At 41.2% G+C, this 57,023-nt stretch carries 59 protein-coding genes (1 of these 59 running past the window's edge); 29 read left to right on the forward strand and 30 right to left on the reverse strand.

Annotated elements, in window-relative coordinates:
- Positions 1-125: 125 nt before the first annotated feature.
- Together ATS72_RS17575 and ATS72_RS17580 are read left to right on the forward strand one after the other, a co-directional pair.
- A complete protein-coding gene (locus tag ATS72_RS17575) occupies positions 126-332 on the forward strand; it encodes a hypothetical protein (protein WP_201020840.1) in 207 nt (68 codons plus the stop codon).
- Between the two features lie 32 nt (positions 333-364).
- Positions 365-586: a hypothetical protein gene (locus ATS72_RS17580; protein WP_029773664.1), complete on the forward strand. Its 222-nt coding sequence runs from the start codon at positions 365-367 to the stop codon at positions 584-586.
- 122 nt (positions 587-708) lie between these two features.
- Here the strand turns inward: ATS72_RS17580 and ATS72_RS17585 are convergent, their stop codons facing one another.
- Both ATS72_RS17585 and ATS72_RS17590 read right to left on the reverse strand, forming a co-directional pair.
- Positions 709-1,389 carry an SDR family oxidoreductase gene (locus tag ATS72_RS17585; RefSeq protein WP_058429945.1) on the reverse strand — a complete coding sequence of 227 codons (681 nt, stop codon included), beginning with the start codon at positions 1,387-1,389 and terminating at the stop codon, positions 709-711.
- Positions 1,390-1,618: 229 nt separating this feature from the next.
- The gene (locus ATS72_RS17590; RefSeq protein WP_058429944.1) at positions 1,619-2,617 is read right to left on the reverse strand and encodes a DUF4382 domain-containing protein; all 999 of its coding nucleotides are present in this window, start codon (positions 2,615-2,617) and stop codon (positions 1,619-1,621) included.
- Between the two features lie 352 nt (positions 2,618-2,969).
- Between ATS72_RS17590 and ATS72_RS17595 the strand changes: the two genes are divergently transcribed.
- A complete protein-coding gene (locus tag ATS72_RS17595) occupies positions 2,970-3,824 on the forward strand; it encodes a mechanosensitive ion channel family protein (RefSeq protein ID WP_058429943.1) in 855 nt (284 codons plus the stop codon).
- Between the two features lie 77 nt (positions 3,825-3,901).
- Here ATS72_RS17595 and astB read toward each other — a convergent pair whose 3' ends face one another.
- The 3 genes from astB to ATS72_RS17610 all read right to left on the reverse strand — a co-directional run bounded on the left by astB (position 3,902) and on the right by ATS72_RS17610 (position 7,776).
- Complete coding sequence (astB, locus tag ATS72_RS17600; protein ID WP_006794420.1) at positions 3,902-5,248, reverse strand: N-succinylarginine dihydrolase; 1,347 nt, start codon at positions 5,246-5,248, stop codon at positions 3,902-3,904.
- 411 nt (positions 5,249-5,659) lie between these two features.
- The gene (locus ATS72_RS17605; protein WP_058429942.1) at positions 5,660-6,763 is read right to left on the reverse strand and encodes an L-dopachrome tautomerase-related protein; all 1,104 of its coding nucleotides are present in this window, start codon (positions 6,761-6,763) and stop codon (positions 5,660-5,662) included.
- Positions 6,760-7,776 (reverse strand): zinc-binding alcohol dehydrogenase family protein, encoded by a 1,017-nt coding sequence (locus ATS72_RS17610; RefSeq protein WP_058429941.1) that lies wholly within the window; start codon positions 7,774-7,776, stop codon positions 6,760-6,762. Before ATS72_RS17610 ends, ATS72_RS17605 begins: the two co-directional genes overlap by 4 nt.
- Before the next feature lie 110 nt (positions 7,777-7,886).
- On the opposite strand from ATS72_RS17610, the gene ATS72_RS17615 reads away from it, so the two are divergent.
- Positions 7,887-8,786, forward strand: coding sequence for a LysR family transcriptional regulator (locus tag ATS72_RS17615; protein WP_074210183.1), 900 nt, complete (start codon positions 7,887-7,889; stop codon positions 8,784-8,786).
- Here ATS72_RS17615 and ATS72_RS17620 read toward each other — a convergent pair.
- Positions 8,775-9,233, reverse strand: coding sequence for a MarR family winged helix-turn-helix transcriptional regulator (locus ATS72_RS17620; protein WP_058429939.1), 459 nt, complete (start codon positions 9,231-9,233; stop codon positions 8,775-8,777). The two genes, ATS72_RS17615 and ATS72_RS17620, sit on opposite strands and share 12 nt — an antisense overlap.
- Before the next feature lie 135 nt (positions 9,234-9,368).
- On the opposite strand from ATS72_RS17620, the gene ATS72_RS17625 reads away from it, so the two are divergent.
- From ATS72_RS17625 to ATS72_RS17645, 5 genes are all read left to right on the forward strand, one after another.
- Positions 9,369-9,797: an organic hydroperoxide resistance protein gene (locus tag ATS72_RS17625; protein WP_004587024.1), complete on the forward strand. Its 429-nt coding sequence runs from the start codon at positions 9,369-9,371 to the stop codon at positions 9,795-9,797.
- Between the two features lie 186 nt (positions 9,798-9,983).
- Positions 9,984-10,337 carry a metalloregulator ArsR/SmtB family transcription factor gene (locus tag ATS72_RS17630; protein WP_004587025.1) on the forward strand — a complete coding sequence of 118 codons (354 nt, stop codon included), beginning with the start codon at positions 9,984-9,986 and terminating at the stop codon, positions 10,335-10,337.
- Between the two features lie 38 nt (positions 10,338-10,375).
- Complete coding sequence (locus tag ATS72_RS17635; protein WP_058429938.1) at positions 10,376-11,386, forward strand: ArsJ-associated glyceraldehyde-3-phosphate dehydrogenase; 1,011 nt, start codon at positions 10,376-10,378, stop codon at positions 11,384-11,386.
- A gap of 29 nt (positions 11,387-11,415) precedes the next feature.
- Positions 11,416-12,633, forward strand: coding sequence for an organoarsenical effux MFS transporter ArsJ (gene arsJ / locus ATS72_RS17640; RefSeq protein ID WP_058429937.1), 1,218 nt, complete (start codon positions 11,416-11,418; stop codon positions 12,631-12,633).
- A gap of 103 nt (positions 12,634-12,736) precedes the next feature.
- Complete coding sequence (locus tag ATS72_RS17645; RefSeq protein ID WP_058429936.1) at positions 12,737-14,857, forward strand: methyl-accepting chemotaxis protein; 2,121 nt, start codon at positions 12,737-12,739, stop codon at positions 14,855-14,857.
- Positions 14,858-14,936: 79 nt separating this feature from the next.
- Here the strand turns inward: ATS72_RS17645 and ATS72_RS17650 are convergent, their stop codons facing one another.
- A complete protein-coding gene (locus ATS72_RS17650) occupies positions 14,937-15,524 on the reverse strand; it encodes a TetR/AcrR family transcriptional regulator (protein ID WP_006794429.1) in 588 nt (195 codons plus the stop codon).
- A gap of 111 nt (positions 15,525-15,635) precedes the next feature.
- Here ATS72_RS17650 and ATS72_RS17655 point away from each other — a divergent pair, with 111 nt between their 5' ends.
- Positions 15,636-16,178, forward strand: coding sequence for a carboxymuconolactone decarboxylase family protein (locus ATS72_RS17655; RefSeq protein WP_006794430.1), 543 nt, complete (start codon positions 15,636-15,638; stop codon positions 16,176-16,178).
- A gap of 63 nt (positions 16,179-16,241) precedes the next feature.
- Here ATS72_RS17655 and ATS72_RS17660 read toward each other — a convergent pair whose 3' ends face one another.
- Positions 16,242-16,772 (reverse strand): hypothetical protein, encoded by a 531-nt coding sequence (locus ATS72_RS17660; protein WP_006794431.1) that lies wholly within the window; start codon positions 16,770-16,772, stop codon positions 16,242-16,244.
- Between the two features lie 52 nt (positions 16,773-16,824).
- On the opposite strand from ATS72_RS17660, the gene ATS72_RS17665 reads away from it, so the two are divergent.
- Positions 16,825-17,211: a DUF1294 domain-containing protein gene (locus tag ATS72_RS17665; protein ID WP_058429935.1), complete on the forward strand. Its 387-nt coding sequence runs from the start codon at positions 16,825-16,827 to the stop codon at positions 17,209-17,211.
- A gap of 57 nt (positions 17,212-17,268) precedes the next feature.
- Here ATS72_RS17665 and ATS72_RS17670 read toward each other — a convergent pair whose 3' ends face one another.
- The 3 genes from ATS72_RS17670 to soxR all read right to left on the reverse strand — a co-directional run bounded on the left by ATS72_RS17670 (position 17,269) and on the right by soxR (position 19,566).
- On the reverse strand, positions 17,269-18,354 hold the full coding sequence (locus ATS72_RS17670; protein WP_058429934.1) for a rhomboid family intramembrane serine protease: 1,086 nt from the start codon (positions 18,352-18,354) through the stop codon (positions 17,269-17,271).
- Positions 18,344-18,985 carry a hypothetical protein gene (locus ATS72_RS17675; RefSeq protein ID WP_058429933.1) on the reverse strand — a complete coding sequence of 214 codons (642 nt, stop codon included), beginning with the start codon at positions 18,983-18,985 and terminating at the stop codon, positions 18,344-18,346. Before ATS72_RS17675 ends, ATS72_RS17670 begins: the two co-directional genes overlap by 11 nt.
- Before the next feature lie 119 nt (positions 18,986-19,104).
- Positions 19,105-19,566: a redox-sensitive transcriptional activator SoxR gene (gene soxR, locus ATS72_RS17680; RefSeq protein ID WP_058429932.1), complete on the reverse strand. Its 462-nt coding sequence runs from the start codon at positions 19,564-19,566 to the stop codon at positions 19,105-19,107.
- A gap of 78 nt (positions 19,567-19,644) precedes the next feature.
- On the opposite strand from soxR, the gene ATS72_RS17685 reads away from it, so the two are divergent.
- The 5 genes from ATS72_RS17685 to ATS72_RS17705 all read left to right on the forward strand — a co-directional run bounded on the left by ATS72_RS17685 (position 19,645) and on the right by ATS72_RS17705 (position 23,587).
- Entirely contained in the window at positions 19,645-20,118 is a 474-nt protein-coding gene (locus tag ATS72_RS17685; RefSeq protein WP_039037509.1) for a flavodoxin family protein, read from the forward strand.
- Between the two features lie 66 nt (positions 20,119-20,184).
- The gene (locus ATS72_RS17690; RefSeq protein WP_058429931.1) at positions 20,185-20,694 is read left to right on the forward strand and encodes a DsrE family protein; all 510 of its coding nucleotides are present in this window, start codon (positions 20,185-20,187) and stop codon (positions 20,692-20,694) included.
- Complete coding sequence (locus tag ATS72_RS17695) at positions 20,694-21,314, forward strand: SGNH/GDSL hydrolase family protein (RefSeq protein ID WP_058429930.1); 621 nt, start codon at positions 20,694-20,696, stop codon at positions 21,312-21,314. The genes ATS72_RS17690 and ATS72_RS17695 overlap by 1 nt, the downstream gene beginning before the upstream one ends.
- Positions 21,315-21,444: 130 nt before the next feature.
- Positions 21,445-23,001, forward strand: coding sequence for an EAL domain-containing protein (locus ATS72_RS17700; RefSeq protein ID WP_058429929.1), 1,557 nt, complete (start codon positions 21,445-21,447; stop codon positions 22,999-23,001).
- Between the two features lie 67 nt (positions 23,002-23,068).
- The gene (locus ATS72_RS17705) at positions 23,069-23,587 is read left to right on the forward strand and encodes a hypothetical protein (RefSeq protein WP_006792596.1); all 519 of its coding nucleotides are present in this window, start codon (positions 23,069-23,071) and stop codon (positions 23,585-23,587) included.
- Between the two features lie 35 nt (positions 23,588-23,622).
- Here ATS72_RS17705 and puuE read toward each other — a convergent pair whose 3' ends face one another.
- The 8 genes from puuE to xdhA are packed head-to-tail and all read right to left on the reverse strand — an operon-like array spanning position 23,623 to position 32,694.
- Positions 23,623-24,549 (reverse strand): allantoinase PuuE, encoded by a 927-nt coding sequence (gene puuE, locus ATS72_RS17710; RefSeq protein WP_058429928.1) that lies wholly within the window; start codon positions 24,547-24,549, stop codon positions 23,623-23,625.
- Position 24,550: 1 nt separating this feature from the next.
- Positions 24,551-25,762, reverse strand: a complete 1,212-nt coding sequence (locus tag ATS72_RS17715) for a urate hydroxylase PuuD (RefSeq protein WP_058429927.1) — start codon at positions 25,760-25,762, stop codon at positions 24,551-24,553.
- A gap of 3 nt (positions 25,763-25,765) precedes the next feature.
- On the reverse strand, positions 25,766-27,130 hold the full coding sequence (guaD, locus tag ATS72_RS17720) for a guanine deaminase (RefSeq protein ID WP_058429926.1): 1,365 nt from the start codon (positions 27,128-27,130) through the stop codon (positions 25,766-25,768).
- Between the two features lie 2 nt (positions 27,131-27,132).
- Positions 27,133-27,483: a hydroxyisourate hydrolase gene (gene uraH / locus ATS72_RS17725; RefSeq protein WP_058429925.1), complete on the reverse strand. Its 351-nt coding sequence runs from the start codon at positions 27,481-27,483 to the stop codon at positions 27,133-27,135.
- Complete coding sequence (gene uraD / locus ATS72_RS17730) at positions 27,480-27,980, reverse strand: 2-oxo-4-hydroxy-4-carboxy-5-ureidoimidazoline decarboxylase (RefSeq protein WP_058429924.1); 501 nt, start codon at positions 27,978-27,980, stop codon at positions 27,480-27,482. Before uraD ends, uraH begins: the two co-directional genes overlap by 4 nt.
- Positions 27,977-28,867 (reverse strand): xanthine dehydrogenase accessory protein XdhC, encoded by an 891-nt coding sequence (xdhC, locus tag ATS72_RS17735; RefSeq protein ID WP_058429923.1) that lies wholly within the window; start codon positions 28,865-28,867, stop codon positions 27,977-27,979. Before xdhC ends, uraD begins: the two co-directional genes overlap by 4 nt.
- A complete protein-coding gene (gene xdhB, locus ATS72_RS17740) occupies positions 28,860-31,199 on the reverse strand; it encodes a xanthine dehydrogenase molybdopterin binding subunit (RefSeq protein ID WP_058429922.1) in 2,340 nt (779 codons plus the stop codon). The genes xdhC and xdhB overlap by 8 nt, the downstream gene beginning before the upstream one ends.
- Positions 31,186-32,694 (reverse strand): xanthine dehydrogenase small subunit, encoded by a 1,509-nt coding sequence (xdhA, locus tag ATS72_RS17745; protein WP_058429921.1) that lies wholly within the window; start codon positions 32,692-32,694, stop codon positions 31,186-31,188. The genes xdhB and xdhA overlap by 14 nt, the downstream gene beginning before the upstream one ends.
- Positions 32,695-33,167: 473 nt before the next feature.
- Between xdhA and ATS72_RS17750 the strand changes: the two genes are divergently transcribed.
- The 4 genes from ATS72_RS17750 (at position 33,168) to ATS72_RS17765 (ending at position 35,559) form a co-directional block, all read left to right on the forward strand.
- Positions 33,168-34,007, forward strand: a complete 840-nt coding sequence (locus tag ATS72_RS17750) for a DUF417 family protein (protein WP_058429920.1) — start codon at positions 33,168-33,170, stop codon at positions 34,005-34,007.
- Between the two features lie 15 nt (positions 34,008-34,022).
- On the forward strand, positions 34,023-34,274 hold the full coding sequence (locus ATS72_RS17755) for a Rho-binding antiterminator (RefSeq protein ID WP_058429919.1): 252 nt from the start codon (positions 34,023-34,025) through the stop codon (positions 34,272-34,274).
- Positions 34,275-34,593: 319 nt separating this feature from the next.
- Positions 34,594-34,980 carry a hypothetical protein gene (locus tag ATS72_RS17760; protein WP_138739542.1) on the forward strand — a complete coding sequence of 129 codons (387 nt, stop codon included), beginning with the start codon at positions 34,594-34,596 and terminating at the stop codon, positions 34,978-34,980.
- 132 nt (positions 34,981-35,112) lie between these two features.
- Positions 35,113-35,559: a hypothetical protein gene (locus ATS72_RS17765; RefSeq protein ID WP_058429918.1), complete on the forward strand. Its 447-nt coding sequence runs from the start codon at positions 35,113-35,115 to the stop codon at positions 35,557-35,559.
- 225 nt (positions 35,560-35,784) lie between these two features.
- On the opposite strand, the gene ATS72_RS17770 is transcribed toward ATS72_RS17765, so the two are convergent.
- From ATS72_RS17770 to ATS72_RS17815, 10 genes are all read right to left on the reverse strand, one after another.
- Complete coding sequence (locus ATS72_RS17770; protein WP_058429917.1) at positions 35,785-37,071, reverse strand: allantoate amidohydrolase; 1,287 nt, start codon at positions 37,069-37,071, stop codon at positions 35,785-35,787.
- A gap of 15 nt (positions 37,072-37,086) precedes the next feature.
- Positions 37,087-38,316, reverse strand: a complete 1,230-nt coding sequence (locus tag ATS72_RS17775) for a pyridoxal-phosphate-dependent aminotransferase family protein (RefSeq protein ID WP_058429916.1) — start codon at positions 38,314-38,316, stop codon at positions 37,087-37,089.
- A 3-nt stretch (positions 38,317-38,319) separates the two neighbouring features.
- Positions 38,320-39,144, reverse strand: a complete 825-nt coding sequence (locus ATS72_RS17780; RefSeq protein ID WP_058429915.1) for a sulfite exporter TauE/SafE family protein — start codon at positions 39,142-39,144, stop codon at positions 38,320-38,322.
- 11 nt (positions 39,145-39,155) lie between these two features.
- On the reverse strand, positions 39,156-40,721 hold the full coding sequence (locus ATS72_RS17785) for a gamma-glutamyltransferase family protein (protein ID WP_058429914.1): 1,566 nt from the start codon (positions 40,719-40,721) through the stop codon (positions 39,156-39,158).
- Complete coding sequence (locus tag ATS72_RS17790) at positions 40,718-41,926, reverse strand: amidase family protein (protein WP_058429913.1); 1,209 nt, start codon at positions 41,924-41,926, stop codon at positions 40,718-40,720. Before ATS72_RS17790 ends, ATS72_RS17785 begins: the two co-directional genes overlap by 4 nt.
- 340 nt (positions 41,927-42,266) lie before the next feature.
- Positions 42,267-42,749 carry a putative 4-hydroxy-4-methyl-2-oxoglutarate aldolase gene (locus tag ATS72_RS17795; RefSeq protein ID WP_006792619.1) on the reverse strand — a complete coding sequence of 161 codons (483 nt, stop codon included), beginning with the start codon at positions 42,747-42,749 and terminating at the stop codon, positions 42,267-42,269.
- Between the two features lie 3 nt (positions 42,750-42,752).
- Positions 42,753-43,406, reverse strand: a complete 654-nt coding sequence (locus ATS72_RS17800; protein WP_058429912.1) for a TetR/AcrR family transcriptional regulator — start codon at positions 43,404-43,406, stop codon at positions 42,753-42,755.
- A 171-nt stretch (positions 43,407-43,577) separates the two neighbouring features.
- On the reverse strand, positions 43,578-44,447 hold the full coding sequence (locus ATS72_RS17805) for an alpha/beta hydrolase family protein (RefSeq protein WP_058429911.1): 870 nt from the start codon (positions 44,445-44,447) through the stop codon (positions 43,578-43,580).
- Positions 44,448-44,566: 119 nt separating this feature from the next.
- Positions 44,567-45,061, reverse strand: coding sequence for an ankyrin repeat domain-containing protein (locus tag ATS72_RS17810; RefSeq protein ID WP_058429910.1), 495 nt, complete (start codon positions 45,059-45,061; stop codon positions 44,567-44,569).
- A 63-nt stretch (positions 45,062-45,124) separates the two neighbouring features.
- Positions 45,125-46,657, reverse strand: a complete 1,533-nt coding sequence (locus ATS72_RS17815; protein ID WP_058429909.1) for a catalase — start codon at positions 46,655-46,657, stop codon at positions 45,125-45,127.
- 364 nt (positions 46,658-47,021) lie between these two features.
- On the opposite strand from ATS72_RS17815, the gene ATS72_RS17820 reads away from it, so the two are divergent.
- The 5 genes from ATS72_RS17820 (at position 47,022) to ATS72_RS17840 (ending at position 53,795) form a co-directional block, all read left to right on the forward strand.
- Positions 47,022-47,690 carry an HAD family hydrolase gene (locus ATS72_RS17820; protein ID WP_058429908.1) on the forward strand — a complete coding sequence of 223 codons (669 nt, stop codon included), beginning with the start codon at positions 47,022-47,024 and terminating at the stop codon, positions 47,688-47,690.
- A gap of 134 nt (positions 47,691-47,824) precedes the next feature.
- Positions 47,825-49,546 carry a purine-cytosine permease family protein gene (locus tag ATS72_RS17825; protein ID WP_039037534.1) on the forward strand — a complete coding sequence of 574 codons (1,722 nt, stop codon included), beginning with the start codon at positions 47,825-47,827 and terminating at the stop codon, positions 49,544-49,546.
- Positions 49,547-49,586: 40 nt separating this feature from the next.
- Positions 49,587-51,107: a mannitol dehydrogenase family protein gene (locus ATS72_RS17830; protein WP_008128559.1), complete on the forward strand. Its 1,521-nt coding sequence runs from the start codon at positions 49,587-49,589 to the stop codon at positions 51,105-51,107.
- Positions 51,108-51,109: 2 nt separating this feature from the next.
- Complete coding sequence (locus ATS72_RS17835; RefSeq protein WP_058429907.1) at positions 51,110-52,027, forward strand: carbohydrate kinase family protein; 918 nt, start codon at positions 51,110-51,112, stop codon at positions 52,025-52,027.
- Between the two features lie 301 nt (positions 52,028-52,328).
- Positions 52,329-53,795 carry a carbon starvation CstA family protein gene (locus ATS72_RS17840; RefSeq protein ID WP_010556845.1) on the forward strand — a complete coding sequence of 489 codons (1,467 nt, stop codon included), beginning with the start codon at positions 52,329-52,331 and terminating at the stop codon, positions 53,793-53,795.
- 67 nt (positions 53,796-53,862) lie between these two features.
- Here the strand turns inward: ATS72_RS17840 and ATS72_RS17845 are convergent, their stop codons facing one another.
- Complete coding sequence (locus ATS72_RS17845; protein WP_058429906.1) at positions 53,863-54,390, reverse strand: TetR/AcrR family transcriptional regulator; 528 nt, start codon at positions 54,388-54,390, stop codon at positions 53,863-53,865.
- 204 nt (positions 54,391-54,594) lie between these two features.
- Between ATS72_RS17845 and ATS72_RS17850 the strand changes: the two genes are divergently transcribed.
- The 4 genes from ATS72_RS17850 to ATS72_RS17865 form a co-directional block, all read left to right on the forward strand.
- Positions 54,595-55,218, forward strand: coding sequence for a glutathione S-transferase family protein (locus ATS72_RS17850; protein ID WP_058429905.1), 624 nt, complete (start codon positions 54,595-54,597; stop codon positions 55,216-55,218).
- Positions 55,219-55,295: 77 nt separating this feature from the next.
- On the forward strand, positions 55,296-55,988 hold the full coding sequence (locus ATS72_RS17855) for a cupin domain-containing protein (protein WP_058429904.1): 693 nt from the start codon (positions 55,296-55,298) through the stop codon (positions 55,986-55,988).
- A gap of 104 nt (positions 55,989-56,092) precedes the next feature.
- Positions 56,093-56,473: an STAS/SEC14 domain-containing protein gene (locus tag ATS72_RS17860; RefSeq protein ID WP_010556842.1), complete on the forward strand. Its 381-nt coding sequence runs from the start codon at positions 56,093-56,095 to the stop codon at positions 56,471-56,473.
- Positions 56,474-56,643: 170 nt separating this feature from the next.
- Positions 56,644-57,023, forward strand: partial view of a hypothetical protein gene (locus tag ATS72_RS17865; RefSeq protein ID WP_006792633.1) — the 5' portion only. Its footprint extends 25 nt past the window's final position; 380 of the gene's 405 nt are visible here — the first part of the coding sequence; it begins with the start codon at positions 56,644-56,646; its stop codon lies beyond the right edge, outside the window.

Raw genomic sequence — 57,023 nt, forward strand, 5'->3', positions numbered from 1 at the left:
TGCCAACACTAGGCCTTTTCGGTTTGCTTTGAATTTAGTGTTTACGACATAAAGATTTAAGTTAGGTGTAGCCGTTACTTACTACTTAATTCGGAGTTGGGTGTTCTTCTGGTAGAGGGTAAATTGTGGACGATAATATAGATGATAACCCTGAATGGGTAACTCGCGGCAAAACAATCAAGCAACTCATCAAAGAGCTGCAAACGTTCGAGAATCAAGACTTAGAGGTTCAGATTTCAGTTGATGGTGGTGAGTCCTTCAAATGCATAAGTTTAGTTGGGAAGCACAATAGTGGCGGGGTTCAATATTGTGTTCTTGAAAATTTTGAGTAAATGTTTAGGCGTTATAAATACATGAGAATCTAATGAAGCAGTACTCTGTAGTAAAAGTTATATCTCTTAATAAAAAGTTTATCTATTCAGAAAAAAGCTTTGGCTCAAGAGCTCCTCAAGTCGGTGATGTTGGAACAATAGTTGAAGTTTATGATGGAGCCTTTGATATTGAATGTTGCGATGAAAATGGTGTTACTATTTGGCTTGAAATATTCGAACCTAGTGATGGTGATTTAGAGTTACTGTACATATAGTAAGCTTTTATTGGTGACGAATATTTTCTCTGCATTCTATCCAGCCGGTATTTAAAGTTAACAACCGTCAGATTTAACACCATTGGCACTAAACCTGACAGCTCAAATTCAACCAATCAGCGTTAATTAGTCGGCATTAAATATATCTCGCGCACGTTGTTGCGCTGGTTTGCTTCTATTGCAAACAGTACGGCATCGGCTACATCTTGCGGGTCGAGTTTGTCGGGCTTTGCTTCATCAAAAAATGGGGTGTTCACCATGCCTGGGGCTATGGTGGTACAGCGGCCGTTCCACTCGCTCATTTCCTCAGCTAAGTTTTGCCCAAACCCGTAAGCAAACCATTTAGTTGCACCGTAAATAGAGCCTTTTATTGGCTTACGGCCAGCGGCTGAGCTGGTTAATATAAAGTGACCTTTGTTTTGGCGTAAATGTGGCAGTGTTGCTTTTGCCGTCCACAGCAGGGCTTTAATGTTTATGTCTATCATGGTTGACCATTCATCGGGGTCGCCTTTTTCAGTGCCTGCGGTTGAAACGCCCATACCTGCGTTGGCAAATGCGGCATCTAGTCGGCCAAATTTTTTAAGCCCTTTTGTTACTACGTTTTCAAGTTCGGTAAAGTCGGTGGCATCTGCGGGTACACTCAGTGCGTTATCTTCACCTAATGACTCAACTAGTTCAGCTAATTTATCTTCACTTCTGGCGGTAAGAATGACTTTGTGGCCGTTATTCACCAATGTTTTTGCACTCGCTTCACCTATGCCACTAGAGGCACCTGTAATTAGAGCTACTTTTTCTTTCGCCATGATTATTTCTCCTATGTTTACATATTCAAAATGATAAGAACGGTTTAACTAATACGTGCTATTAACTGTACCAGTTCTGGGTTAACGGGGCTTGAATGCAGGTCACTTTTCGAATGAATTATTTGGATGATGTTAGGTGAGTGGCTTTAATGGGTTTTTGCAAAGGTGGAGTGTTCGTTTTTGTTATACTTTTTATAAAAAAAAGCGCACCTTAAAGTGCGCTATACGTTTATTGTGTTATGTCAAAGCTAACTGAAAGGTCCTCAGTTTGCGGTACACTAATTTGCTTAAGTTGATAAACAGTGAAATCGGTATCTTCTAGCTCTGCATCGTCTATATGTGCGGTGCACGTATAGCCAAGTTGGTAGTCTCCCGGTGTAATGAAAGCAAGCTCAAACTCATATTGGTTATCGTCTTGATCAAATACAACATTTGCGGTCGCAAGTGGGGCATCTTCTGGGGTTTGCTCATCTATTTCGTATATATCCTTAGGTATTTGAGCATCTGATGAATATAAATATACGGCGTGTCCAAACGATGAATCTGCAGCAGCAGTGGCGATATTGTCTGTTTCACAGTTATTAATAAGCGCTTGGCTTACTGTGCCTTCAATTTCTTGTGACTCAGAAAGATTTTGTAATCGTACGCCTCTAGGTTTTAAAAAGATCTCCTCATTATTTTGGGGATCGACCAGCGATTTTTTTAGGTCAAATTCTAAAACAAAGTCGTTATCAGTTTGGTTAAGTGTAAAGCCATCGAGTTGTATTTCGCCTACACCATCATTCCCTTTTCTTTTAACCACGAGCGGAGCAATGCTGTCGTCTTCGTATACTACGTGAGATGTAAAACTAAGGTTATTAGTATCGCCATTTATAACCTGAGCGCGGATCCACGAGTATTCGCCTGCTGGCACTTCTTGATCGTCAAGCAGCTCAAAAACATCGTCACCGGTGTAATCGAGCAAATTAACCATTTGCGGTTGAGATGCGTCAGCTTCACTTCGGGTTTCAAAAATAAATTCTTCATCGCCTTGTGTTTTAATAGTGATTGAATCAAACACGACGTTAACCGCTTTTAAACCACTAACCGGCGCATCTGACACACCAAGGCTAAAGGTTGACTTGTCGCTAGATTGTGGTGGTGTTGCGTTATTGTCATCACTTGAAGAGCCACACCCCGCTAATGCAAAAAGAACGGCGCCGCTTACTAATGTTGATTTAAAATTCATGATTTACTCCTTTAGTTTATAAAGCGGATTGTAGAAGAGCTAAGCTGAATTTAGATTGAACTGGTTTTTAGAATAGTTACTTGAAATTAATCTTTATTTTACTTTGCGCATTTTTGAACAAAAGTATGTACGCCATAGGTTAACTAGTTTGCGAGCACTAAGGTTTTAAGTGTGAAAATTTAAGCGAAAAAAAGAAAAACTTTGCCCAATTAATTTGCTGATATAGGCACACCCTCCACTTATTTTAATGCTATCGCTATCGCTTTAAAATTTTTACTATATACTCCCGCCACTTCTTTTGAAGTGTATAGATTTAATTCTTGCTGATAATCAGCCCATAGTTGGAATATGTATGAAAGATAAACTTATTGTGTTTTGGCAAAGCCATTCAGAAACTATCATCACTTTAGGTTACAAAGTGGTATTAGCTTTGGCTATTTTAGTTGCGAGTGCACTTATTGCGCGTTCAGTAAAAAAAGCGATTAAAAATTCTAAGTCGCCATTAAAAAAAGTAGACGAAACGCTACTACCGCTGTTATCGAGCATTGCGGGGTATTTAGTTTACATAATTGCTGGGCTGTTTATTTTAGATATTTTTGGCGTTAATACGGCAAGTTTAATAGCGCTAATGGGCGCGGCGGGTTTAGCGATTGGTTTGGCGCTTAAAAACACCTTAAGTAATATTGCAGCCGGCATTATGTTATTAATACTTAGGCCATTTAAAGTAGGCGATTTTGTAGATGCTAGCGGCACGCTTGGCACAGTGAATGAAATAAACTTATTTACGACTATTTTTAAAACCACCGACGGCCTTTATATCGCATCGCCCAACGGTAAAGTGTGGGGCGGCAACATTAAAAACTTTACCCGCAACGGTAAAAGGCGCATGGATATAGTAGTGGGAATTTCGTACGCCGACTCTATTGATGTTGGCTTAAATGTACTTAAAGAAGTTGCCGAATCAGAAAGCCGATTACTCGCAGAGCCAGCGCCTAAAGTAATGGTTACCTCAATAGGCGAAAGCGCAGTAAATATTCAATTACGTGCATGGGCTGTAAATGGCGATTACTGGCAAACCGTGTGGGATTTAAATAAGCGCGTTAAAGAGGCTATAGAAGGTGCGGGGCTGAGCATTCCGTTTCCGCAGCGAACGCTGCATATATCTGAGTCGATGGCATCGGCAATAACAGTAAGTAAAGAAACTTAAACTCTATTAGCACAAACACAAATAAAAATAGCGAGCCTTGGCTCGCTATTTTTGTATTAGCTTTTTGCTGACGAGTATTAACCTTCTAATTGAAAGTCGTACACTGAGCCTAAGTTAAGCAGTTGGGTTAGTTCATCCAGTGCTTGGTAGCTTTCGGTAAGTAGGGCTGAATCGGCAAAGTCGCTTGCGCCTAACTTATCGCGGTAGTTACGCTTTGCCCAGTCACAAAGCTGAGTGTATTTAGTATCGGTTAAAATAACCTCTGGGTTTACCGCAGTAAGTTCTTGCTCGTTAAGAGCTACACGTAAACGCAGGCAGGCAGGGCCGCCGCCATTTTGCATACTTTGGCGCAGGTCAAAAAACTGCACTTGGTTGACTGGGTTATCGGCTAAAATCATTTCTTCAATGTAGGCGTTTACTGCGCTATTACGTTGGCACTCTTGTGGCGCTACTAATAGCATTGAGCCATCATCTAGGCTTACTAATTGGCTATTAAATAAGTAACTGCTTACTGCATCGCTAATGCTTACTTTATCGGTAGGTACTTCAATTATGTATAGCTGTTTGCTGCCGGTGTAGGCATCGCGAATTTCTTGCAGGGCATCTTGTTGGTTTAAAAATGCTTGCTGGTGGCAAAGCAATACGTTTGCGTTACCTACTGCAATTACATCGTTATGAAACACGCCTTGGTCTATAACATCTGGGTTTTGCTGCAGTAAAATTTGGCTCGATTCTTTTAAGTTATGTAATCGGCAAATGGCTTCTGAAGCTTCTAGTGTTTGCCTTGCAGGAAACTTAGCCGGTTTTGGTAATTGGCTGTTAAAGGCACTTGCACCAAATACAAACATTTCTAGGCCTTGCTCGCCGTGGCTGTCGCAAAGTCGGGTATGGTTAGCCGCGCCTTCGTCGCCAAAAAAGCCCTGATCGGGTAAATGCGTGTGGTGTGCAAAGTAGCTATCGTTATTAAACATGGCTTTTAGTAAGCGGGTAGTTGTAGCAGGCTCTAGGGAGCGATGAAACTTATTGTTTAAATTAGCTGAGGTAAAATGCACTTTGCCATCGAGGGTGTCTGGCGATGGAGAAACAGTAGCGGCATTGGCGGTCCACATTGCAGAGGCCGAATAACACGCGCGCAATAAAATAGGGTCGGCTTTAAATGCTTTATGAATAACTTGCGAGTCGTTGCCGGTAAAACCTAGGCGACGTAGTACGTTTAAATCGGGGCGTGCATGGGGCGCAAACACACCTTGTGTTAGGCCTTTGTCGTGCATGGCTTTCATTTTTTCAAGGCCCTGTAACACAGCTTCTTGAGGGTTTGAAAAACTTGCCGCATTATTTAACGAGGCAACGTTACCATACGATAAACCCGCATAGTTGTGAGTAGGGCCAACTAAGCCATCAAAATTTACTTCTAAGGCGTGCATACACGTTCCAATCATATTGTTTTAGTAACTTAACAATACAACGCAATGGCCGCGCTTGCAAAGCCTATAAATACGAAATTTATCGGCTGTAAACTCGCTCTTTGTCGCACGTAGTATGGGTATTGCTCGGATCGTTTACCTGCCATACGCTAATGTCTAAACGCCATAGTAGGTAAAGGGTGTGGTATAGGTTAGCCATGGTATTTTCCTTGAAAGTTTCACTGAACACATCTGTACTTTGAAAGAATTATGCCAACTGTTAATTGAATATTTTATGAATACAAATCAGATATTTATTAAAACACTAAAAATAACTTTTGAGCGCTTAGCACCACTTTGGGGCTAAAAGGGTTAAAAGTTGCACCAAAAAGCCACGCAACAGGTGCGTGGCGTATGGTTTATACGCTGTATTTAGCGCCCTACTTTACCCTTTACTAGTGGGTCGAACGACAGCACACTAAATTTTCCTTGGCTGGCATTTTTACCGTTATTTAATACTGGCGAGCGGTGTAGCTCATCTACGGTAAAATATATTTTATGATCGGCGCCATAACTAAAGCCATCAGGCCAGCTTAAGCGCTCGTCTTTAAATAATACCTGGTATTTACCGCTTGGTTTTACCACGCCAATTGCGCCGTTGGTTATGTCGGTAACATATACATTGCCGCCGCCATCAACAATAATGCCGTCGGAAATGGGTTTAGTGCCGTAACGCGTTACTTTACTTTCAAGGGCGCTTGCGCTCAGGCTTTTATTGTTAATATCGCTTGTGGCAATACGATAAACCGACGTGCCAGACATAGAGCCAAAGTAAAGCCACTGTTCGCTTGGGTCGAGTGTGATTGGGTTTACCCCTAAACGTGCTGGTTGGCCGCCTAGTTTCATGGTGCGCCCTTCAATGACCATATCGATATTTTCGGCTGTGGTGTATGGGCTATTTTGTAATACTCTGCGCGCCTCACCTGTTTTTAAATTTACTGTAATAATAGCGGCTTGGCTGCCTTGTGCGGTGTCGGCAATGTATACAACGCCGTGTTTATTATCGATAACTAAATCGTTTAAAAACGAGGTGTCGGTAATGGTGGGTTTAGCTAAATAAATTATTTTATGTAGCTGCTCTTTGTTGGTATCCCAACCGATTAAACGCCCAGCATGATCAGGGCCTGATGTATCAAGCATCCATAACACGCCATCGGCTGATACATTTATGCCAAGTTCGTCGTAAAAGCCTTTGCCGTTTTTATACGCGTATGCCCATTCTTCATTAGGGTAGGGTTTGGTGGTGCCATCGCTTAATAGCTCCATAATTTTTTGTTTTTGGCCGTAAAAACCATGTACCGATAAAAACTTACGACCCGATGGCGTAATAGCAATATTACCTGGTGGGTGCTGCGCGTCGAATGTAGCAACTGTTTTTAAATCGGTGTGCGTAGGTTGGGAATTCGCAAACACACTGCTGGTTAAAAACGCAGTGCTACAGGCTGCAACTAAAAGTATTTTTTTAATCTGATTCATGCTTCAAAGCCTTCTAAAACAAGTTTACCGCGTGAGGTGTGCGATTCTAAAATTTGATGCGCTTTATATAAATTAGCGGCGTTTATTAATCCTAAATTTTGCCCAAGCGTGGTTTTAAGTGTACCTGCGTCTATCAGCTCACTAATTTCATTAAGTAAGGTGTGCTGCGCTGTTATATCGGCGGTAGTAAATAGAGAGCGGGTAAACATAAACTCCCAATGCACCGATATACACTTACGCTTAAACTTTAAAATATCGAACGATGAAGGGTCATCTATTAGCGCAAATTTACCTTGCGGTTTAATACACTCTACTATTTGATCTTGGTATTGGTCGGTATGGGTTAAGCCAATAACGTAATCAAATTCAGCTAAACCTAGCTCTTTGCGCTGCTCGTTTAAGTTTTTAGAATGATCGAGCACGTGATCGGCTCCTAATTCTTTAAGCCAAGTTACGCTTTGCTCGCGCGATGCAGTACCTACCACGTTTAGCCCAGTAAGTTGCTTGGCAAGCTGTACTAAAATAGAGCCAACGCCACCTGCGGCGCCAATAACTAAAATAGATTGCTGAGTATTTTGCTTATTTTTTGGCACTTGCAGGCGATCAAATAGCATTTCGTAGGCGGTAATGCTGGTTAGCGGCAGCGCTGCGGCTTGTGCGTCGGTTAATGTTTTAGGCGCACGCCCTACAATACGCTCGTCAACTAATTGAAATTGCGCATTACTGCCTTGGCGCGATAAATCGCCGGCGTAAAATACACGATCCCCCACGTTAAATAACGAAACCAACTCGCCAACGGTTTTTACAACGCCTACGCCGTCCCAACCTAATACTTTGTAGCCTTGCTCTGGCGCTACATTTGCACGTATTTTTGTATCTACAGGGTTTACCGAAATAGCATTTACTTCAATAAGTAGGTCGTGCCCTGTAGCGGTTGGGGTATCAAGCTCAATTGCTTGTATAGAGTTGGGTGTGAGTGTTTTAGAGTTTTTGGTGTAGCCAAATGCTTTCATGTGGGTTCCTGATGATTTTAAGTACTTTTTAATATGCAAACACTATAGCTCAGTTGAAAAATAGAAAAAGACATGAAAAACTAAAGCACTTTCAAATTTTAATTGAAAATATGCGATCATTTAACGATATTCAAACCTTTATAGATGTAGCCAGTTGTGCCAGTATTTCTGAAGCCGCACGGCAAAACGCGCAAACCCCAGCGGCGGTAAGTGCAGCTATTAAGCGCCTAGAAAAAGATTTAGGAAACGTGCTGTTTATTCGCTCTACCCGCAGCTTACGATTAAGTGTGGCAGGGGAGCAGTTTTTAAGTTACGCCAAAGATTCACTTTCGCTTATTCAACAAGGGGTAGCTGCAGTACAAACCGCTGTGGGCGAAGTAACGGGAACGCTACAGGTATCGGCCCCGTGCGATTTAGGGCGTAATAAACTAAGTGAATGGCTTAATGAGTTTTTAGCGCAATACCCGCATGTAAAACTTAAACTGCACTTAAGTGACGAAGTAAGCGACATTTACAGCCAATCAATTGATATTGCACTGCGCTTTGGTGTACCAAAAGATTCGCAGTTAATTGCAGCGCCACTTTTTTTAAATAATGCGCGTATTTTAGTGGCCTCTCCTGAATATGTAGCAAACAATGGGTTGCTTACACATCCCCTTAACTTAACGCAGCACACCACCATTACGTTTATGCGCTTTGGCGAAGTGTTTAAAGAGTGGCGATTTTATAAAAATGGCGCGGTGCAAAAAGTGCAGCTAAGTTGCCAACACATAGTTAACGATGGCGAAATGGTTAGACGATGGGCGCTAGAGGGCAAAGGTATTGCGTATAAGTCGTACTTAGATGTTATTGATGATTTAGCAAGTGGGCAGCTCGTTCATTTATGCCCCGAGTGGCAAAGCGATCCGCTACCGCTTTATATGATGTACGCCGACCGGCGACAAATGACCCCGGTGATCAGCGCATTTAGGGCGTTTATTCAACAAAAAATAACCGCGTTAGTTGGCTAATTCATCACCGCTTTTAGTATTTAAATCGTTTACCACTAAATCAAGCAGCTGCATTAGCTGTTTGGCTTGTGTGGGGTCTACACTTTCAAACTTACATAATATATTTTTTGGAATATCAGCAGCTTCGTTTTTAAGGGCTTGCCCACTTTGGGTAAGCTGAATTAGACGCTTACGCTTATCGTGATCATCTTTAATAACAGCCAGCAGAGACTTTTCGGTCATTTTTTTGAGTATTTGGGTCATAGCGCCGCCATCAATAGCGGTTTTATCTATTAGCTGCGCTATGGTTATTTTGTCTTGCTCCCACAGCGCCATCATTACTACATACTGCGGATACGTTAAATTAAGTGCAGCCAAAGGCTCACGGTAAGCACGTGCAATGCTATTTGATGCCATATATAACCTATGACACAGCTGATTTTTTAATTTTAGTTGCTCAAATGACATACCTAACTCCTAGTGCGTTAATACCTTCAACTCAAAAAACATTTTAATTTGCATGCAAAGTATTTGCAATCTCTAATTACTTGGCTTATTATTTTGCGTGCAAAATAAATTAATTGATAAACTTTGGAGTTCACTATGAATGTATTACAAAACGTTGCCTACACAGCAAAAGCAACTGCAACCGGTGGCCGTGAAGGTGTAGCTAAATCAGACGATGGCCGTCTAAATGTAAACTTATCAACCCCAAAAGGGCTAGGTGGTGACGATGGACAAGGCACAAACCCAGAGCAATTATTTGCAGCTGGTTATGCAGCGTGCTTTATTGGTGCACTAAAATTTGTAGCAGGTAGCGAAAAAATTGCGCTACCAAGTGATACACATATTAATTCTGAAGTATCTATTGGCGCGATTGAAGGCGGTTTTGGTATTGCAGTTAAATTAGCTGTATCACTAGGTGATATGGATAAAACAGCAGCGCAAGAGCTGGTAAATAAAGCACACCAAGTATGCCCATACTCAAACGCTACACGCGGTAATATTGAAGTTGAGCTTTCGGTTATTTAATTAACTGATCACTTAGCATTGTAATAGCCCAGGGGTTTGCCACTGGGCTTTTTTGTGCGCTGCAATTTACTAGAGATCACATTAATTGAAGCGGGCTTTAAATAAATATACGGAAAATCGTATATTCACTATTTCATATATTCTAATTTTGTTTTATTGTATGCACACTAACTAAACGAGGATGCTATGGAACAACTCAACCCACTTCAATTTTACAAATGCTTAGCCGACGATACGCGCTTAAAAGCCATGTTATTAATTAGCCATGAGCAAGAACTATGTGTGTGTGAGCTTGTTGCTGCGCTGGAACTGAGCCAACCTAAAGTGTCGCGCCATTTAGCGCAACTTAGGCAATGTGGCCTATTGAGCGACCGTAAGCAAAATCAATGGGTGTACTACAGCATTAATAAAGCCCTGCCACAGTGGGCTCTTAGCGTACTAACGCAAACACGAAACGAAAATTCTGCGTTTTATAACGACGATTTAAATCGACTCAATGCAATGGGTAATCGCCCAGAGCGTGCAGCAAGCTGCTGTTAATTAAGCAAATTGATATAACTTTACTAAAGGTATTTATTATGACAATTAAAGTAGGTATTAACGGCTTTGGCCGTATGGGACGTTTAACACTGCGCGCAGCACTCGAGTGGCCAGAAGTAGAATTTATTAAAGTAAACGATGTTGCAGGCGATGCTAAAACACATGCCCATTTATTAGAGTTTGACTCAGTGCACGGGCGTTTAGCGCACAGCGTTACAGCAAACGAAAATAGCTTTAGTGTGGGTAAACACACTATTGCCGTTACCAATTACAAAACCATTAGCGACACCGATTGGTCTGATTGCGATGTAGTAATAGAAGCCAGCGGTAAAATGAAAACCACTGAGCTGTTAAATCAATATTTAGCACAAGGTGTTAAGCGCGTTGTGGTAACCGCTCCGGTAAAAGAAGACGGCATTTTAAATGTGGTTATGGGCGTTAACGATAATTTATATAACCCAAATGAGCACAAAATTGTTACGGCGGCTTCGTGTACGACTAACTGTTTAGCGCCAATTGTAAAGGTACTGCAAGAAAAAGTAGGCATTAAGCACGGCTCAATGACCACTATTCATGATATTACCAATACCCAAACTATTATTGATGCGCCACATAAAGACTTACGCCGAGCTCGTTCGTGCGGTACTAGTTTAATACCTACCACAACCGGTAGTGCAACAGCCATTACGCATATATTCCCTGAGCTAAAAGGTAAGTTAAATGGCCATGCCGTGCGCGTACCGTTAACTAACGCATCTATTACCGACTGTGTATTTGAGCTTGAGCGTGGAGTAACTGCCGCTGAGGTGAATGAATGGTTTGCTCAGGCGTCTAAAAGCGAGCTTGCTGGCGTATTAGGTTACGAAGAAAAACCACTTGTATCGATTGATTACAAAACCGATCCACGCAGTAGCATTATTGATGCGCTTTCTACCATGGTTATTAATAATACCCAGCTTAAATTATACGCTTGGTACGATAACGAATGGGGCTACGCTAATCGTACTGCCGAGCTTATGCTTAAAGTTGCTAAAAGCGACGTGGTTTAACCATTTATAAGGTTTAAAGGGCTTTAACCATGTTTGAGCAACTTGCTAATTTACCTACAGCAATAAAACAGTATTTAATTATTACCGGTAATTACTGGGCATTTACCTTAACTGATGGCGCACTGCGTATGCTGGTAGTGCTGCATTTTCATCAGTTAGGGTATGGCGCGCTGGCCATTGCCATGCTGTTTTTGTTTTACGAAATTTTTGGTGTGATCACCAATTTAGTGGGCGGTTGGCTAGGGGCTCATTTAGGCCTTAATAAAACCATGAACTTTGGCTTGGCGCTGCAAATAATGGCGCTTGCCATGTTATGTGCGCCAAGTGAATGGCTTACAGTTGCTTATGTTATGGCGGCGCAAGCGCTTAGCGGCATAGCAAAAGATTTAAATAAAATGAGCGCCAAAAGCGCCATTAAACACTTAGTGCCCGAGGGAGAAAGCGGCCAAGGCCAGCTCTATAAATGGGTGGCTATTTTAACGGGCTCAAAAAATGCGTTAAAAGGGGTCGGCTTCTTTTTAGGTGGTTTACTCCTTACGGTACTGGGTTTTGTAGGTGCTTTAAAGGCCCTTATTTTATTACTCACTATTGCGTGGATTATTAGCGTTGTATTTTTAAAAGGCGACATGGGTAAGGCTAAAAATAAGCCTAAGTTTAAAGAGTTATTTTCTAAATCCCGTGCAATAAATTTACTAAGTGCAGCACGATTATGCTTGTTTGCCGCGCGTGATGTATGGTTTGTAGTGGCTTTACCTATTTATTTAGCCCAGCAGTTTAACTGGAACTTTTGGTGGGTTAGTGGCTTTATGGCACTTTGGGTGATTGGCTACGGTGGTGTGCAATCGCAAGCGCCGCGTATTACAGGCACCAGCAATTCAAGTGTAGATACCGTTAAACATGCCTATTTATGGGTGTTGCTATTAAGTGGTGTAACTGCACTTTTAGCACTACTTATGCAATTTGATGTGGCTGTGCATGCCACCTTGATTATAGGTTTACTTATATTTGGCGGTGTATTTGCAGTTAACTCATCAGTGCATAGTTATTTAATTGTCAGCTTTGCTAAAAGCGATGGTGTATCGCTTGATGTTGGCTTTTATTATATGGCCAATGCCATGGGGCGTTTACTGGGTACGGTGCTTTCGGGGTGGGTGTTTCAGGTTTATGGTTTTGTAGCGTGTTTGTGGGTGAGCGTTGCTTTACTCATAGGTGCCTCAATAACCACAGCTATTTTGGCTAAGCGTTAAAACTCAACGTATTGTATTAAATTAAATTTTGTTCGCGGTTATCGATAGCTTGATTAGTAAAATCGTCTAAACTGTACTTGTAGTTTAAACAAAGGGCAGGTCAATGCGAGAAATATCGTTAGCAAAAAAACTATTATGGCTTACAGTAGGTAGCATATTTATAACCGTGTTACTGCTATCGAGCATTCTGTGGTGGGAGCTGTCGTCGAGTAACGATGAGCTATCAAACCAGTCAGAAAAATACATAGTGGCAGAAGTTGAAGAAAAACTAAGTGCAAACGCGGCTGTATACGGTGAAAGAATTGCAGGGTTTATTAACGAAGCATACCGTGTCCCTTTTTCACTAGCTGCCATATTAAGTGGCACGGCGGGTAATGACGCACTTAGCCGCGAATCCGTTGTTAATCTTAATAAATCCATATTAAATAATAATGAGTCGCTTTCTTCCATCTATTCCCAGTTTGAAGTAAATGGGTATGATTCAAAAGATACTCAATTTACAAATGGCTACAGTCACTCTGTTGATGGTGCTGGTACACTCGAAATTTATTTTACTCGCAGTAAAGAAGGCGTGGTCGAGCAGCAAATTGTAGACGACCCTGCCGAAAAATATTTCACTAAGCTTAATGAATTTGGCCTACGAGAGTCTGAATGGTATTTGTGTGCTAAAGACAACGTTAAGCCGTGTATTATGGAACCTTACTTATACGAAATTACGCCAGGCAATTCAGAAATGATGACGTCTCTTACGGTTCCTATTGTCAGAGACGGTCGGTTTGTTGGTATATCTGGCGTTGATTTAACGTTACCGGTTTTTCAAAAGTTAACCGAGCAGCTTTCAAAAGAGCTGTATAACGGTCAAGCTAAGGTTACCTTATTAAGTGATTTTGGTTTAATCGTAGGCAGTAGCCACTACAAAACCAAGCTTGGCCGGCCTTATAAAGAAGCAATGTCATCCACTATTACCAGTAAAGTTGAAAAGGTACGAGGTGAAAATAATCTTTTAAAAGCGGATGACACTTACCTGGTTAATTACCCCATAAATATAAAGCTTGCAGACACTCAGTGGTCGCTTATTATTGAAGTACCTGCAAATTTAGCTCTGGCTGGCCCACAGGCTTTGAGTGAAAATATGCAAAGTACCGCAGCAGCATTGGGCACTATTATTTTAGTAACCGGCTTAATTATTGCGGGTGTTGCTTTTGTAGTTATGAAATTTGTTGTGGCAGGTGTTATAGCCCCACTTGAACAAATACAAGAACGCGTTGATAACCTAGCCAGTTCAGAAGGTGACTTAACACACACCTTACATGTAGACAGCCATGCCGAACTAATTGCACTGGCTGGTGGCTTTAACCGCTTTTTAACTAAATTACGCGACCTAATTGCTGAGCTTAAAGCCGTATCAGATCAGACTAAGCAACAAGGCGAAATTGCCCAGCATATAGCCATCGACACGAAACATAATGTGCAGGCGCAGTTTAAAGAAATAGAAAGCGTTGTTACCGCTATGAACGAAATGAGCGCAACAGCGCTTGAGGTAGCAAGAGCTTCAGAACAATCAGCGCAGCAAGCTGACGAAATAAACGGCTTAGTGGTAAGCAGTGAGTCGAGCTTGTCGTCGGCTATGACGCAAGTAAAAACTATGTCTGAAGAAATAAAAGAGGCAAACCAAGCAGTTGAAAAAGTAGCGACGCGTAGTAAAGACATAACGCAAATTTTAGATGTGATCAGAACCATTTCAGAGCAAACTAATTTACTGGCACTCAATGCAGCCATTGAGGCAGCAAGGGCTGGCGAACACGGCCGAGGTTTTGCAGTTGTTGCTGATGAGGTACGAGCACTTGCTTCTAAAACACGTTCATCTACTGATGACATTAGCAACCTAATAGACAGCCTACTGCATGAGGTTGGTAATGCTTCCACCGTAATAGAAAAAGGCGTTGTAAGAGCACAAAATGCGGTTGACGAAACCTCTGTCGCCTTTGACGCGTTGCACAGTGTGGTTGTAAAAGTGGATGAAATAACCAATCAAATAACGCATATTGCAACAGCTGCTGAAGAGCAAAGCTTAGTAACAGAAGAAATAAATCGTAATTTAACGCTTATTTCTGATGCGGCATCTCAGTTGTCTGGTTTATCTTCGCAGGCAGGCGATAGTAGCGAAGTTCTTAATAAGCTAGTTGCTCAACAAGATAGCGAACTCAATAAGTTAAAAACCTAACAGGTACATAATTCCTAAAAATAAAAAACGGCGGTAATTGTATTACCGCCGTTTTTTGTCATTCATTGAGTTGTTTAGCTTAGAGCGCTCTCATAATTTTAAACATTTGATCAATCATAGGTTGTGCAAGCTCTTCAACACCCGGGCGGTTAAAGTAGCCGCGTAGCCCTGTAAATTGCACTTTAAAAAAGCGAGCATAGTCTTTTGGGCTAACCTCGCCTTTTAGCTCTTCTCGCGCAATGGCTTGTGCAAATAAATCGCTTAAATAATCTTCAAATTTGTCTGATAAATCAAGGCTTAATGAATACAAACAGCTGTCTTCATCGGCAAACTCACAATTTGCTTTTACTAGCATGCAAATGGCGCTCGGGGCATTTTTTTTATCTTTAATGATGACGTTTTCAACAAACGTTTGTAAACCACCAATAATAGTAGGCGAAGCCAATAAACACGTTTTTATTTGATCTTCTATTTGCATGGTGTAATTTTTTAAAGACTCAATATACAACCCTTCCTTTGAGCCAAACGCAGAATAGATACTACCTGGGCGCATATTAATTGCGTCCTGTAGATCACGGGTGGAAGTGGCATTAAATCCCTTTTCCCAAAATAGCTGACTGGCAAGGCGGACAACAGTCTCGCGCTCAAATTTAACTTTGTTGACCATGGTGTTTCTCAATTAATTTGAACATTCGCTCAATTTTAACTTGAGCAGTCGCTCAAAATCAAATAGTATGTGCTTCGACGTTACTTAAACAACTTATTTTTGGAGCTAACAATGGCAGAATTTACTTTATATACAGCAGAAAATGCACCTGAAGAGTCAAAACCTTTATTAGCCGATTCAGTTGCTGCATTTGGCATGTTACCTAATTTACACGCAGTAATGGCTGAAGCACCAACGCTATTAAAAGGTTACCAAGTACTTCACGAATTATTTCAAAACACTTCATTTAACGCAGAAGAGTTAACAGTGGTATGGCAATCAATTAACGTTGAACATGACTGTCATTACTGTGTACCAGCACACAGTGCCATTGCAGCGTCAATGAAAGTTGACCAAGGTATTGTTGATGCTTTAGTGAATAAAACACCGCTTGCAGATGCAAAACTCGAAACATTACGTGAAACAACATTGGCTATGACGCGTGAACGTGGCGTAATTAGTGACGAGCAGATAGAAAAGTTTTTTGCAGCGGGTTACGGTCAACAGCAACTACTAGAGATTATTGTAGGTTTATCGCAAAAGGTAATGAGCAACTACACTAACCACCTAGCAAATACGCCAGTGGACGAACCATTTAAAAAATTCGCAAAATAATCGCGTTATAATTAACAAAAAAGGCAGCGAAAGCTGCCTTTTTTGTGCCGTAAGCAGCGGGAGCTATTTGAATTTTACGGCTTGATTGCTACGCGTATAAATGCGTGACTCTGGTTTGGTCCATTCACCTTTTTTTAAATAGGAGGTAGACACAACCAATTTCCCATCTTTTAAATCGCTGGTCGACTTCACTTTAGTAATGCCTTCTTTACTACCTGTAACCTCTTCGTAAGCAACAAACTGCGTAGGGCTGAGTACTTTTATAGTGCCTTTTGTATAAAAACCGGCTGTTGTAAAATAATAAAAAACCAATGAGTCTTTTTTGCTATCGTAAAAAATCATCGACTCGCCACCATATTCACCCTCATTAATAGAGTGTTTTGTTCTTATTGCCTTACCATTAAGCGCACGCTCCCATAAGCCTACGTCTTGAACTGGTTTAGTGCCTGGTGCAACATCAAAATCAGCTTGCCACGAGCCTAAATAAGGCTGAAATACACTAAGGTGTTTATCAAGTTTAAGTGGTTGTTCTTTTGCGTGAGTTGTAAAAGCTAAAAAGCACAAAGTAAAAAATAGCACTTTAAAATATGTCATAATTATTCTCTTATTATTTGAATTGATACAGACCAGTATAGGCGATAATTACTTGATAAAGAAAACCTTAATAATTCTATCCTTATTTTTTATATCCGTAGTATGGTTTGTACATTTTCAGTGGGGCGTAACTATTTTCGCGCCTACTTATATAACTGCTATTAGTGCCATAACATTTATTATGTATGCGTGGGATAAACACAAAGCTAAGCAGTCGGTAAATAAAAAAGTAACCCGTACGAGCGAGCGAACTCTTCATTTATTAGCACTATGTGGAGGCTGGCCAGGGGCGTTAATTGCTCAGCAATTATTGCGTCATAAATCACAAAAAAAGCGTTTTATAACGGTACTTTGGGTGTGCATTTTATTAAATGTAGTTTTATATTTTTTTGCTTTAGAGTTTTTTGGGTATTTGGAAATAGCTAATATAAGCCTTTAAAAAAACGATCCCACTGAAAAACAACTAAATCAGTGGGGCGATGGTTGAATAACAGCATTAGCGTTTTAACTGTGCTTCGCTTTGGTTAAGTAATCTAATAATAGGGTTTTGTTCTAATATTTTATTTTTTAAAAAATAGCCAATCAATAACCCGGCAACAAAGCCCCCAATATGTGCGCCATAATCAATGCCATCAGGGCCGCTTAGCGCACCAGATATATTTATAATCAACCAAATTGCAAAAAACCAAGCAGCTGACAGTTTTTTCTGGTAGATAATAATCATAAAAGTGAGGCTGGCATGCCTAAACCACATTAAGTACATACCAAATAAGCCCGCAATTGCACCACTTGCACCTACACTAGGTATTGCTGATGTTGGGCTAACAAGGTAACTAGAGAGAGAAGCTATTAGCCCACACACTAAATACCAGATTAAAAAGCGCTTGTGCCCTAAAACATCTTCTAAGTTGTCACCTACCACATATAAAAAATACATATTCCCTAGCAAATGCATTATTGAGCCATGCAAAAACATACAAGTGAGTAGTGTCCATACTTCATTGCCTTCACTTATATCTGACGGTGTCATGGCAAAAAACTCAATGGCGAAGCCAAATGCTTCACTATTGAAAAAGTATAAAGCAAAAATTAATGTGTTGAGTGCTACTAAACTGAAAGTGACCCATGCTTTTCGCTGAGGTTTTATATTATATTCAACAGGCATTTGAGTTAAAAATTGAAAAAAATACGTTTTCCAGCTTGTTCTTTGATTTAGCTCGTTTAGAGTAGCTTTTAATTCTGGACTTTTTTCAACGCTTTCAAGCTCATCTTTATCAATCCAGGTACCATCACAATGCCTACAAATATCAATTTCGGTATGAAAATCTTCTAGAAGATGAAAACGTTCCAAGCTTTTATTGCAATCAGGACAGTCAAGTTCTGAAATACCTAATGAATCACCAAAGCTGGTTTCAAATTTCTCACCGACAGGACCATCGTTGATTTCGTCAATCATGCGATTAACTTCATTTTTTTCAAACCAAAGGCCGCCACATTCACGGCAGATATCTATTTCTTCACCTTGGTAATTTGTAGCTTCTAAAGCGTGTGTTTTACAATGTGGGCAGTGTTTAGTTGGCATTTTTTAGCTCCTTTAGCGATCCAACAGAAATATCATTTTGTTTTAATTCCATTTTTAACTGTTCCGCATTTTGTTTTAATGCGGGTAATGTTTCATCTTTTATTAAATGAGTTATTTTTTTTAGTTCAATTGCGGCTTGTTTAGCTGACATTTTCCTCGTTATTGCTGCATTGATTACAAAGTCTGCTCGAGAGTAAAACCGACGAATTTTAGTTAAAAACTCACTGGGTGTTTCAAGTGTAGTACGTGAAAACTGCATTGTTTTCCATATGTACTTCTCTAAAGTAGGTTTAAAAAATTCCATTTCAGATTTTGGTGGGCTTTTTGCTAAGCGCTCTGCATATTCCGCAACGGCATTTACGTTATCGTTAACTTCATCAAATAAAGAAGTACGTAGATAATAGTTGTCTTCCATTTTACTAAAAGAATCAAATTTTAAAGCTTGCTCTAAACCACTTTGAGCGGCTAAATACACGCCAAATATGGTAGAGATAACCATAAAAAGTTGATTTAACCAAAAGCCTGTGCTCTTTAGCTCTTTGTTATCAACTGTTTTAAGTGCTTGAGCTAGTTTTTGAGTGGCCGCAGGGTTTTTGGGCTCACTTTGAGATGACGGAGTTGTGGGGTTCACTGCAAAATCCTTTTTTTACTTCCTTTGAAGCGAAATATATTAATGAATGAACATTTAATAATCAATGATTTATTAAATATTCATGTCACTAGTTTTTTTCACTAATCACATTGCTTGATTTAACCACTTTTTAACAATACTGCTCCACTTTGCTCACTCCCTAAATGATCGTCTTTATTATAAATAGGGCAGCTTTTAAGTGATAAACACCCACAGCCAATACATCCATCTACGCGGTCGCGTATGCGTTGCATATACGCTATGCGTTCATCTAATTGAGCTTGCCAGCGTTTTGAAAGCGCAGACCAATCTTTTTTAGTGGGCGTGCGGTTATCGGGCAGTGAGGCAAGTGTTTGTTTTATATCGTCTAGCGAAATGCCCATGGCTTGTGCTGCTTTTATAACGGCCACTCGGCGAAGTACGTCGGGTTTGTAGCGGCGTTGATTGCCGCTGTTTCGCCAGCTTTTTATTAAATGTTTAGTTTCGTAAAAGTGTAATGTAGACACTTTTACACCACTTCTTTTTGCTACGTAACCTACTGTTAAAGTGGCGTCGATCAGCTTTTTTTGCTCAGCAGACATTAATTTTATTCCATGTATTGACCTCAATATAACTTGAGGTTTTAAGCTCCCTTCAACATTAAAAAAGGAGCTGGAAAAATGCAACAAAAACTTAGTCGTAACACCGTTATTATTTATTCATCGGCAAGAAAAAATGGTAACACAGCCGCACATGTTAAAAGTTTTGCTGAGCAAAATGAGCTGCATGTTGTGTGTTTAGATGAATTTAAAATACCGCCTTACAGTTACAGTAAAAAATACACTGATGATGAATTTTTCTCGCTTTTTGAATCACTTTTAAATTACGACCATTGGGTATTTGCTTCGCCAGTGTATTGGTATAGCACCACAACACAAATGAAAACATTCATAGACAGAATTACCGATTACATGGATGACGAACATTTAAAACCAAAGTTGCGTTTACTGCGCAGTAAAGATTTTTCGTTGCTGTCGAATGCGTCGTCGAGTGAGGCGCCAGATGCTTTTGTTGCGATGTTTAAAAACACATTTAGTTATTTAGGCATGCGTTTTTTAACGCATCACCATAAAAGTTCGCACACTTTATCGTGAATAACTGCCTTTTGTACAAAGCATCTGGTACTTTATTTATACACTAAAAAAGCCAAAGGATTGTTTATGAAATATTTACTATTACTTTTGTTGTTAAGCCCATTATCTTTCGCTAATGAGCAACCTATTAACGGTTTTGGTTATTACTATAAAGTACCAGAGCATGCAGCGATTAATGATTCGACTCAATTTAAAATAGCGTTTGATGTGGCCGATGGCGCTAAAAAAGGCGAGCAAAATAATGCGATGAACTCACTTGCCCGCTTTATAAATATGCATGTTGCACATGGCATTAAACCAGAGAACATTAAGTTAGCATTAGTTGTACATGGTGGTGCAAGTGTAGATGTGCTATCGAACGATGAATATAAAAAACGCTTTAACGTTGATAATAAAAACGCGAGCTTAATAAAACAATTATTGACAAATAACACGCAGGTATTTGTTTGCGGGCAGTCGGCTACTCACTTTAAAGTAACGCCTAAACAGCTTATACAAGGCGTTACCATGTCTTTATCTGCTATGACCGCGCATGCTCAACTTCAGCAGCAAGGTTATACTTTGAATCCATTTTAATGAAAAAATCTATTTTATGTTTTGGTGACTCAAATACGTGGGGGTTAAACCCCGCAACGGGAAAGCGTTTTGAGGAAAAAGTAAGGTGGCCGTCGGTATTAGCAGAAAGGCTAGGTGACCAATTTGCTATTATAGAAGCAGGGCAGCCTAATCGAACGCTTGTGAATAATCCACCATTTAATGGGGACTTATCGGGGGTAAGTTATTTAAAACCATTTTTAGAAGCGCACTCTTTGACTGCTATAGTGATAGCCCTTGGTACTAACGATTTAAAAAAGCGCTTTAAATTAACGCCTGAGCAAATAGGGAATGGCTTAGCAAATTTAATAGACAGTATTGAAGGGTTTTACGATGGGAATAAACAACCCAAGCTCATAATATTGAGCCCACCCTATGTTAGTTGTGTAGGGCAATATAAACATGTTTACGAGGGCGCACCGAGTAAAAACCTAGCTTTGAGTAAAGAGTTTGAAAATGTAGCGTGTATTAAAAATGCCAACTTTTATGATTTACAAAAAATCGTTTCTGTTTCACCCATTGATGGGGTACATATAGAAGCCAATAGCCATGCTAAAATAGCGGGTTTAGTGTGTAATTTAATAAATGAAGTTGATGCTTAATTAACGCTAACGCTTAAATTATAAGTACGCTATTTACTATGAATATTGTGAGCTTATTTGCATTTAAGGCTGATTATGCAATGATGGAGAACACACTGATAGTGAATGCTTTATAGGCAATAAGGACATAATGAAAAAATACCAACAAAAGTCATTAATTGCAGTTTTAACCGGTGTTTTGGTTTTTGTGTTAGGTAGCCTCGTTTTACTGTATTTTGCGGGGCAAAAATTAGCGGCTGCAATACATAAAGATGCAAAGCAAATTGTTAACCACATAGACGCAGCTGTAAGCGAGCGACGCCAAATTCTTTTTCCTTTAAATGCATTAAACTTCTCTGAGTGTAGCAACGAAAACCTGCTTGAAATGCGACGTGCACTTTTTGATGCCAAGTATGTTGTAGATATCGGCTTTTTTAAAAATAATCAGCTTGTTTGTACCACAGGTTCGGGTGTACTAAAAAACCCAATAAATGATAGAACCCCCGACTATATTCGTAACAATCTTGAAAGTAAAAACGACAATAACATCAGAGTTCGGTTTGAGCCAAACTTAAGAATTTTACTTTTTGAAGAGCGAATAATGCAGGTCGTGATTGTAAGGCAGGGTAACTATAATTTAATTATGGATACTGCAGCCATTAGTCGCAGTAATATTGCAGCACCGTACTGGGAAATAACGTATAAAACGGGTTCTGAGTCATTTCATTTGGCAGGTAAAAGCGGCTTGAGTAAAGAGCTTGTAAGCCACAAACAAATACCATTTGAAACCGCACTTATGTGCAGCAATAAAAATAAAGGATATTGCGTTGCGGTTAGAACACCATGGAGTGAGTTTTTCGCTGACAATCAATTTTTGCTGATTATTTCTCTTATTTTAACCTGCCTAACGGGTGTGTCGAGCGCGCTAATAGTGGATTATCAAATTGCCGCTCGTCGCTCTACTAATAATAGAGTGCGTAAAGGCTTAACAAAGGGCTCATTTTATTGGACTTACCAACCTATTATTTGTTTGCACACAGGTAAAGTAATTGGTTGTGAGGTGCTAGCTCGCTTTGAAGACAAATACGGGCCACTTTACCCCGATGAGTTTATTCCGGTGATACGAAAAAATAATTTAACGTGGTCGTTTACTCAAGCAATGGTAGCGAAAGTACTTAAAGAGCTTACAGAGTTGGACGATTTACCAACGGGTTTTAAGGTGTCTATTAATATATTTCCTTGCGATGTGGAGCTTGGAAATGTATCGCTGTTGACACAAGAACCTGCACTTATTAATTCACGCTTTATTATTTGCCTAGAAATAACCGAAGACGAGTACCTCGATACTAGCATTGCACATGCTCATTTTAGAACGCTGGTTGATTCTGGATTTAATTTGTCGCTGGATGATTTTGGTACTGGCTATTCTAATTTAAGAAATTTACAAAATTTAAGTTTCCACCAGTTAAAAATAGACCGAACTTTTGTACAAGATATAGCCACGCAAGGTTTAAAGGCGTCTATGATCCCTAATATAATGGAGTTAGTGCGTAAGTTTAATTACACCTGTGTAGCTGAAGGAATAGAAACAACTGAGCAAGAAGCTATGTTAAAAAGCGCGGGTGTACATTATGGGCAAGGTTGGAAATACGGCCGGCCAATGAAGGTCGATAAATTTAAACGGTATATAGCACAGCAAACGCTTTAAAAAAGATCGACGATCTTTTTTAAAGCGTATAAGCAGTTAAATTTATTATAAAAACAGGCTAATTAGAATGATTAGATCAATATTTACAATGCTTTTGTTACTCTTAATAACTGGCTGCGCATCGCAATACCCTAATCAGCAAGTTGTCGGAAAGCAATTTCCAACGATTACTGGCGAAAGCTTAGAGAAGAAAGAATTTGTTATTCCGAGTGATTTTAACACTGAAAAAACCTTGCTGCTTATAGGCTATAAACAAGATAGCCAGTTTGATATTGATCGCTGGTTAATCGGTTTAGATATGGCAGGTGTAACACTCCCTACCTATGAGTTACCTACCATTGCCGGCATGGCACCGCGAATGTTTAGCACGTTTATTGATAATGGTATGCGCAAAGGGATTCCTAAAGAGTTATGGGGTGGTGTTATTACTATTTATAAAGACGGTGAAGCGGTGCAAAAGTTTACTGGTAACCAAAGTCCTAACAATTCGCGCGTTATTCTTATAGATAGCACAGGGAAAATATTATATTTTTACGACCGTGGTTTCTCTGTTGATGCACTCAATAAATTAAAGGCAAAAATATAATATGAGGCCGGTAATTTTATAGCCGGCCATGAATTTTATTTAAATGGGTGGGTTTTAAGCCAATGCTCCGCAATTTGTTCGCGCGTGGCAAACCAAACTTGTTCATGCGAGCGGGCATATTCTAAAAAACGTGCGAGGGCTTTAATGCGCCCAGGGCGGCCAATTAAGCGGCAATGCAGCCCTATCGACATCATTTTTGGGGTGTTTTCACCTTCTGGGTCGCCTTCTTCATAAAGCGTATCAAAGGCATCTTTTAAATAATTATAAAACTGATCGCCGGCGTTAAAGCCTTGCACAGCAGCAAAGCGCATGTCGTTTACATCAAGCGTGTAGGGCACTATTAACTGTGGTTTACCTTCTTTAATACTGTAAAAGGGTAAGTCGTCGCTGTAGTCATCGGCATCATATAAAAACGAGCCATTTTCTACCACAAGGGCAGCAGTATTTGGGCTTGTGCGCCCGGTGTACCAGCCTGTTGGCTTCTTACCAGTAAGCGTTTGAATGATCTCAGTGGCTTTTTGCATGTGCTCGCGCTCGGTTTGTTTATCAATGCTTTGATAATTAATCCAGCGCAGGCCGTGGCTTGCAATTTCGTGCCCTGCATCAACAAAGGCTTTAGCTACATTGGGGTGGCGCTCAAGGGCCATTGCCACGGCAAAAATGGTGACCGGTATATCGTATTTTTTAAAGAGTTTAAGTAAACGCCATACACCTGCTCGCGAGCCATATTCGTAAATGGACTCCATGCTTATATGGCGGTCTTCTACATGCGGGGCACTGACTATTTCAGATAAAAATGTTTCGGCCGCTGCATCACCATGTAATACACAGTTTTCGCCGCCTTCTTCGTAATTTAATACCACTTGCACAGCAATGCGGGCTTTATTGGGCCAATTTGCATGGGGCACCTGTGAGCCATAACCAATTAAATCGCGCGGGTAGTGTTTAAATTGCTCGCTCATGCTATTGCTCCTTTTTTACTGTACTTAGCCAAGTGCCCAGCGTTTCGCGCTCTGCATCAGTCATTTTGGTCATATTAGCCAATGGCATATCTTTGGTAATAACGGCGCGGGTATGAATAAGCGTGCTGGCTTTTTTTACATCATTAATAGAGTCGAGCTTAAAGCCAAGGGGCGCGGTTTGAAAAAGCTTTGATGTAGGTGTTTCACTGTGGCACTGTGTACAGTGCTTGCTGATTATTTCCCATGCTTGGGTGTCGGTAATGCTTGCTTGTAAAGGCGCGCTTTCGCCTGTATTTGTTGGGCTGCTAGGCCAAGGCGCTATGGCAAGCATTAAGGCAAAAAAGGCGGCAATACCACTTATAAGTACCGAGGGTTTATTAACGCCTTGGTGCTTTAAGTTAAAGTAATGGCGTATCCACATGCCAATGCCAAATAGCGCAATTAATATAAGCCAGCCAAAGCTGTGGCTGTAGGTATAAGGAAAGTGGTTGCTCAGCATAATAAATACCACTGGTAACGTAGCGTAGTTATTATGAATAGAGCACAGCTTTGCTTTTAAACCCGGTGCTGAATCAGGAATGCGGCCAGCTTCTACTTCGCTTACCATGTAGCGCTGCCCTGGCATAATAATGTGATACACATTACCAACCATACACGTGCCAATAAGCGCGCCTACATGAATATACACAGCGCGGTCACTAAATAGCTGATCGACCCCGTAAGTCCAAAGGGCCAATATGCCAATGACCACAGCAATAAACGCTTTACCGTTTTCAACGAGCGAGGTTTTGCACAATAAACGATAAACACCATACCCTAAGCCAATAAAGCCAAGCGATGCGCCAATAGCGGCAAATTTACTTAGCTCACTTTTACTGTTATCGATTAGGTAAACATCAGCGCCAACATAATAAAGTAGGCTAAATAATAAAATACCGGTGATCCACGTTGTGTAGGCTTCCCACTTAAACCAGTGCAGGGTGTGCGGCATTTTTTCAGGGCCATTTTGATACTTAGCAACTTCGTAAAAGCCACCGCCGTGCACGGCCCATAAATCGCCTTTTATGCCTTTGTCTTGTTTCCACTGTGGCGGGGTTTGTAAGTTATTATCAAGCCACGCAAAATAAAACGACGCTCCAATCCACGCTATACCTGAAATTACATGAAAATAACGCAGTACTAAATGAGCAAGCTCAAATAAATAATTTTCCATTGGCTAAGCCTCTTCTAATTGCGGTGTCTGGGTGGCTGTAAATTGTTTTTTATCATCGCGCTTATACACGCTTTTACCCATGATGTAGGTTTGTTCAATGCAGCGGTCGTCGCCTAGCATCATCATGGCAAAGAGTTGCTCGTGCAGGGTTTTTGCATGGCCAATTCTGAATTTTAAAAACGAGGTGGCGGCGTAATCCATTACAATAAAGTCAGCCTCGCAACCTATTGCAAAATTACCTATGGTGCCCTCTAAATCAAGGGCTCGCGCACCGCCAAGAGTTGCTAAGTATAGGCCCTTAAAAGCTGAGAATTTTTGACCTTGAAGCTGTTGAATTTTGTACGCTTCGTTACCTGTTTGCAGCATCGAAAAACTTGTTCCTGCGCCTACATCTGTACCCATGCCTACGTTAATACCGTGCTCTTCACAGGCCTTTAAGTTTAATAAGCCAGAGCCTAAAAATAAGTTAGAGGTAGGGCAGTGAGAAATAGCCGCGTTGTTATCTGCAAGGCAGCAAAGCTCGCGCTCAGATAAATGAATACTATGAGCAAATACAGAGCGTTTACGCACCATTTTAGCTTGCTCGTAAACACTTAAGTAGTCATCAGCTTCTGGGAATAACCCTTTTACCCATTCACACTCGTCTTTGTTTTCAGATAAGTGCGTATGCAGGTACGTGTCGGGGTATTCTTCTAATAGCTGAGTACATTTTTGTAGTTGCTCAGGGGTAGATGTAGGTGCAAAACGTGGCGTTACCGCGTAGCTCAACCTATCAACATTGTGCCATTTTTTTATTAGTGCTTTTGATTGATCGTAACTGGTTTGCGCGCAATCTGATAAATCGTCAGGGCAATTACGGTCCATCATTACCTTACCGGCAATCATGCGTAAATTACGTTTTTGAGATTCGTTAAAAAACGCATCAACCGATTGTGGGTGTACCGTGCCAAACACTAGTGCGGTGGTGGTGCCATTACGTAGTAGCTCATCTAAAAAGCGGTTTGAAACCTCACTTGAGTACACTTCACTGGCAAACTTTTTTTCAGTAGGGAAGGCGTATTCTGTAAGCCAGCTTAAAAGCTGCTCGCCATACGCGCCTACCATTTCGGTTTGCGGCAAATGTATGTGTGTGTCTATCATGCCAGGCATAACCAATTTACCATCGTGGCGAATAATAGTGGCTGACTTATCAATGTTTGGCAGTATGTCTTGCTCGTAACCAAGGTTAACCACTTTGCCATTTTGAATAACTAATACGCCTTTTTCAAAATAGCGATGGGCGCTTTCGCCTGCTATGGCAGGGTCGTCAACAAAATCGAGTATGTTGGCACAAATTACGGTTAGTTTATTATTATTTTGCGTGCTCATTGTTAGCTACCTCTGTACGTTGAGTAGCCAAATGGGCTAAGCAATAACGGAATATGATGGTGTTTTTGATCTTGCAATCTAAAGGTAATTTGCGTCTCTGGGTAAAACGCTGGGGTAGGTTGGTTTTCATAGTAACTATCTAAATCAAATACCAACTTATAGGTGGCAAATGCTACGTCTGTATTTAGCCAGTCGGTAATGCGCCCGTCGCTGTTTGTTTTACCTTGAGCAATTAATTGCCACTCGTTATTAGTGTGAACAAACAATTTTACTGTGACATTTTCAGCCGGCTTGCCTGTACTGGTATCGAGAATATGGGTAGTGATAGGGCTTTTATTCATACTTTTATTCATAGCAATGACTCCAATCTTATTTTTGTTATTTTGGCTTGTTCGCCCGCGGCAATTGTTAGCTCTTTTTCGCGGGTGTTGTGTACGCGCTGCTCTATTAGCTCAAACATTTGCTCAGCACTTTTACCGCTGGCACACACAATAAAAATAAAGCCAAATTTACTGAGGTATTGTTTATTTAGCTCAATCATTTTTTTTAGGGTTTGCTCGTTTGCTTTGCTCATACCCGATTGTTCGTGCCCCGCTTTTTTTGCGGTAGCGGCGTACTTTTTACTTAATGTTGATAAATCGCCTATTTGCGGGTGGCCTTCAAAAGCGGCCAAATAATCGCTCTCACTTAGGCTATCCCATACGGTTTGCGCACTGTGAAAGAGGTGATCTTTATTTTTAAATGGCATGATATTTAGCATACCGAGTACCCAGTTAGGAGCGGCGCAGCAGTGCTCTAATGCTTGATGCGCTTGCGCTGCATTTAGGTCGTTAATTTTTAAGCTACTCATGCGCTTTCTTCCTCGTGCGTGGTGCTAATTAATGCATTTTTAAGTACGCGCCATTGCAGGCCTTGGCGTTTGGGCGCATGGGTTTGCATAGCCTGATAAAGGCCAATTAACTGCCCGCTAATCGAAATGGCTACTTCCATAGGGAGCTTGCCCGTTACATTTTCAAGCCCAACAGGGCAGGTCATTTGGTTTATTTGCTCGGTGGTAAAATTGCGATGAGCTAAGCGTTGTTTAAAGCGTTTTGCTTTGGTATCAGAGCCAATAACACCAAGCCAATTGGCATCAGCACGTTTAATAATGGCTTGTGTGAGTGCAAAATCGAGCTGGTGGTTATGGGTTAATATTAAGTAATTATTAGTTTTAGGGGCGCGTTTTACTTGCTCTGTTGGCTCTTCATCAACCACTTTTATTACGTTATTAGGAATAGCTTGTGGGAATACATCGGCGCGGCTATCTATCCAACGTATGCGCATCGGTAATTGCGCCAATATACCAATAAGCGCCTGTGCTACATGGCCTGCGCCGTATATGTCGAGGGTAAAGCGCTCGCATTGCATGCACTCAAGCATAACGGTGGCAGCTCCGCCGCAGCACTGGCCTAAATTTGCGCCTAAGTTAAACTGCTCTATAACTTGGGCTGCCTCGCCTTTAGCAAGTAGTTCGCGTGCTTTTTCTATTACTACGTATTCAAGGTGACCACCGCCAAGGGTGTCGTAAATGTGCTCGCCGCTTATTACCATTTTAGAGCCTGTGCCACGGGGGGTTGAGCCATTGGTTCCCAGCACTGTCGCAATAACATAGTTAGTGCCGCTTTGTTCGTGCTCATTTATAGCCTGCGCCCAATTTTGAGTATGAAAACCCTGAAATGACTCATTTAAATTAGCCATGTTGCTGCTCCTTAAACCAGCTAGCGGTTTGCTCAATTGCGTTTAATACACGCTCAGGTGTTGCAGGCGTATCAAGTGGGGCAGTGTATTTGTAGTCGGCCACACTGCTTATGGCATTACGAATCGCACTCCACACACTAAAGGCCAACATAAACGGCGGCTCGCCAACTGCTTTTGACCTAAATACAGTGGTTTCTGGGTTGGCCGAGTTATATAAATTGACGTTAAATTCGGCTGGGGTATCGCCAATTGCAGGAATTTTATAGTTAGCAGGGCCAAAGCTGGCAAGCTGGCCTTTTTCGTTCCATTGTAAGTCTTCGGTGGTGAGCCAGCCCATACCTTGCACAAAAGCCCCTTCAATTTGGCCTATATCAAGTGCAGGGTTTATTGAACTGCCCACATCGTGCAGTATATCAACACGGGTTACTGTGTTTTCGCCTGTCATCGTATCGATTTCTACTTCACTGAGTGCTACGCCATGCGCGTAGTAAAAAAATGGTCGGCCTTCGCCTTTCGCTCTATCGTAATGAATTTTAGGGGTGGCGTAATAACCGGTTGATGAAAGCGATATACGATTCATGTAAGCAAGGTTTGCAAGTTCGCTAAAGCTAATTTCGCCTTTACTAAAGGTAATAAGGTTATCTTTGAATACAATACTTTGGCTGTCTACTTCAAAGTGCTCGCTTATAAAGTTTATTAAGCGCTCTTTTATTGTGTTTACTGCATTTAGTGCCGCCATACCGTTTAAGTCGGTACCGCTTGAAGCCGCGGTTGGCGAGGTGTTTGGTACTTTGTCGGTACGAGTAGCGCTTATGCTTACTGCGTCAAAATCAACGCCAAAGCCATGGGCTACAATTTGCGCTATTTTTGTATTAAGCCCTTGACCCATTTCGGTGCCGCCATGGTTTAAATGGATTGATCCATCGCTATAAACATGTACGAGTGCACCCGCCTGGTTTAAGTGCTGTACGGTAAACGATATACCGTATTTAACCGGCGTCATCGCAAGACCCTTTTTTATAATAGGGGATGATGCGTTAAAGGCTTTAATAGTCTCTTTTCGCGCCCAGTAATCACCCGATTCTTCAAGATGGGCAATCATATCTTTTAAAATATGCTGCTCTACGGTTTGATGATACGGCGTGGTGTCGCGGCCTTTTTTGTATAAATTAAGTTTTCGGATCTCAAGCGGGTCTTTACCTAATTTAGCGGCTATGTCGTCCATTATTAGCTCGCCCATGATCATGCCTTGCGGGCCACCAAATCCTCTGAATGCGGTGTGGCTTACAGTATTAACTTTACAGCGATTCCCTTTAATTGTGGCGGCTGGGTAGTAATAAGCGTTATCGGCATGAAACATGGCGCGGTCTACAATGGCATCGGATAAGTCAGGCGAATAACCACAAAACCCATTTACGGTTACATCAGCGCCTTCAATTAGGCCATTTTGGTCAAACCCTACATGGTATTGATTATAAAATGGGTGGCGTTTACCGGTAAGTTTAAAGTCGTCGCTGCGGGCTAGCCGCATTTTAACGGCGCAGCCAAGGTGATAAACCGCAAGCGCTGCAAGGCAAGCCCACGGCGCGCCTTGAGTTTCTTTGCCGCCAAAAGCACCGCCCATTCGGCGGGTTTCTACGTTTACAAAGCTAAATGGCTTTTTTAAAATTTTGGCAACTAAGTGCTGCACCTCTGTTGGGTGCTGCGTAGAACATTGCACATGAACCCCGCCATCGTTGTCGGGCTGAGCGAGTGCTATTTGCCCCTCAAGGTAAAAGTGTTCTTGCCCGCCTATGTGTATTTCACCTTTAAGTTGGTGGGCTGCATTATTTATGGCTTGCTCGCTATTACCGCGCTTGAGTGAATGTGGCGGTCTTACCCAGTGCTCTTTTTTTATCGCTTCTTTAATATCAAGTATGGGGGTGGTTTGCTCGCACTCTATAACCACTAAGCGAGCAGCGCGGCGCGCCATTTCGTAGCTGTCGGCAACGACTACCAGCACAGGTTGCCCGTGGTATTGAATTTCGTGATTGGTTAATAGCACATCACCTGGGAATATGGGGCCAATATCAAGCTTACCGGGTACATCATCAGCCGATAAAATACGCTTAACACCTGCCACTTCAAGCGCTTTGCTTGTATCAATTGATTTAATAAAGCCGCTGGTAATGGGCGCAAGTACAGGGTAGGCGTGTAAGCAGCCATGAGGCTCTGGGTTATCGTCGGCGTAGTTTGCATTGCCACATACTTGTTTTATTGCACTTTCGTGGTACTTAGATTGGCCAACGCTTCCGCCTTGGGCTTTTAGTTTATCCATTTCAAAGTGACGCATGTGAGATCCTCGTAATGGCAATGTTGTTATTATTTTTATTGCTACTAGGCTGTGCATCGCAAAACTCAATACCAATACGCTGTAGCAAGTTTTTGCTTACTGAAGTGCGGTAATGTGCGCTGCTGCGTACATCGCTCATTGGGGAAAAGTCGTCATTTATAGCGGCTGCGGCATCTATAAACGTACTTACTTGTAAGGGCTGAGCATTAAGTTTTTGCTCTATGTGCGTGGCGCGTTTGGGTATTGCTGCCATACCGCCCATGGCGCAGCGGGCATTGCTAATTACGCCTTGCGTTTGCTCTATAGCCAGTACTAAACACACAGTAGATATGTCATCTTCAAAGCGTTTTGAAATTTTATGGCACGCAAGCTTTAACGAGTCTGGGCGTTTTGGCACTGTAATTTTGCTAATTACTTCATCGCTTTTAATGACTGTTTTTTTGTAATCAACAAAGTAGTCGGCCACGTTTATAGTGCTTGTGCCTGCTGCGCTTAATAAATCCATAGTGGCATTAAGTGCAATGAGTAAAGGAGCTGGATCGCCAATAGGAGAGGCATTTCCTATGCTGCCACCTAAGGTGCCACTGTTACGTACTTGGTTAGAGCCAAGGCGTTCAAACAGCTCTTTAGACTCAGGGTAGTAAGTGTAAAACGCTTCAACAAACTGGCTGTAAGGGAGTGCTGCACCAATATGTAGCTCGCCGTCGTTATCGCTTAAAGTGCACAGCTCACAGGTTTGGCTTAGGGATATTATTACATCGGGTAATAGCATATTTTGGCTAAGCTCAATGGCAAAGTCGGTGCCACCAGCAACCAAGTGTGCATGCGGATATAGCGCTTTTAGTTCAACTAGCTGCTTAGCATTTTGAGGCAAGTAGAATTTGCGTGGGCCATTTTTTAAAAATGGGACATCGTCATCATATTGCGTATTAAATGAGGCTTTAAACTGAGCGGCCATGGCTGAGTAAGGCTCATTTTTGCGCTCATAGCTGTAGGCTTTTTCTACTGCGAGTAAAATAGGGCTATAGCCAGTACAACGGCACAAGTTACCACCTAAAGCATGAATAGCGGCTTTTTTACCTGGGTAACTCGGGTTATTAATATAAAGCGCCAGCATACTCATTATTATGCCAGGGGTACAAAAACCACATTGCGAACCATGGCACTCTACTAATGCGCGCTGTACTGGGTGTAAGTCATCAAAGGTTGGGTAAAGCCCCGTTGTTACAGCCTCTACGGTTACTATGTGTTTTGCGTGTGCATTGCCTAATAAAAGCAGGCAGCTGTTCATGGTTTGGTAGTGCCAAACAGGGTTACCGTTTAAGTTTGTTTTTTCTTCGCCGACTAAAATTGTGCACGCGCCACAATCGCCTGTAGCACACCCTTCTTTAGTGCCCACTTTCCCTTTTTTGGTGCGTAGCCAGTCCAAAATGGTGAGACTTGGCGAGCATTCTTGTTCTTCAATTGGCGTGTTATTTAATAGAAACTGAATCACACAGACCCCCTTAGCTTTTTAACACCCTGTTTTTAATAAGGTTTGTTGTTTGCTTTTTCGTATTGTTATTGCGCAAGTAAGAAAAAAGCTGTTTTATTATGATTAATACTTTGCAGTTAACATGCCATATCTGACCGATCGGTTAGCTTCTTGTGCCTTAGTGAGTTTAATAAGCATTAAAAGCAAGGTTGTGGGTTGTTTATTTGCTTTTATATCAGTAATTAAGTTTATTTTTGTTCTTTGTTATATGAGGTGGTTAAATTTTTTTGTTGGTTTTTAGGTGAGATTTAAATAGCTTTTATATATAAACCTGACCAAAAGGATATGTTTATTTTTGTGAGCTTTTTGCTTTTGAAAAGTGCGTTTATATAACTTTTTAAGTTACAGATGTGTGAATATTTGTTTGGCTAGGTTGAATGCTTTTTATAAAGAACAAGGTCTTTATTAGGCATGACAAATTTAATGGGCACATAATGAACTTAACACACACAAATAACGCACTCACCTTTTTACTTACACTTAGCTTTGCATTACTTGGCGTATCGTTTGCTCTAGGTGCAAACCCAAACACACTCATAGCGACCTTTAGCTTTTATGAACTTGATACGTTATTCAGTGTAAATACGTTAGGTTTGTTCACAGGCACCGCTATGATTGCATTGGCACTCGCCACTTTCGCTGCACATTTTAAATTACTAAAGCCTTTGCCAGTAGCGGTTTTAGCGTTAGTTGTTAGCATAGTGCCTTTACTTACCTTATTTGCCAGTAACCGTTGGATGGCACAGTTAGGCGGCTTTCCAATTATTGGCAGTGGGCAAGGCATAATTAAATACTTTGCTGTTATCCCTTTGTATTTATTTTTGTTTTATAAAAATAAGCTCACCGACAAACAACACGTACTTTTAAACTTTATACCGGTTGCTATGGTTTTACTGTGGATTGGCGGCATGAAATTTTATGAGTTTGAAGCCAAAGCCATTTTAGGCTTAGTAGAAACCTCACCGTTTATGTCGTGGTTATACACGGTATTTAGCGTACAAGGCGCATCAAACGTAATTGGCGGGTTTGATGTATTATTTGCAGTGCTTCTTGGCGCAGGTATTTTACTTAATAATAAAAAGCTCATTATTGTTAGTGGTTTAGCGTGTTTAAGTGTATTTTTAATGACCCAAACATTTCTATTTACCGCCACCGGCGCATTGAGTTCAGGCACGTTATTAGATCGATTAGGCCAATTTGTAATTAAAGATTTATGGTATGTAGGCAACTTAATTGTTATTGCCACTTTAATACTATTTAAACCAGCTAAATAAAGTAAAGAGAACCTTATGATCAGTTGCAACCATTACGATTACATCGAAATTGCTTGTATGCACCATTTAAGTATTGAGCTTATTTTAAAAAATGGCGATGTTGTGTGTGGTGTAGCCGCTGATACAAAACGCAATGCACTCAAACAAGAGTGCATTGCCATAAATGCAAGTGGCGAGCTAAAGCTCATAGAACTTAACGGCATTAGTGTAATTAAAGCGCTCACTCACAACCCGTATTTTGATAATATAAACTTTGAGGTTAATTAAATACTCCACTATAGCTTTATTAATAATGCTGCAAAGGCAGCGCTGTAAACCCCTATTAAAAACAAACAATGTATATAATCCGCAACTTTTACTCTAATTCGCAACCCAACCCAATAACCTTATCAATACGGCTTTTGTATCTTATGAAAAGTCACGTTTATAACCCCTAATTGCCTGTTTACATTGTAGTTATTTGGTGGGATTATTCAGCTATATTATGTGTGCCGTTTACGGCAAGCGTCATATCCTTTATTTGGAGTAGTTGTTGTTAAAGTGTAGTAAGTGCAAAACAAAAAATAGTTTTAAAACTGATTTTTGGATGTCAAAAATCGATATGGTGGGATTTCTTTTTCTTAGCCTTTGTTTATCTATTCCAATAGGTTTCTTGGCTTTTTTAGCTGAAGAGTCACAAGGTTTTGCTTATTTTATAGCTTTTTTTACATTTGTTATTGCAGTAATTGGCAAGCACTATAAGGTTGTGGCACTTTTATTTGTTGAGTTGTGTATAGATTCAGCACTCTACGAAAATGGCGCTTATGAATTTAGTTTTATGGTGGCAACAGCGTTTGTTCTGACGTTTATAAAAATTGGAAGTAAAGTGTATGGCTTCTTTTTTCAGTGCGTTAACTATAAGTTCGAATTAGATATCACCTGTGGTAAGTGTAAGAAAGTTTATAAGCAATTAAAATTACCGCAGCAGGCATAGTCAGCATATATCAAGCGCATTAAAAATGGCGTTAAATGCTCTTTTGAGACTCATTCTCTGCTAATTATAGCCAAGCATTCCCCGCATTATATGCAGCGTTAGCAATCATCAATCTTAGTAAGGAGCCAACATTTGAAAAAAGTTATACTCGCTGTTGCAGTTTTAATGTCGAGCATTTCACATGCATCGGAAAATGCGAAAAGTTTTTTTGATGAATATACGAAGTTAGGTAGTAATTTTGACGTGAAAGTTGCTTCTTTATATGCAAACGATGCCAAAATTCATTCCTATCGCGTTTACCCGCATGGTACGGAGCGTCAAATGGAAATTACGGGTGAACAGTGGAAGGTGCTTGTCCAACGTGTAATGCCATTGGCAAAAATGAAAAATGACAAAAGCACATTCAAAAACATAGCAATAAAGCCTGAAGGAAATGGCTACAAGATCAAGGCACACCGATTTTCTGAAAAGAAATGTTATACCGATAAAGGCTATTATATGCTTCTAAAAAGAACGGAGAAGGGGCAGCTAGAAATTGTGGAAGAATACATGGAAACACAGCCGCAATCTGATTGCTAACCTACCACCTAGTTACATTATTAAATAATTGACGTAAATACGCCGTTTAAACATCAGTAATATTACAATTGAATATAAAAAGCAGGTATTTACTATTACTGCTTTAGCTTTAGCTGTAGCTGTAGCTGTAACTCATCTTGGTGATATGCGAGTAAAACCTCGCAAAGTTAATCGTTAAATAGAGCAATACTTACATTTTAACCTCTGGACTACTTATTAGCTTCACTATTCTTTTAACGTTTGTGTATACAGTACAAGTGCGCTGTACATTACGCTGAGTGCTTTTGTTACATCCTCATCAATAACAGCTTCTGCTGGGTGATGGCTTATGCCGCCAGGGCTGCGTATAAATAGCATGCCAACGGGGCAAATTGGAGCGATTGCCATTGCATCGTGCCCAGCGCCAGAGGCAAGTGAAGGCGATGCTTGGTTGTTGAGTTTACATGCGCTAGTAAATAAATGCTGAATTTGAGTGTCGCACGCTACGGCTTCGGCGGCATGAGTCCACTGCCAATCAAGCGTTAAATCACGGCTAGTTGCAATTTGCTCCGCGCGAGTATGTATTGCATTAAGTAATACTGCTAGGTCGTCATCGTTTTGAGCACGTGCGTCTAGGCTTATGGTTGTTTTACCGGCAATTACATTTGTTGCACCGGGGCGCGATTGTATTTGTCCTACGGTGGCAACTTCGCCATTTTTAGCATTGTTTGCTAGTTTTTCAATTTCGGTTACTAATTCAGCGCAGCCTGCTAGTGAATCCTGCCTCAAGTTCATTGGGGTTGTACCTGCGTGGCCGCTTTGACCTGTTAAAGTGATCATAGCGCGTTTGGCGCCAGCAATAGCGGTTACTACGCCTAGCGCCTGATTTACCGATTCAAGCACAGGGCCTTGCTCTATGTGGGTTTCCCAGTAACCGAGTAACTCGCTTTTGTTGAGCACAGCTTTTGCGTAATCATTTGGGTTTAGGCCAAAATCCAGCATGGCTTGGCGCATGGTAATGCCGTTTGTATCTTGTATATTTAACCACTGGGGGTCAAACTCGTTCGCCAGTGCTTTTGAGCCAATTAATGTGGTGGCAAAGCGGGTGCCTTCTTCATCACAAAAACCCACAACATCTAAATGAAACGGTAGATCTAGCTCTAATTCATGTGCAAGGGCGGCTATTTCAATACCGAGTAACACCCCTAAAATACCATCAAATGCGCCGGCATTTGGTACGGTGTCAAGGTGCGACCCTATAATTAAACGTTTAGCGTGCGGGTTTGATGATGCTAAGCGCCCCCATAAATTGCCTACTTCGTCTTGCCACGATTGCATGCCTGCCTCAGCCATCCACTCGGCAGTAACGCTATTGCATTCTTTGTGCTCTTTAGATAAATACACGCGGTGAATGCCACCTTGCATTTGCGATAGGCTGCTAAGTGTTTTACAACGCACTAAGGCGCGTGCAGCAAATTTATTAGCCAGCTCGCTGTTTAATAATGGCTCATAGAGTGGGCTTGCAATCGTCATGCTAAATCCTTTTTATTATTTGTAATGGGCAAGGGCGGCAATAGCGGCTTCGCCTTTAGGGCCTTTGTAACCGTTGGCATGCAGGCAGGCATCTAGGCTTGCCAATGTTTGTAATACGGCATCTTTACGGGCGTTGTAGCCCATAGTGCCAATACGCCAAATTTTGCCATGCAGTGGCCCAAACGAGGTGCCAATTTCAATACCAAAGTCGGTTAGCATTTGTTCGCGTACATGGTCGGCGTTAATTCCTTCGGGAATATAGACACCCACTACGTTGTTCATTTTATGACTAATGTCGCCAAATACGTTTAAGCCCAGCGCTTGAATACCCGTTAGCATGGCATCGCCGTGTAATTTGTGGCGGGCAACGCAGTTATCTACGCCTTCTTCAATAACAATGCGTGCACATTCTGATGCGCAATACAGCATGCTAGTGGCTTCGGTGTGGTGGTTAAGGCGCTCCTCCCCCCAGTAATTCATGATCATGCCTAAATCAAAGTAGTTAGAGCGTACAAATGGCTCGGTGCCGTCGGTATGCTCCGCGGTGCGGATCCCCGCTTCTACTTTTTTACGCTTTTGGATCCAATTAGTGCATTTATCGCTTAGTGTTAATGGCGCAGAACCAGACGGGCCACCTAAACATTTTTGCAAACCAACCGACAGCGCGTCGAGTTTCCACTCATCGGCGGGTAAATCGTTACCCACAATTGAGGCGGTGGCATCGCAGTAAAATAATACATCGTGCTTTTGGCAAATATCACCAATGTATTCAAGCGGCTGGTTCATGGTTGTAGAGGTATCGCCTTGCACCATGGCAAGTACATGGGGTTTTACATCAACAATGGCTTTTTCTATTTGCTCGGGGGTAAATACTTCGCCCCACGGTACGTCTATGGTGTGTACTTTAGCGCCAACGCGCTCGGCTATTTCAGCAAGCAAGTGGCCAAAGCGCCCCATAATTGGCACCAGCACTTTATCGCCCGGGCGTAAAATAGAGCATAAAACGGCTTCTATGCCTGCGCGCGATGTGCCATCAACTAACATGGTCCATTCGTTTTTGGTTTTAAATATTTCACGATAGCGGGCCATGGTTTCGTTCATAAAACCGGTCATTACTGGGTCGTATTGGCCAATTAGCTGCGCCGACATAGCACGCAGTACGCGTGGATCTGCGTTAATTGGCCCAGGTCCCATGAGTAAACGCTGCGGTGGATTTAAAGTTTGAATTTGCGTGTTGCTAAACATGTTTTAGGCTCCGAGAGTCTGAATAAGCATGCGAATGCCCGTTATCATTAATACAACGGCAAAGGCGCGTTTTAATTGTTTTTGATCCAGCTTACTACCAATTTTTACGCCAATAGGCGCAAACAAAATAGTGAGTGGAATAATAAGTAAAAAGGCAGGGAGGTTAACTAACCCCCACGTACCTAGGGGAGCATCGGTTGGCGTTGTGCCAATACTTAATAAGGTAATTACGCCAGGTAGCGCAATCAATAAGCCAAATACGGCTGCAGTGCCTACGGCAACATGGGCACGTACGTTAAATGCACTAAGCATGGGCACGCCAATTGTGCCGCCGCCTATGCCTATCATGACCGATAAGCCACCAACAATACTTGCCATTACGCCTTGGCCAAATTTACCCGGTAATTTTCTTACAAGGGCTGGTGCGCCGGCTCTAAACAACATGTTAAGGCTGACTAAAATAGCAATACAAGCAAACATAAGTACCAGTGCATTACCGCGTATAGAGTGCGCTAAGTAGCTGCCTACAACGGCCATTACTAAAATAAACGGCGCCCAGTATTTAATTAAAGCAAGGTCAATGTTGCCCTTTGCATGGTGCGAGCGAATAGACGAAATAGACGTAGGCACTATGGTGGCAAGCGATGTCGCGGTGGCTATCATCATGGCCGACTCAGGGCTTACGCCAAAACCTTGTAGTAAAAAATACAGCACAGGTACGATAACAATACCGCCGCCTACACCAAAAAGTCCTGCTAAAATTCCGGCAAAAATACCGGTTGCTATTAAGGCCGCAATAATTGGCCATTGATTCATTATTTCTGTCATGTGTGTTCCTACTACGTTGATGAAACAGTTGCACGGCCATCAGAGCGAGGATCCGTTGCAGCTTCAAGGGTTGTAGGTGTATCTAAAATAGCACCCGCGTGACCCATCATTTCGTTGTTGTCCTCGACACTTACCCAGTCGTGGTCACGTTTATTTAATTCATTGTCTATTTGGGCAGCGAGGCTGTGTTCTATTTTTAAATTTGTGCTGGTGTTGCCCCATGTGCGGCCCAGTAACCAGCGCGGATCGCTTACCGCTTGGTTAATTGACTTATTTCGCCACGCGTATCCGGCAAATACAGCGGCTTGAGTTTGTGGTTGGCCTTCACCACCCATAGTGCCGTAGGCAAGGCGTCTGCCATCGTCAAACTTAGCCATAGCCGGGTTAAGGGTATGTGCTGGGCGTTTATTTGGCGCTAGTACATTGGTATCTTTAGTGTTTAAGCTAAAGCTTAGCCCGCGGTTATTCCATACAAACCCGCCTTCGCTCATGAGTATGCCGCTACCAAATTCCCAGTAAATACTTTGAATAAAGCTCACTAGTTGGCCGTTTTTATCGCGTGCTGCCATCCAGACGGTATCGCCGGGCTGGGCATCAAACGGCCATTTTTGGGCGGTATTCATATCAATATTGTTGGCAAGCTCGCTTAAGCGCTCATCAGTTAATGCGTTTTTATAATCATCGCCAAGCGCTTTAGGGTCGGCCCAAAGCGTTGGGCGGTGCGTAAAGCTTTGCTTGGTGGCTTCTACAATTAAGTGGGTCCAATCGGCTTCGGTTTTAGCGGTGTGTTTTAGCTTATTAACGGTACCAATTATTTGTAGCGAATGTACGCCTTGAGTAGGTGCAGGTAAGTTGTAGCAATTAATACCCGACAAATTAGCATTTAGCGGGCTTACTACATCGGCTTGCGTGTTGGCAATATCATTTGGGGTAATAATACTGCCAGCTTTGGCTAAATCGGCTGCAAACGAGTCGGCAAGTTCGCCTTCATAAAATGCATTTAAGCCATGTTTAGCTAAATGCTCAAAGGTATCGGCAAGTTTTGGGTTTTTAAAATGTTGGCCTGCTTGTAACGGTTTGCCATTTGGGATGTATAGTGCTTTAAATGCATCATTTGTATTGGTAACCGTCGCGAGTTTTTCGCAGCCTGCTTGCAAGCTTTTGGTAACAGTAAACCCTTCGTGGGCAAGTTTGATAGCAGGGGCTAAAATAGTACTTAGCGAAAGGACTGCGTGCTCATCTAATTCAAGGGCTTTTTGCCAGCCACGAAGTGTAGCCGCTTGAGTTAATGCGCTTAAACCACCTCGCTCTGGTATGTGTTGCTCATTGCTGTAGGCGCTGATGTCGTTTGGTGCACGCCCGCATGCATCAATAGCGGTGGGTGTGCTTTGGTTTGGGTTGTCAATAAGCCAAAAACTATCGCCACCAATTGAGTTCATATGTGGGTAAACCACGCTAATAGCAGCGGCTGCTGCAACCATAGCCTCGGTAGCTGTGCCGCCTTGTTTTAGTATTGAGGTGCCTGCCTCGGTCGCTGAAAAGTGCGGGGCCGTAAAGGCAATGTTGTGTGCGTTCATGTGAGAGCTTCCTGTTTAAAATATGCAGCTAGTTGTGTTGCGCAGGCAAGTAAGCTTTTATCGTTATTGTGGCTCATCATGAGTGAAAACCCATATGGATGACCATTTTCTAGATTAGCCAATGGTAAGTGAACTTGCGCCGAGCGGCTCAAGCCCGCAATAGCTGATAGCGTAATTATTTGCATGCGTAAGGCGCTTGTGTCGGCGCCCAATTTAGGTGCGGTTGTTGGGGTTGTTGGCAAAAATAAGCAGCTAGTTGAATTTAGGTTTTTAGCAATTAATGTTTGCCATTGGGTTTGAACGTTAAGTGCTTCTTTTTCTTCTTGGGCGGTTAGTGCCAATGCCATTTTAAAACGGGCCGCGATTGCCGGAGCAAACTGGGGAGGGTGCTCCGGCAACTGAAGCCAATCTTTGTGCACTTTAGCAATAGCACGTCCTTGCAATATTCTAAAACTATCAGCGAGTTCGCTTAATAAGCTGATGTTAGGTAGTTCAAAATTTTTATGGTGTTTAAAATAAGGTTTGGTTTTTTTAAGCAATTGTTTAAGTGGTGCTTGTAAAGCTGGGCTGACTAGCTCAAATAAGGGCTCACAAATAACTAAGGTATTTACACTATTAATAGCTTGGCTTGGTAACAATGCGTCGCCTACTTTTTCTAATAGTTCTGCACTTTGGGTAAGCCAGCCAATGGTATCAAAAGGGGGAGCTAGCGGAATTAGGCCGTCTTTTTCAATCACGTTATGGCTTGGCCTAATACCAAATAAGCCGCAGTAACTTGCGGGTATTCTAATAGAGCCGCCAGTATCGGTGCCCAAGCCTATGTCAGCTAAATTGCCGGCTACCGCGGCGGCTGATCCCATACTAGAACCACCGCATACATGCCCTTTTAATTTTGGGTTTTGTGCTGCGCCATAGTGAATGTTATTTCCCTCTAAGCTGTAAGCAAGCTCATCGGTATGGGTAAAACCTTTAAAAATACAACCTGCATCCATTAAATTGTTAACGCTACTTGCTGTTTGCTGGGCAGGTTTTGCTGCTTTAAACCAGCTAGGGTTACCTGCGCTGTTGCGCTCGCCTTTAACTGCAAATACATCTTTTACGGCTAGGCGCTTATTGCTTAGTGTGCCCGTTTGACTTGATTGCCAATTACTGGGTCCATGGTCACAAAATATACCTGTGTTTTTAGTTTTTAATTGCGTGTTCATTTTGTAACCCATCTACATAAAACTGACCAAATGGTTATTTACTAACTTTAAATTGAGTAAAAGAGAATAGTGTTGTTATTTTTTTCGGCTCTCTACGTAATATCTTATTTATATTAACTGAGCACTAATTGTACTTTGCATCGGTGGTTTCGGTTTTAGCGAACTTAATACAAGCAAAACAAATGCCAAAAGTAAATTCCTGTCCGATTGGTCAGGTTTTTGGGCGTTACAGAGGGGGATTTATAATTTTGAAGTTTTAAAGTGGGTGCTTTTAACCGCAAAACAAACCAACTTGGTGCATTGTTGCACCAAACTGGTTGTTATTATTTACACTAATTTATTAAATAAGGGGGGCTTTACTAATTATTAGGCCATTAACGTCGCCATATAGCCAATCGTTTGGTGCTATTGCGGTATTTAGCATATTAATAACTTGGTCTTGATCGCCAAAACCGCGCTTAAGTGTGCTACGAGGGGTTGAACCAATCGCCATTACAGGTAAATCCATTGTTGCAAGTATTTCTATATCGCGGCAACAACCATTTATTACAACACCTTCCCAGCCATTTTGTAGCGCGCGTTCGGCCATAATGTCGCCAATAAAAGCAAAACGTTTGCTAGCAAACCCATCAATTACTAACACTTTCCCTTTACCATCTTGATGAAGAACATCGGCGGCAAACGAGTTGTCTTCTGGGCAGGTTACCGTTACTGCTTGGCCACTAAAGGTGGTTTTTTTACCAAAGTGGCGCAATCCACTATCTGCTACTTGAACCGAGCTGCGGTGATCGTCGAATAGGTCAGGGGTTGTAAAGTTTTCCATGTGTTAGGCCTCGTTTGGGGCGGGTATTTTTAAGCCAATACCTTTTAAAATTATGTGGGCAATTGATTGTGTTATTTGTGCCACGTCGGTTTCGTCATATTCTAATTTATTCATAACTAGCAGTACTTCTGCTTGAAAGTCTGCGTAGTATTGTGTTGTTGACCAAATAGTAAATAAAAGGTGATGGGGATCCACTTGGTCTATTTTTTTTGCGTCCATCCAGGATTGAAACACATCAATTTTTTGTTTAACCCAAGGCCGTGTATTTGTTCTAAAGTAGTTTTGTAAATAGGGGGCGCCACGCAAAATTTCATTGGCAAATAAACGAGATTGAAGAGGTTGGTTCACGGCAAGTATTACTTTACTTTTTATGTAGTTATAAAGCACTGCTGCGGGGTCGTCTTCAGCGGTGACGTTATCAAGGCCTAAGTTCCAATTTGCTATTATTCTGTCTATTACCGCTTCGTAAAGGCCATCTTTGCTTTTAAAGTAATACAGTATGTTAGCTTTTGGAACGCTAGCCTCTTTTGCAACCATGCTCATGCTTGCGCCGTCATACCCATTAAGAGAAAATAATTGCTCGGCGGCATTTAATATGAGCAGTTGGTTTTTTTCCCGAGTGACTTCTTTTTTATTTGGTTTTATTTGTGTGGTCATTATTGATTGTGCGTGTTTAACGTGTTGATTGATTGTAGCTTTACTGACCGAAAGGTCAATTACTAAAGTGGCTTTAAATTTAACAGCACGTAAATATGCTTAGGTGTGCAGAGGTTAGATGGAGTTAGCAGGTGTGTGTTTAGCGTATAGGGAGCTAAACACACCATGGTGTTAAATACTATGTTTGTTTAGCCAGTCTAGTGCTAAAGGCCATAAAGCGGCAGACCTTTTACTAAAAAACTTCATATGGCCAATATCTTTCAGGTTATATTCACTGGGCGTTAAATGTAGCGTTTGTGCGTTAAGTTTTGGAAAAACAGAAAGCATATCAGCAACATTATCGTTATTTGCTATATCATCATCGCTGGCATTAATCCAAAGCGAAGGCATGACTAGTTCATTATAAAAATGTTGAAATACTGTATTGCCAAATGCTGATTTAACATACCCTTGTGCGTTACACCATTTTTGCCACTGTTGAGCTACGCCTATAGGTAAAGGCTCGCCCATACCAAACCATTGTGATTTAGTATGGCCAAATAGTGCATTACTCACCGGAATAACCCCATTCATAAAAAAGTGTGCTTTAACCTGATACGCCAAGCGCATATTGGTTAACTTGCCCGACGAACACGCAAAGTTAAACAGTGAGCTGAGTTGAGTGGCATTGTGCATTAAACCTACTAGCTGCCCGCCGGCACTGTGACCTATCAAATGGTAGTGGGTATTCGGAAATGTTTTTTGAAGTTGTTCTAGCACTGCGGGCATATCCTGCTCGCCCCACGATTGCAAATTCGCTTTACTATTTTTAATGCTGCCATTAAGTGATTGGCCTATCCCGCTGTTGTCAAACGTAATAACGGCAAATCCATTTTGCTGCAAGTAAGTAGCAAAGTTTGCATAAAATTGCTGTTTAATCCCCGTTGCAGGTGCAATCATTACTGCGCCTTTTATGGTGCCTTCTGGTTTAAATACATGCGCGCTTAATGTTTGTCTGTTATTACAGGTAATAGTGATGTGATCAAAGTGTGGTGTGGCCATTAGAGTTATTATTTTCCATATAAAGTACACAGTTGAAAAGAGTAACTGGTTAGACCAGTAAAGGCAATAATACTATTTTTCCCGTGTTCATGTCCTAATGGCAAAAAATCAAAAACAAGCTATTTTGCGTCACTATTCACCTGAGCTAATAAGTCGAGTACTTTTTGTTGACCAAAAGTTTGTGCAAATTGCTCTGCTGTTTGGCCAGCTTTGTTTTGATGGGCGTTATCGCAATCAAGGCTGACAAGTGTTTTAGCTATACTAAATTCGCCTCTAAATATAGCGGCCATTAAGGCCGTATTACCACGCTTATCTTCAAGGCAGGCATTAGCGCCTAACTGTAAAAGCGTTTTAACCGTGCTTTTATTACCGTGATAAGTGGCAATCATTAGCGCGGTGTAACCTTTGTTGTTGTAACTATTAATAGGAATGCCAGCATCAACAAATTGCGTTATTACGGCTGTGTCGTCGGTGCGTGCGGCAGCAAAGTAATATGCAAGTAAGCTGTCGTATTGTGCTTTTGCGGTTGTTGGCTCATTCACAGTATTTTGTTGTTCATTACCAAGGCTTGAAAAGCTCATTACTAAAGTAAATATAATAAGGAATTTACGCATACGGTTTACCTTTTAAAAAAAGAGGAAGGGAGAGTCGGTCCTTCCTCTAGGTTGGGTAAATTATTAAAGTTTAGCGGCTAGTTGCTTAACCATTTTAATATCGCCATTTACGGCTTTAGTTAAACGTGTACCGTACTCGCTGTCGGCTTTGTAGAAGTGGCTAAGCATTTTGTGCATAACTTTGCTGTCTTTTACTTTGCCTAAATCGCCAGCTAAGTTGTTAACTAAGTTAGTGCGCTCTTGCTTACTAAAGCCACGGTAAAGTACGCCAGCTTGTGCGAAGTTTTGCTGCTTTTTAATCGCGGCTTGTTGTACAAAGCCTTTAAGTTCAGTGTTACTTCTGCGTGCAATTGGGTTTTCTGCAACGTTTTCGTGACTTGGTTGGTAGTTCACATTACTTGTTGTATTACCGTAATTCATTGCGCCGTCTTGGTTGTAGTTAACCACATCAACTTTTGCGCGGTTAATTGGTAATTGTTGGTGGTTAGCACCTAAGCGGTACATTTGTGTATCTGAGTATGAAAACATACGCCCTTGTAATAGTCTGTCTTCAGATGGCTCAATACCCGGGATTACATTTGCCGGTGCCATTGCAACTTGTTCTGTAGATTGAAAGAAGTTAGTTGGCATACGGTTTAAGGTCATTGTACCCACTTTTGTTTCTTTAACGTCTAACCACATTTTTGTTGCATCTAATGGGTTGTAATCAAAGTCATCTAACTGCGATGGGTCAAGTGTTTTAATGTATAGGTCCCACTTAGGGAAGTTGCCTTTACCAATTTCGGTGTACAGGTCGCGTGTTAAGTGTTGAAAATCTTTTCCTTGTACTTCGGCTACTTCTTTAGCATCTAGGTTGTCGATACCTTGTTGGCTTACCCAATGAAACTTAACGTATTTAACATCGCCTGATTTGTTAATCATTTTATATGCATGTACGCCCCAACCATCCATTTTACGTAAGCTTGCTGGTGTACCGTAGTCGCTGTATACCCACGTTAACATGTGAGTAGAGCCCGGCTCGTACGAGAAAAACTCAAATAAGCGGTTAGGATCTTGAATGTTATCTACCGGAGATGGCTTTAACGAGTGAACCATATCTGGGAATTTAATCGCGTCACGGATAAAGAACACAGGTAAGTTGTTACCTACTAAATCCCAATTACCTTGGTCTGTGTAAAATTTTGTAGCAAAACCACGAGGATCACGCAGCGTTTCAGGGCTACCTTTTGAGTGAATTACTGATGAAAAACGAACAAATACGTCTGTTTCTTTACCTGCTTCTGCAAATGGCGCCGCAATTGTTAAATCGTCTAGTTCTTTTGAGGCTACAAACACGCCGTGTGCGCCAGTTCCTCGCGCATGCACTACACGTTCAGGGATACGCTCGCGTGCAAAACGTTGCAGCTTTTGAATTAGGTGTACGTCTTCAAGCAATACACTGCCGCGCTCACCGGCGGTCATTGAGTTTTGATTATCGCCAACAGCTGCGCCGTTGTCCTTTGTAAGAGTGGTAACCGCACTTGCAGGTAATGCCACTGCAAGGGCTAATGCGCTTAAAGTTAATTTAGTTTTTGTTGTGTTTATTTGAGTTTTCATTGTCGACCTCGTTATTTAAAAGTGCCGGCAGTGTTGCTGGCTGTTTAACTGTTAACGAGTGTATGGGTTAAATTTATTTCGGTAAAATTGATTGTTTAGATTGTAATAATCACAAAAGTAGATTGGCATCTGCAGTAAATACATTTGCTGTGAATACGGCATGCGATTTTAGTCGTAACAGCTAAAATCAAAACTAATGAAAATCAACAGCTTTTGTATTGAGGTGTTGATTATTTGAACTATGTAGCGAGTTTTTAAGTTCACAACGTGTTGACATATTATAATAATAAAGAGAATATGCTCACTCTCTGGGCTTATGCTCAAGATTGTGTTTGCATAAAACTAAATGCAATAAGGTAAAAAAATGAACCCTAAAATTGAACTGGTTATTTTTGACTGTGATGGCGTTGTAATTGACAGCGAAGTTTTAAGTGCACAAGTGCTCATCGATATGCTTGTTGATAAAGCGGTGTTTATTGACCGTGCTTATGTACAAGAACATTTTTTAGGGTGCAATTTTAAAGCGGTTACTCAAAAGATAGCTGATGCTTTTAATGTTGAATTGCCAGAGCGATTTGAAGCTGATTATAGAAATGCACTTTTACATGAGTTTGAAACAGCCCTAATGCCCACAAATGGCATTAAAGAGGTATTGGCTAATTTAGCTACACCTAGCTGTATAGCAACTAGTAGTAGCCCTGCACGAACAGAAAAAGCATTAAGCGTCGTTAAATTGAGTCATTATTTTGATGAGGTGTTTACTTCAAGTGAAGTAAAAAATGGCAAACCTGCGCCGGATTTATTTTTACACGCCGCTAAAAAAATGGGGGTTAACCCAGCCCATTGCTTGGTAATAGAAGACTCTATAGCGGGCGTGAGTGCGGCGCTTGCCGCAAACATGCAAGTACTTCATTACAGCGGTGGAGGGCATATGCAAGGAGCTGTTAATTTTGTTCACAAGGCATACCCCGAGGTTGCTCATTTAACAGATTGGAAAGCGTTTTATGAAATGTATCCAACCCTAAAAATATAAAAATAGCGTTGATTTAGTCCCACACTGACATGAATGACGTTGTTTAAGAATTTTCGAGGTTGTGTGCTTAGCCGCACACACAACTAAATGCACGTTTTTGTGATTATTATCGTGTTAAAACAATAGGAAGTACCATGGCAACGAGTCCACACACACACACATTTAAAGATGTAAACGAAGAGCAACTTCCCGTTGCTAATAATAAGCTTCATGGTTGGAAGCATTTTGCCGGTTTATACGCGGGTGAGCATGTTGCAGCCACTGAGTTTGTTATTGGTGCAACATTTGTTGCACTGGGTGCATCAACAATCGACATTTTACTAGGTTTATTAATTGGTAATTTATTAGCAATGTGTTCTTGGTGGCTAATTACAGCGCCAATTGCAGTAGAGACGCGTTTAAGTTTATATAATTATTTGAACAAAATTGCTGGTAACTCAATGACTAAGCTCTACAACTGGGCTAACGTCATTATTTTTAGTGTTATATCGGCGGCGATGATTACGGTATCGTCCACTGCGGTTCGATTTTTATTTGATATTCCCGCACAGTTAGATTGGTACCCAAATAGTTTAGCGTTTGTGGGTATTGTTTTAGCCGTTGGCTCTATTGTTGTGTTTGTGGCTATGTATGGTTTTTCTACTGTAGCTGACTTTTCTAAAATTTGTGCACCCTGGCTATTTGTTATTTTTATAGCGGGCTCGTTTGCACTTTTCCCTGAACTTTCAAATCATGTAATTGGGTCAACCACGTTAACCAGCTTTAGTGACTTTATGACCATTGGCGACTCATCCATATGGACCGGTACGAACGCAGAAGGGGAGCAGGGGATTGGCCTACTTGAGGTAATTGGTTTTGCGTGGGCTGCTAACTCTATTACTCACTTTGGTTTAATTGATATGGCGATTTTTAGATTCGCCAAGCGCAAAAGCTATGGTTTGTTCTCGGGCGTAGGCATGTTTTTTGGTCATTACTTAGCGTGGATCTCTGCCGGTATTATGGGTGCAGGTGTTGCGGTATTACTTAAAACAACTATTTCATCACTCGATCCGGGCGATGTGGCTTACCACGCATTAGGTTGGACTGGGTTTGTTATTGTAATTATTGCCGGTTGGACTACTGCTAACGCAAACCTATATCGTGCCGGTCTTGCGGCGCAATCTATTTTTGTAAACCACTCTCGTGAGCGCACAACCGCTATTGTAGGGATTGTGACCGTAGTTATTGCATGTTTCCCGTTCGTATTTTCTCAAATGCTACCTTTACTTACTTATGCTGGCTTATTGGTTGTGCCTGTTGGGGCGATTGTATTTGCCGAGCATGTATTATTTCCTAAAATTGGCTTAACGCGCTACTGGGCTAAATACAAAAACATAACTCGAAGTGTGCCGGCCATTGCGTCTTGGGCGTTAGCGTTAGTGTTTGGCTTTGGTTTAAATGCGCTAGATGTTATGTCGTTTTATTACTTATTTATACCTACCTGGTTTTTTACCATTGTTGTTTACACGCTGTTAGCGAAAAAGTATGGCGCTGGTGAAGACTACAAACAACATATAGCTGCTGAGGAACAAGAGCAACGTGATATTAAAGCGTATCAAGCAGCGCAGGCGAAAGACATTCCAAAACCTGTAGTTGATGGTTCTATGTTTACTAAAGTGCTTAATGCGGTTTCGACTATTTCACTTGTCATTATTTGTATATTTGCAAGCCAAGTCATGTTTTTTAGCGACACAATGAGCATATATAGCGCAAACAAATTGCAGTTTGAGATAGCGTGTTTCATCTGTACGGTTATCTATTTTGTTACCGCTTATTGGTCATTAAAACGCCATAAAGCGCTCAATGCTGCATTGTAATTTACACGTTTTTTAATTTTTGTTTTAGTAAGGCCGCACCATGACACAACATCACACTAATGCCCTTGTTAAAGGGCTAAACCAACAAAGTTTGGCATATATGCCAAGCCATGTAGACACCCCTAGCTACGACCGCAGTAAAGTAAAAGCAGGTATAGTTCACATTGGCGTTGGCGGTTTTCACCGTGCTCACCAAGCCATGTATATTAATGAGTTATTAAAAACGCCAGGTTCTGAGCAATGGGGTATTTGTGGTGTAGGCTTGCTTGAAGCAAATCGTGGACTTCGCGATGTATTAAAGCAGCAAGACTACCTTTACACATTAACGGTAAGACACCCAAATGGGACAATAGACAATACCGTTATAGGTTCTATGATTGATTTTTTGTTTGCGCCTGAGAACAAACAAGCTGTTATTAATAAGCTCGCACACCCTGATACTAAAATTGTGTCTTTAACTATTACTGAAGGCGGATACAACTTTAACCCAGTAACGGGTGAGTTTGATTATGCAAACCCAGACATAATTAACGACATTAATAATCCAAACGATCCTATTACTGCATTTGGATATATAGCAGCTGCGTTGAAGCTACGTAAAGAACAAGGCCTTAATGCGTTTACAGTACAGTCGTGCGATAACATTCAACATAATGGCAATGTAACGCGCAAAATGTTACTCGCTTTTGCCGCAGAGCAAGATGCTGCATTAAGTGAATGGATTGCTGCTAATGTAATGTTTCCCAATGCTATGGTAGACCGAATTACGCCAGTATCTAAACAAAGTGATATTGACTACGTTGTTGATGCTTACGGTGTTAGCGATGAATGGCCAATTACGTGTGAATCGTTTACACAATGGGTAATTGAAGATTCATTTTGTGACGGGCGGCCAAATTGGGATAACGCTGGTGCTCAATTTGTAAAAGATGTAACCCCTTTTGAAACCATGAAAATTCGCTTATTAAATGCAGGCCACTCAGTACTGGGTTTACTGGGGTCTGTACATGGCTATGGCACAATTGACGAAACAGTATCAGATCCTTTATTTGCAAAGTACTTACGTGCGTTTATGGATAAAGAAGTAACGCCTAACCTAGAGCAATTAGAAGGCATTGATCTTGAAATCTACAAAGACACACTTATTGAGCGTTTTGCAAACCCTAATATTAAAGACAGCTTATCGCGTATTTGTTCGGAGAGTGCAGCTAAACTACCTAAGTTTTTAATTGCCACTATTAACGAAAACCTAGCGCAAGGGCGAGATGTATCACTAGCTACACTCGTTATTGCTGCATGGTGTTTTTATAGCGACAAAGGGGAAGATGAGCAAGGCAATACGCTTGAAGTAATTGATGCAATGCAAAGCGAGCTTCATGAAGCTGCTGCTAAAACGACTACTGATAACCTTGCATTTTTATCGCTAACAAGCTTATTTGGCGATTTAAACACGCAAAGCGCCTTTACGTCTCACTACAAAAACAATGTAGACGCGTTATACGCACCAGCAAGCAAAATAAAAGCAATTATGAAAAACGTGCTTGAGCCTAAAGGTAACTAATAATGAGCATTTTAATTGATTCTAAACAAGGTAAAGACGTAAGCGTAAGTTGTTTTGGCGAAGTGCTATGGGATTGTTTTGCAACAGGTAAACGCTTAGGTGGTGCGCCATTAAACATGTGTGTGCGCATTAACTCATTAGGTATTAAAGCCGACATGATAAGCGCAGTAGGTAACGATGAATTAGGTACTGAGCTTCTTGGCGAAATTAAAGCAAAAGGCGTTAGTTGCGATTATATTGCCGTTAATAACGACAAAAAGACCAGCACCGTACAAGTTACTTTAGACAAAAGCAGTTCAGCCAGCTACGAAATAGTCGCTGATACGGCATGGGACAACATTACTCTTACTGATTCACTTATTGAAAAAGTAAAAGCCAGTGATGTATTTGTATTTGGCAGCCTAATTGGCCGCAGTGAAGCTTCACTTGCTACGCTAAGCCAGCTAGTTGATGTAGCTAACTTTAAAGTGTTTGACGTAAATTTACGCGCCCCGCATTACACATTAGACACGCTAGTAGATTTAATGAATAAAGCAGATTTTATCAAGTTAAACGATGAAGAGCTTTACGAAATTGCCAAAGCAATGGGTTGTAAGTTCCATTCGCTTGAGCAAAATCTAGCGTTTATTGCAGAGCAAACTAACACTGAATATTTGTGTGTAACCAAAGGCAGTCATGGCGCACTGTTAACGGTTAAGGGCCAAAATTATTACAATTCAGGCTATTTAATTAGTGTTGTAGACACCGTGGGCGCTGGGGATTCATTCTTAGGTTCATTGATATATCAATTATGTAGCAGCGATTGTGCTCAGCATGCGGTTGATTTTGCCTGTGCGGTAGGGGCTATGGTTGCAGAAAGTGCAGGTGCTACACCTACATTGACTCATGAAAAAATTAACGAATTTATGCGTCCTCTTTAAAAAAATTGTGTGTTGAAAGCGGCTTAAGCAATATGCTTAGCCGCTTTTTTTTGCCTAAAAATAGTGTGGTAAACATACATTTTGAACGTTTAAACAGCGGTATTCGTCAGGTTTCTAAACGAGTTATCAAATTACTTTATAAATTGAACAAGTCATGAACGATTGCGACTAAGGTATTAGCTAAACGTCTAATTGTCTGTAAAAAATAGCTTTGATATTGTTCCAAAGTTATTAAGTCACCTTTATGCGAAGCGATACACACTGCGCTTCTAAATACACATACAAAAGAGAAACGTGCTTTATGATTATCTTTTTTATTTGCCTCACTATATTAATTTTGGGATATAAGTTTTATAGCCCATTTGTAGAAAAACAAGCAGGCATGGATTCAACGGTTGATACACCACAAAAACGCTTTAGTGAAGGTGTTGATTACGTGGCTATTCACCCTGTTCGTGCTTTTTTAATTCAATTTTTAAATATTGCGGGTGTGGGTCCAATTTTTGGCCCTATACTGGGCGCTTTATATGGTCCGGTTGCGCTTGTATGGATTGTGTTAGGAAATGTATTAGGTGGCGCTGTTCACGACTTTTTCTCAGGTGTAATGAGTATAAAAGAAGACGGTAAAAGCTTACCTGAAATAGCTGGTCACTATTACAATGTTGTATTTAAAGGCTTTATGCTTATTTTCACCGCAATGCTGTTATTTTTTGTTGGTGTAGTATTCATAATGAGCCCAGCGGGTTTACTTAGTAACTTAAATTTATTTGAAGGTACATTTTTAGCCAATAATACTTTTTGGGTATTGGCTATTTTGGCTTATTACTTTTTAGCGACGCTGTTACCAATTGATAAGATCATTACACGCTTTTACCCTATTTTTGGTTTGTTAATGATTGTTATGACAGTCGCTGTTGCCGTGTCGTTACTTATTAACGCGCCACATTTACCGGTTGCTGGCGACTTTTTGGCGTATTTTGAAGCCGATCACGCGCATGACTTTTTAGCACCAAACCCCGACGGATTACCAACTTGGCCCCTATTATTCATAACCATTACCTGTGGTGCTATTAGTGGTTTTCATTCAACGCAAGCACCTATTATTGCTCGTTGCTTAACAAACGAAAAATATGTACGCCCGGTGTACTACGGTGCCATGATGTGTGAAGGCATTGTTGGTTGTGTTTGGGCATTGGCTGGTATTGCGGCTTTCCCTGAAGGTTATGCTGGTTTAAAAGCAATGCTTGATCAAGGTGGTCCAGGCTTAGTTGTAAACCATATTGCAAATAGTTACTTAGGTGTATTTGGCGGTATTATGGCAATTATTGCGGTTGCTGTTTTCCCTATTACCTCAGGCGACACCGCATTTCGTTCACTGCGCTTAACGGTAGTTGATGCCTTTAATATTCCGCAAAGTATACGTAATCGTCTGTTGTTGGCTTTACCTATTCTAACTATTGCTTACTTTATGACCAAGTTGGATTTTTCATTAATTTGGCGTTACTTTGCGTTTTCAAATATGTTGCTTTCTACCAGTGTACTATGGCTTGCTACTAAGTATTTGTTTGACCGTGGCACCTTTCACTGGATTGCGAGTATACCTGCGGTTATTGCAACGGCTGTGACCTTGTCGTATATCACAACAGCTGCAATTGGTTTTAACTTATCGAGCGATTTAGGTAAACCCATAGGTGCAGGGGTCGCGGTGATTGGTCTGATCATACTTGCCATTGTGCATGCTAAGCATAAAGCGAGCCCAGCAGTTTAAATAATTTCCGTGTAAAACTAAAAAGCGAGCTAATTAAGCTCGCTTTTTTATTCGTCAAATCGTCTGGTTAAATACTGTCTCGCGTTGCTAAATCAAAGTAGCTGTGATCGTCGAGTGTTTTACTGATCATCATCGCACCCTCAAGCATACTTATCGTTTGAATAGCTGCTTTTTGTGGGTTTATTTCACCGTTGACCGAATGCGCTGCGCTTAGCCAGGTTAAATTTTGAGTGAAAAAGCGCTTTACTTCTTCACGTACTTTTTCAGGTAAGCTGTCACTCTCGGCGCCAAGCAAACCGCATAAGCACATTTTTTTATCGGTCACCAATGCGCCTCTAAATAGCGACGTATAAAAGTCGATAGGGTTTTTACCTTGCGCTTTTAACTCAGCGGGCTCTCCTAATGAAAGCAAAAACGCATCAGTATATTGATGTGCAAGCTCTGCGCCTAAGTCGGCTTTAGTAGGGAAGTGATAATGTACACTGGCGCTTTTTATACCGACTTCGTTAGCAAGCTCTCTAAAGCTAAAATTGCTGTATCCGCCTAGGCGTACTTTATTCTCTGCCGCTTTGAGTAGGGCCTCTTTTTTGCTCATACATCTTCATCCTATTGTTGACCATAAAATTATCGACCAGTAGGTAGTTATTTTCAAGCCTTAATATTTTTATAAATAAAATATTAAGTTTCATGCGGTTAGCAAATACTCTGCTTATGTAGTTATTTTAAAGTTTGACTTAGTTTGGTATAAAGAATATAAATACCTATCAGTAGGTAGGTGAATTAAAAAAGGTCACACTCAATGAAAATTTATGATGTAGAAAACTTTCCAAACCCGCTTCGTATTCGTATTGCGCTAGCAGAAAAAAATGCGACAACTGAAGTTGAATTTATTGCGGTTGACTTACTAAATGGTGAACACCGGACAGAGGCTTTTTTAGCTAAAAATCCATTGGCTGGTGTGCCAGTATTAGAGCTTGATGACGGAACACTTATATCAGAATGCACAGCAATTACTGAATATATTGATGCTGCTTTTACAGGTCCATCATTGATGGGCATTTCGGCAAAAGAGCGCGCAGTAATAAATATGATGCAAAAACGTGCTGAGTCTATGGTACTTGATGCTGTTGCAACGTATTTTCATCATGCTACTGATGGGTTAGGCCCAGAGCTTGAAACATATCAAAATATTGCATGGGGCGAAAAGCAAGGTGAAAAGGCGCGTACTAGCCTAAATTATTTTAACGATATACTTGCTAAATCAAGGTTTGTTGCGGGCGATAATTTTAGTATTGCCGATATAACTCTTTATGCTGGATTAGTGTTTGCTGGGTTTGCCAATATTGCGCTACCGAGTCATTTAACTCATTTGCTAGCGTGGCAAAAAGTAGTTGCAGCTCGACCAAGCGTCGCGGGCTTATAAGTAAAAGTGGGTTCAATAGGCCAATTAAACTCGGTATATTGAGTTTAATTGGCAAAACAAAAATTTAAGGGGCAAGCATGAAAATAGCAGCCGATTTTAGTCAGCGTATAGTGGTGAACAGTAATACATTACCTTGGGTAAAATCGCCTATGGCAGGCGTTGATAGGCGACCTCTTGATCGCATAGGCGATGAGGTTGCGCGTGCAACGAGTATTGTTCGTTATGCACCAGGTAGTGAGTTTTCGCCACATGTTCATACCGGCGGGGAAGAGTTTGTTGTGTTAGAAGGTGTTTTTCAGGATGAACATGGCGATTTTCCTGCGGGCTCGTACATCAGAAACCCGCCGCAATCACAACATAAGCCGGGTTCAAAAGAGGGATGTATTATTTTTGTTAAGCTTTGGCAGTTTCAGCCACAGGATAGAACACACGTTCGGTTGCAAACTCACTTTATGGGAAGCGTTGAACACTCAACACAACAAGGGGTTGCGGTAACACCTTTATACAAAGATGAGTTTGAGGAAGTTAGCTTAATTCATTTAGCGCCTAATGCGCAGTTTGTTTTAGATGCTGAGTGCGGAGCTGAGTTGTTAGTAATTGAAGGCACCGTAACAGAAGGGCAAGATTTGCTTGAAAAAAGTAGCTGGTTACGTGTGCCTGTAAATTCTAATGTTTTAGCAAAAGCAGGCAAGCTGGGTGCTAAGTTATGGGTTAAGGAAGGGCATTTAAACGATGTAGATAACCAAATTGCGCGAGTGCAGCAAGCTTAACTAACTTAAGCGCAGGTTAAATACGGTTTTTGTTGATTTGCTTCATCATTGATTAATATAAAGTGCTTTATGCTCAAAACTTACTATAAGAATGAGCAAATGTAATGGCAAATTTAACTCCTAGTTTAACACTTGATATAGAAGGCGCTGGACGCGAAATTTTTATAACGTTAAAAGCAGTGGGTAATTTAAAGCACGCTGATTACAATGCAATTACCCCTAAAATTGAAGCCGCGCTTTTAAAGGTAAACAACCCGATTATTAATTTATTTATAGACGGCATTGAATTAAAGGGCGTGGGTTTTAAATCGATATTTGACGATTTGAATTTAGGGATAAAGCATAATAAAGCGCTAAGTAAAGTAGCTATTTACGGTAATAAAACATGGCAAGCAACCGCTGCAAACATTGGGAATCGTATTATTTGTGGTGAAATGGCTTACTTTGAAAATGCCACTGCGGCAATTGATTGGCTTGAACACTAGTTTTAAATGGGCCTATTATTTTGGGTTTAGGCTAGTGTTATTAGACTAAAGTCTATAGGTTAGATTTCTTCACTTATTAGTTTTGTTTTTATCGTTTGTCGGTTTTATAGGGATCCTCTAAAGTTCAGTTGTCGGCAACAAGCACGACTTAACTTAACAGGATTATGACCATGAAAACACTTATCAAAACTATCGCTCTTGGCTCACTATTAACATGTTCAGCTGCTGCAATGGCTGATCAAAGTGATTACAAATTAATGGTTATTGAAGCGCAAACCGCGCCGCAGCCACTTGAGCAATCTTTTAATAGCTGTGCACTTAATGTTAAGTCAAAAAACTACGCTGAAGCAGAACAAATTTGTACTAAAGCAATTGCACTTTTACAAGATGCCGATGCCCCTAAATTTAAAGTTCGTCAGCTTACATCATTTGCATTAAGCAATCGCGGTGTAGCGCGCCTAAAAGCTAAAAACGAAACGGCCGGCCTTGCTGACCTATACGAAGCAAAACAACTATCTAACAACGATATGGTATCGCATAACTTAACGCG

The organism is Pseudoalteromonas sp. 13-15 (assembly GCF_001468205.2).
In the GTDB taxonomy this organism is placed as follows: domain Bacteria; phylum Pseudomonadota; class Gammaproteobacteria; order Enterobacterales; family Alteromonadaceae; genus Pseudoalteromonas; species Pseudoalteromonas marina.

Coding starts and splice junctions, on each gene's coding strand:
- ATS72_RS17580 (WP_029773664.1), top strand. CDS start 365: ATGAAGCAGTACTCTGTAGTAAAAGTTATATCTCTTAATAAAAAGTTT.
- ATS72_RS17585 (WP_058429945.1), bottom strand. CDS start 1,389: ATGGCGAAAGAAAAAGTAGCTCTAATTACAGGTGCCTCTAGTGGCATA.
- ATS72_RS17590 (WP_058429944.1), bottom strand. CDS start 2,617: ATGAATTTTAAATCAACATTAGTAAGCGGCGCCGTTCTTTTTGCATTA.
- ATS72_RS17595 (WP_058429943.1), top strand. CDS start 2,970: ATGAAAGATAAACTTATTGTGTTTTGGCAAAGCCATTCAGAAACTATC.
- astB (WP_006794420.1), bottom strand. CDS start 5,248: ATGCACGCCTTAGAAGTAAATTTTGATGGCTTAGTTGGCCCTACTCAC.
- ATS72_RS17605 (WP_058429942.1), bottom strand. CDS start 6,763: ATGAATCAGATTAAAAAAATACTTTTAGTTGCAGCCTGTAGCACTGCG.
- ATS72_RS17610 (WP_058429941.1), bottom strand. CDS start 7,776: ATGAAAGCATTTGGCTACACCAAAAACTCTAAAACACTCACACCCAAC.
- ATS72_RS17615 (WP_074210183.1), top strand. CDS start 7,887: ATGCGATCATTTAACGATATTCAAACCTTTATAGATGTAGCCAGTTGT.
- ATS72_RS17620 (WP_058429939.1), bottom strand. CDS start 9,233: ATGTCATTTGAGCAACTAAAATTAAAAAATCAGCTGTGTCATAGGTTA.
- ATS72_RS17625 (WP_004587024.1), top strand. CDS start 9,369: ATGAATGTATTACAAAACGTTGCCTACACAGCAAAAGCAACTGCAACC.
- ATS72_RS17630 (WP_004587025.1), top strand. CDS start 9,984: ATGGAACAACTCAACCCACTTCAATTTTACAAATGCTTAGCCGACGAT.
- ATS72_RS17635 (WP_058429938.1), top strand. CDS start 10,376: ATGACAATTAAAGTAGGTATTAACGGCTTTGGCCGTATGGGACGTTTA.
- arsJ (WP_058429937.1), top strand. CDS start 11,416: ATGTTTGAGCAACTTGCTAATTTACCTACAGCAATAAAACAGTATTTA.
- ATS72_RS17645 (WP_058429936.1), top strand. CDS start 12,737: ATGCGAGAAATATCGTTAGCAAAAAAACTATTATGGCTTACAGTAGGT.
- ATS72_RS17650 (WP_006794429.1), bottom strand. CDS start 15,524: ATGGTCAACAAAGTTAAATTTGAGCGCGAGACTGTTGTCCGCCTTGCC.
- ATS72_RS17655 (WP_006794430.1), top strand. CDS start 15,636: ATGGCAGAATTTACTTTATATACAGCAGAAAATGCACCTGAAGAGTCA.
- ATS72_RS17660 (WP_006794431.1), bottom strand. CDS start 16,772: ATGACATATTTTAAAGTGCTATTTTTTACTTTGTGCTTTTTAGCTTTT.
- ATS72_RS17670 (WP_058429934.1), bottom strand. CDS start 18,354: ATGCCAACTAAACACTGCCCACATTGTAAAACACACGCTTTAGAAGCT.
- soxR (WP_058429932.1), bottom strand. CDS start 19,566: ATGTCTGCTGAGCAAAAAAAGCTGATCGACGCCACTTTAACAGTAGGT.
- ATS72_RS17685 (WP_039037509.1), top strand. CDS start 19,645: ATGCAACAAAAACTTAGTCGTAACACCGTTATTATTTATTCATCGGCA.
- ATS72_RS17690 (WP_058429931.1), top strand. CDS start 20,185: ATGAAATATTTACTATTACTTTTGTTGTTAAGCCCATTATCTTTCGCT.
- ATS72_RS17695 (WP_058429930.1), top strand. CDS start 20,694: ATGAAAAAATCTATTTTATGTTTTGGTGACTCAAATACGTGGGGGTTA.
- ATS72_RS17700 (WP_058429929.1), top strand. CDS start 21,445: ATGAAAAAATACCAACAAAAGTCATTAATTGCAGTTTTAACCGGTGTT.
- ATS72_RS17705 (WP_006792596.1), top strand. CDS start 23,069: ATGATTAGATCAATATTTACAATGCTTTTGTTACTCTTAATAACTGGC.
- puuE (WP_058429928.1), bottom strand. CDS start 24,549: ATGAGCGAGCAATTTAAACACTACCCGCGCGATTTAATTGGTTATGGC.
- ATS72_RS17715 (WP_058429927.1), bottom strand. CDS start 25,762: ATGGAAAATTATTTATTTGAGCTTGCTCATTTAGTACTGCGTTATTTT.
- guaD (WP_058429926.1), bottom strand. CDS start 27,130: ATGAGCACGCAAAATAATAATAAACTAACCGTAATTTGTGCCAACATA.
- uraH (WP_058429925.1), bottom strand. CDS start 27,483: ATGAATAAAAGTATGAATAAAAGCCCTATCACTACCCATATTCTCGAT.
- uraD (WP_058429924.1), bottom strand. CDS start 27,980: ATGAGTAGCTTAAAAATTAACGACCTAAATGCAGCGCAAGCGCATCAA.
- xdhC (WP_058429923.1), bottom strand. CDS start 28,867: ATGGCTAATTTAAATGAGTCATTTCAGGGTTTTCATACTCAAAATTGG.
- xdhB (WP_058429922.1), bottom strand. CDS start 31,199: ATGCGTCACTTTGAAATGGATAAACTAAAAGCCCAAGGCGGAAGCGTT.
- ATS72_RS17750 (WP_058429920.1), top strand. CDS start 33,168: ATGAACTTAACACACACAAATAACGCACTCACCTTTTTACTTACACTT.
- ATS72_RS17755 (WP_058429919.1), top strand. CDS start 34,023: ATGATCAGTTGCAACCATTACGATTACATCGAAATTGCTTGTATGCAC.
- ATS72_RS17760 (WP_138739542.1), top strand. CDS start 34,594: ATGTCAAAAATCGATATGGTGGGATTTCTTTTTCTTAGCCTTTGTTTA.
- ATS72_RS17770 (WP_058429917.1), bottom strand. CDS start 37,071: ATGACGATTGCAAGCCCACTCTATGAGCCATTATTAAACAGCGAGCTG.
- ATS72_RS17775 (WP_058429916.1), bottom strand. CDS start 38,316: ATGTTTAGCAACACGCAAATTCAAACTTTAAATCCACCGCAGCGTTTA.
- ATS72_RS17780 (WP_058429915.1), bottom strand. CDS start 39,144: ATGACAGAAATAATGAATCAATGGCCAATTATTGCGGCCTTAATAGCA.
- ATS72_RS17785 (WP_058429914.1), bottom strand. CDS start 40,721: ATGAACGCACACAACATTGCCTTTACGGCCCCGCACTTTTCAGCGACC.
- ATS72_RS17790 (WP_058429913.1), bottom strand. CDS start 41,926: ATGAACACGCAATTAAAAACTAAAAACACAGGTATATTTTGTGACCAT.
- ATS72_RS17795 (WP_006792619.1), bottom strand. CDS start 42,749: ATGGAAAACTTTACAACCCCTGACCTATTCGACGATCACCGCAGCTCG.
- ATS72_RS17800 (WP_058429912.1), bottom strand. CDS start 43,406: ATGACCACACAAATAAAACCAAATAAAAAAGAAGTCACTCGGGAAAAA.
- ATS72_RS17805 (WP_058429911.1), bottom strand. CDS start 44,447: ATGGCCACACCACACTTTGATCACATCACTATTACCTGTAATAACAGA.
- ATS72_RS17810 (WP_058429910.1), bottom strand. CDS start 45,061: ATGCGTAAATTCCTTATTATATTTACTTTAGTAATGAGCTTTTCAAGC.
- ATS72_RS17815 (WP_058429909.1), bottom strand. CDS start 46,657: ATGAAAACTCAAATAAACACAACAAAAACTAAATTAACTTTAAGCGCA.
- ATS72_RS17820 (WP_058429908.1), top strand. CDS start 47,022: ATGAACCCTAAAATTGAACTGGTTATTTTTGACTGTGATGGCGTTGTA.
- ATS72_RS17825 (WP_039037534.1), top strand. CDS start 47,825: ATGGCAACGAGTCCACACACACACACATTTAAAGATGTAAACGAAGAG.
- ATS72_RS17830 (WP_008128559.1), top strand. CDS start 49,587: ATGACACAACATCACACTAATGCCCTTGTTAAAGGGCTAAACCAACAA.
- ATS72_RS17835 (WP_058429907.1), top strand. CDS start 51,110: ATGAGCATTTTAATTGATTCTAAACAAGGTAAAGACGTAAGCGTAAGT.
- ATS72_RS17840 (WP_010556845.1), top strand. CDS start 52,329: ATGATTATCTTTTTTATTTGCCTCACTATATTAATTTTGGGATATAAG.
- ATS72_RS17845 (WP_058429906.1), bottom strand. CDS start 54,390: ATGAGCAAAAAAGAGGCCCTACTCAAAGCGGCAGAGAATAAAGTACGC.
- ATS72_RS17850 (WP_058429905.1), top strand. CDS start 54,595: ATGAAAATTTATGATGTAGAAAACTTTCCAAACCCGCTTCGTATTCGT.
- ATS72_RS17855 (WP_058429904.1), top strand. CDS start 55,296: ATGAAAATAGCAGCCGATTTTAGTCAGCGTATAGTGGTGAACAGTAAT.
- ATS72_RS17860 (WP_010556842.1), top strand. CDS start 56,093: ATGGCAAATTTAACTCCTAGTTTAACACTTGATATAGAAGGCGCTGGA.